Origin of the sequence: Mangrovicoccus ximenensis (assembly GCF_003056725.1) — a bacterium.
Lineage (GTDB): Bacteria > Pseudomonadota > Alphaproteobacteria > Rhodobacterales > Rhodobacteraceae > Mangrovicoccus > Mangrovicoccus ximenensis.
On sequence record NZ_QBKZ01000017.1, the window covers coordinates 109,728 to 166,396 of the forward strand.

Genomic DNA, 56,669 nt, shown 5'->3' on the forward strand with positions numbered 1-56,669 from the left:
CGCGCGGCTCGACGGTGGACGAGGCCGCGCTGCTCGACGCGCTGGAGCAGGGCACGATCGGCGGCGCCGCGCTCGACGTGTTCCTCAACGAGCCGGATATCGACCCGCGCTTCCGCGCGCTCGGCAACGTCGTGCTGCAGCCGCATCAGGGCTCGGGCACGGTCGAGACGACCATGACGCTGCCGGTCTCGGGGGCACGCAGCCAGGCAAAGGCGGGGCGCGCCATCGCGGCATCGAGCAGCCCGGCCGCCCGTCCCGGCGGCGCCTTCGCCAAGAGGCCCATCCAGGCCTGCCGCTCCGCGTTCGCGCTTTGCATCTCGACAACTTCCCGCTATACTATACAACTAGACACATTATGCCCCAAGCCGGGGCCGGGCGCGAGCGGGGATTTGTGAATTTTGGGTGACAGGACACCGATCTGGGCGGAAATCGCCCGTGCGCTGCGCCGCGAGATCGCCGAGGGCGGCTATGCCCCCGGCGACCGCCTGCCGACCGAGGCGCAGCTTGCCGCGCGCTTCGGCGTGAACCGGCACACCGTGCGCCATGCGCTGTCCGCGCTGGTGGACGAGGGCGGTCACCCTGCCGCGACGGTGTCCGGCAGCGCCGCGAAGGCGGTCCGGATGCCGGGCAGGAAGCCCGGATGCCCGGCCAGACCGGCAGGCACCAGCTCCGGCAGGGCCAGCACCGCGGCAACCGGATCGGTGTCCCTCACCGCAGCGTCGAGTTCTTCCTTGCGCGGATCGGCACTCCCGCGGCCCTCGGCCAGGAGGCGGATCCAGGCGGCGATGGACTCGGCGGTGACCGGCCAGTCCCCGCCCGTCTCCAGGTGGACGAGCGCAGGCGCGAACAGCCGCTGCGGCATCTTCTGCGAACTGTCCGAGGCGATCTGGTCCAGCCGGTGGCGCAGCCGCGGATTGGCAAAGCGTGTCAGCAAGGCCTCCGCGTAAGCGTCCAGATCGACGCTCTGCGGCACGGACAGCGTCGGCGCCTGCTCCTCCAGCATCAGGCGCCGCGCCTTGGCGCGCAGCGCGGCATCGCCCATGCAGCCATCGACAGTCACATGCCCCGCAAGCTGTCCGCGGCAGGCCAGCATCGTGTGCGACCCGTTGAGCATGCGCAGCTTCATCTCCTCGAAGGGCCTCACATCCGCGACCAGCTCGGCCCCGCCCTCGGCGAAGGGCGGACGGCCGGCGGCAAAGCTGTCCTCGATCACCCATTGGCGGAAGGGTTCGCAGACGATGCCGTTCGGGTCCGGGCGGCCCAGCAGGCTTTCCAGAAGGGCGTGGCTGTCCCCGGTCATGGCCGGCACGATCCGGTCGACCATCGAACAGGGGAAGGTGCAGGTCTCGGCAATCCACGCCGCCAGCGCGGGATCGCGCGCCTCGGCGAAGTCCAGGATGACGGCCCGCGTCAGATGGCCGTTCTCCGGCTGGTTGTCGCAGCTCAGCACGGTCAGCCCGCCGAGCCCGGCGGCGCGGCGGCGCGCCAGCCCTTCGGCGATCACGCCGATGGCGGTCCCGGGGGTCTGCGGCGCGGCGAGATCGGCAATGATCCCGGCATGGCCGCGGTCGAGCCCGCCCGAACGCGCGCAATAGCCTTTTTCGGTGACGGTCAGCAGGATGACCGACATCGCTTCCGTGGCGATCAGGTCCGGGATCGCCCCGATGCCGTCGCGCGCCGGGTGGAGCGTGCCGGTGACCACGCCGATCTCGCGCAGGGTCGCGCCCTCGCCGTCTGCTTCGGCCACGTGATAGCGGTGACCCGCCGCATCTAGCGCATCGATCTCGGCGCGCCCCGAATTCAGCCGCGCGACGACCACGCCCCAGTCGCCTCCCGCCTTGGCGAGGCCCTCGGAGAGATAGACCATCGGATGGGCGCGGGCGAAGGCGCCGAAACCCAGGTGGAGGATGCGGGGCTTCAGCGCCGCGGTGTCGAAGCCGGGTGTCACGATCTCGGTGCTCACAGCGGCATCTCCTGCGGCAGGCTGCGGGTCTCGCCCGCGGGCAGCACGATCCGCGCCACCGGGATGACCGGCGCGCCCTCGCCCGCACGGGTTGCGGCCAGAGACAGGCTGTCGGCGCTGCCCGAAAGCGTCAGGGTGGTGATGCAGGCCGCGCCGCCCTCGCTGACGCCGTCGTCTTCGTACATCAGGCTCGCCTCCTCGAACGCTCCCGGTGCCGGGAAGACGGCCAGAACGCGCTCGGTCTCGGCGCCCGGATGCGCGCGCGTGGTCGAGTTCCCCATCGGGATCACCGCGCCGCCGCGCACGAAGAGCGGCATGGAGCCGAGATCGACATCGAGGGTCAGGACGGTGCCGCCCTCGTGCCAGGTCCCGGCATGGAAGTCCCACCATCCGGTCGGGCAGGCCGGCAGGCGCAGCGTCCGGGTGGTGGCGCCCTCCTCGACCACGTTGGCGACCAGCAGGTCGCGGCCCAGCAGGAACTCGTCGCATTCAGCATAGGCGCCCTCGTCCTCGGGGAAGTCCATGAAGGCCGGGCGGATCATCGGTTCGTCCCGCTCGGCGGCCTGCCACAGCAGGGTGTAAAGATAGGGAAGCAGCCGGTAGCGCAGCTTGATCGCGTCGCGGATATGGTGCGTCACCTCCGGGAACATCCAGGGCTCGTTGACCGTGGCGTCGTCATTCCAGGAATGGATGGTGAAGCGCGGGTGGAAGATGCCGTTCTGCACCCAGCGGACGAACAGCTCCGGCTCGGGCCGCGGACCGGAGAAGCCGCCGACATCATGGCCGATATTGTAGATCCCCGACATCGACAGGCCGAGACCCATCCGGATGTTGTAGCGGATCGTCTTCCACATGGTGCGGTTGTCGCCGGTCCAGGTCTGGGCGTGGCGCTGGATGCCCGGCATGCCCGAGCGCGAGATCAGGTAGGGCCGCTTCCCGGGCGCATGGGCGCGCTGCGCCTCCTCGCTGGCGCGGGTCATCAGCACCGAGTGGACCGGCCGGATCAGCGAGACGTCGATCGCGTCGCCGAAGCCCGCGCATTGCGCCTCGTCATCCCAGATCTCGTATTCGTTGTTGTCGTTCCAGGTCGAGCCGATGCCGTAGTCGAGAAGCTGCGTGGTCACGCCGTCCTTCCACCAGTCGACGGTGCCGGGATTGGTGAAGTCGAGATGCGATCCGGTGTCGTCCCAGTAGATGGAGCGCTCTGGCCCGCAATCGGAGTCCATCTCGAGGCTCGCGCGGACGAACAGCCCCTTCTCGGCAGCCTCGGCATAGCGCGGATGGTCCTGCAGAAGGCAGGGCTTGATGTTGGCAATCAGGTGCACGTCCGCTCCGGCGAATTTCGCCGACATCGCCTTCGGATCGGGGCACTTGTCGAAGTTCCAGTTGAAGACATAGCGCTTCGGCCCGATCGAGGTGTAGCCCGAGGACATCTGGAAGCTGTCGCAGGGAATGTCGTGCTCCTCGATCCGCGCGAGGAAGCTTTCCAGCTGCGCCTGCGCATCCGGGGCGTCGGTATAGCTCATGGTCGAGCCGGAGTAGCCCAGAGACCAGCGCGGCGGGAAGGCTGTGCCCCCCGTGAGCCGGACCTGGCCCTTGACCAGCTCGGCCAGCGAGGGCGCCCACCGCATGTAATAGTCGAGATCCCCGTCCTCGGCGCGGTAGGCGCGGTAGGCCAGGTGGTAGTTGTCGAGCTCGTTGCCGAGATCGAACCAGGCCCCCGCCATGTTGTCGTAATAGACCGACCAGCAGCCCTGGTCCGGCGTCTTGGTCAGGGTGAAGGGGATGTGCTTGTAGAGCGGGTCGGTGGTTTCGGCGTCATAGCCCATCGCGTCGAGATTGCGCATCTCGTAGCGGCGGCCGGAGCGTTCCAGGTTGCCCGCCTTCTCGCCGAGGCCGTAGACTTTCTCGCCGGGGAAGCGGCGCAGGAAATGGCCGTGGCGGTTGTCGCGCAGGCCGAGCATGGTGCCGCCGGTCGGGCGCTCCTCTGCGAAGGTTGCCCATCCGCCGCCGTCCTTCCGCTGCCAGACCAGCCGCAGCGGATGCTCGATCACGAGCCGCATCGCGCCGGTGGAAATGGCGAGCCCCTCGCCCTCCTCCACCGCGAAATCAGGGCAGGGATGGCCCGAGAGGTCGTCGCGCAGGCGCCCCTCCCATGGCATGTCCCCGTCGGGGGCCACGCACCAGCCGCGGTTCAGCCGCCATGCCCCGTCCTTCAGCAGCGAGACCCGGAACAGCGTCTGGTCGAGCACGGCGACGAGCAGCAGGTGGCGGCCGTCGATCAAGAGCTCGATGCTGGTTTCGGTCCGGTCCTTGAGGGTCCAGTCGGTCAGGGTCTTCATTGATACACACCAAGAATGCGGGGCAGGAACAGGCTGATGGAGGGCACGTAGGTCACCAGCAGCAGAAGGCCGAAGAGCACGGCATAGAAGGGCAGCAGCGGCTTGATCACCGAAGCGATCGAAGTCTTGCCGACCGAGCAGCCGACGAACAGCGCCGAGCCGACCGGCGGCGTGCAGATGCCGATGCAGAGGTTCAGCGTCATCATCACGCCGAAATGCACCGGATCCATGCCGAGGCTCTGCACGACCGGCAGGAAGATCGGGGTGAAGATCAGGAGCGCCGGCGTCATGTCCATGAAGGTGCCGACGATCAGAAGCGCGATGTTGATCAGCAGGAGGATCGCCAGCGGGTTGTCGGAGATCGCCAGGAGCGTGTCGGAGATCAGGTAGGGGATGCCGCCGAAGGCCATCACCCGGCTCATCGCGATCGACGCGCCGATCATCAGGAGCACGATCGAGGTCGTCACTGCGCTTTCCATGATGATCGCGGGCAGGTCGCGGATCGAAATCTCGCGGTACCAGACCAGCGCCAGGAACAGCGTGTAGACCACTGCGGCGGCCGAGGCCTCGGTTGCGGTGAAGGCGCCGGTGATGATCCCGCCCATGATCACGACGATCAGGCCCAGAGGCAGGATCGCGTCGCGCGCGGCATGCCAGACCTGGCAGAGCGTGGGTTTGGGCGCCAGCGGATAGCCGCGCTTCTTGGCGATGATGCCCGCCACGGTCATCAGGCCGAGCCCCATCAGGATGCCGGGAAGGTAGCCCGCCATGAAGAGCGCGGCGATCGAGGTGCCGCCGGTGATCAGCGAATAGACGATGAAGGTGGTCGAGGGCGGGATCAGCAGGCCGGTCGGGCAGGAGGCGATGTTGACCGCCGCCGAAAAGGCCGGGTCATAGCCCTCCTTCTTCTGCAAGGGCGCCATCACGCCGCCGACGGCCGCAGCCGAGGCCACGGCGGAGCCCGAGATCGAGCCGAACATCATGTTGGCCAGAACGTTGCAATGCGCCAGCGCGCCCGGCAGGCGGCCGCCCAGCACCTGGGCGAAATTGATCAGCCGCATGGCGATGCCGCCGCGGTTCATGATGTTGCCCGCCAGGATGAAGAACGGGATCGCCAGCAGCGTGAAGCTGTCGAGGCCGGAGGCCATCTGCTGCGCCACGATGAACAGCGACTGGTCGAAGCTCATGAACAAGAGGAAGGTCAGGAAGGTGGCGGCGCCGATGGCGAAGGCAATCGGCACGCCGATCACCATGAGCACGGCAAAGGAGCCGAAGAGCAGGAAGATCGCGTTGGTCATTGGAGGTCCTCAGTCCAGCGGGCCGGCCACCGGGCCGTCGGAATGGCCGCGGGCGCCGTGGCGCGCCAGCTCGGCCAGGAAATGGCCGCAATAGATCAGCATGACGAGCCCGGCGAAGGGGATCGCGGCATAGACCCAGGCCATCGGGATCTGCAGTGCGGGCGTCACCTGACCCGAGGCCAGCGTCTTGGCTGCCAGCGCCCAGCCGCCCTTGATCATGACGAGCCCGGCGAAAAGCGCGACGATGGCAAGGACCAGCGCCTCGGACAGCGTCCGGGCGCGGCCCTTCAGCGTACCGGTGAGGAAATCGATCGCCAGGTGGCGGCGCTGTCCCAGCGTGTAGGCGCCGCCGATCAGCGCCAGCCACATGAAAAGGAAGCGCGCCAGCTCGTCGGTGACGGTGGAGGGCGTGCCCAGCACGTAGCGGCTGACCACCTGCCAGACGACACAGCCGACCAGCACGGCGAAGATCGCGACGATGACGGGACGCAGGATCAGGTCGAGCACGCGGATCACGGCGCGCCTCCGGCGGTCCGGGCCGGAAAGGCAGGTTGCGGGACTTGCTGCACGATGACGTCTCCTCCGCAGGCGGACCCGCCAGGGTCCAAGATGCGGCAAAACTGGGCCATCCAGACAAACTGGTCAACCAATTTGTCGGACCGCTTGACGAGTTTGGATTCGGAAGCCATGAATATCCGTGTTTGGCCGACCAATTTGCTTAAATTGGCTCGGTCGCATGACTGACCGTCCCGGGAGGATGCCATGAAGACCGTTCTGACCACTGCGTTGGCCTCGACCGCGCTCGTGCTGGCCGCCGCGTCCGCAGATGCACGCATGCTGCGCCTGAATCACAACAACCCGCCGGACCACCCGGTCCATGTCGCGATGCAGCAGATGGCCGACCGGGTCGAGGAGCTGACCGGCGGCGACATCCGCATCCAGATTTTCCCGAACGGCCAGCTGGGCACGCAGCGCGAATCCATGGAGCTGGTGCAGAACTGCGCGCTCGACATGGCCCGCTCGAACGCCTCCGAGCTCGAGGCCTTCGAGGAAAGCTATTCCGCGCTGAACCTGCCCTACATCTTCCAGTCCGAGGACCACTTCAACAAGGTGATCACCGGCGACATCGGCGCCGACATCCTGGCCGCTTCGGCCGACAAGGGCTTCCGCGGGGTGGCCTTCTACACCGAGGGCGCGCGCAGCTTCTACGGCGACAAGCCGATCCTGTCCCCGGCCGATCTCGAAGGCGTCAAGGTCCGCGTCCAGCCGTCGCCGTCGGCGATCCGCATGGTCGAACTGCTCGGCGGCAACCCGACCCCGATCTCCTGGGGCGAACTCTACAGCGCGCTGCAGCAGGGCGTCGTCGATGCGGCCGAGAACAACCCGACCGCGCTGACCACCGCGCGCCACGGCGAGGTCGCCAAGCATTTCTCGCTCGACGAGCACACGATCATCCCCTCGGTCGTGGTGATCTCGACCTGTGCCTGGGACGGCATGACGCCCGAGCAGCAGGAAGCGCTGCAAACCGCAGCCCTGGAATCGATGGCCGACCAGCGCGAAGCCTGGAACATCGCCTCCGATGCTGCGATCGAGGAAGCCAAGGCCGAGATGGGCGTCGAGGTCCACGAGGTCGACAAGACCGCCTTCGCCGAAGCCGTCGCGCCGATGATCGAGGAAACCGCAGCCCGTTCGGACAACCTGCGCAGCCTCATCGAGCGCATTCAGGCCGCGGCGGACGAGTAACCCATGCTGGAACGGTCCGACCTGGCGGAAAACGCGCTGCAATGCCTGCATGACGAGGACTATGACCGTCCTTTCAACACGCAGGCGCTGAATGCCGAAACCATGATCTTCACCGGCGGCCGGCAGGGCCAGCCGCTGGACGGGACGTGGAATTTCTGCGTCGACCTGCTCGACACGGGACTGCGGCAGAAATGGTTCGCCATGACGCCGGAGGCTCCGGAGGAGCGGACCGAACCCTGGGATTACGATCCCTATGCGGGCGAGACCGTGCAGGTGCCCTCCTGCTGGCAGATGCAGAAGGAGAAGTGGTACTTCTTCGAAGGCTCCGCCTGGTATACCCGCGCGCTGGAGGCAGGCCCGCCTGCCCCCGGCACCCGCCGCTTCCTGCGCGTCGGCGCGGCGCAATACGACTGCAAGGTCTTCGTCAACGGCCAGTTCCTCGGCAACCATTTCGGCGGCTCGACCCCGTTCTGCGCCGAAGTGACGGATGCCCTCCGCGAGGGCCGCAACTGGATCATGTTCTGCGTCAACAACACCCGGACGCTCGACCGGGTGCCGATGCGCAACACCGACTGGTTCAACTACGGCGGCATCTACCGCGAGGTGACGCTCTACGAGACCCCCGCCACGGTGATCCGCGATGTCTTCGCGCATCTCGGGGACGGCGGCATCCGCATCGCGGTGACCGCCGACGGTCCCGCCAACGAGGCGCAGGCCGAGATCCCCGGCCTGGGCATTTCCGTCACGATCCCGCTCGCCGATGGGCGCGGCGAGGTGACAGTGCCTGCAAGCCCCCGCCTCTGGTCCCCCGAAACGCCGGTGCTCTACGACCTCGCAGTGACCGCAGGCGGCGACCGGGTGGCCGACCGCGTCGGCTTCCGCACCATCGAGCGGCGCGGCACCGACATCCTGCTGAACGGCCGTCCGGTCTACCTTCGCGGCATCTCGGTTCACGAGGATGACGCCACGCTCGGCAAGGTGACCTCCGAGGCCGATATCCGCCGCCGCTTCGCCCATGCGAAAGAGCTGGGCTGCAACTACCTGCGGCTGGCGCATTACCCGCATCACGAGCTCGCCGCGCAGATCGCCGACGAGCTGGGGCTGATGCTCTGGGAGGAAGTCCCGGTCTACTGGGCGATCGACTTCGCCAACCCGGCCACGCGGCGCGACGCCGAGAACCAGCTGCGCGAACTGATCCGCCGCGACCGCAACCGCGCCAGCGTGATCATCTGGTCGGTCGGCAACGAGAACCCGGACACCGATGCGCGGCTCGACTTCATGCAGGGACTCGCCCAGCTCGCGAAGGCGGAAGACCCGACCCGGCTGACCTCGGCCGCCTGCCTCGTCAACCACGCCAAGCTCAAGATCGAGGACCGGCTCGCACAGCATATCGACGTGATCGGGCTGAACGAATACTATGGCTGGTACGAGGAAAACTTCGAGGAGCTGGAGATCATCGGCCGCAATTCCGCTCCCGACCGCCCGGTCGTGATTTCGGAAACCGGCGCCGACGGCGACAGCGAGCAGGGCCCGTCGCGCGGGCTTTTCAGCCTCTCCTACCAGGCGGAGGTCTACGAGAGGCAGATCGCGGCGCTGGAGCGGCTCAGCTACATCAAGGGCATGTCGCCCTGGATCCTCTATGATTTCCGCGTCGAACGGCGGCAGAACCCGTTCCAGCGCGGCTGGAACCGCAAGGGGCTGATCGCCGGGGACAAGGCAACCAAGAAACCTGCCTTTGCCATCCTCGCGGCGCATTACGCCCGGCTGGCACGGGCGGAGAGCCCGGAGATCGAGGCATGACCCAGACCCGCCGCTACCAGGAGGTGGCCGCGATGATCCGCGCCGAGGTGGCGCGCCGCCACCTGCCGCCGGGCACCCGGCTGGATACCGAACGGCAATGGTCGCAATCGCTCGGCGTCTCGCGCTCGCTGGTGCGCGAGGCGGTGATCATGCTCGAGATCCAGGGCCTGGTCGAAGTCCGCCAAGGTTCGGGCATCTACCTGCTCGCGGAACCCGCCGACCCGGCGCCGGTGCCGCAGGACGATATCGGGCCGTTCGAGCTCCTGCAGGCGCGCCAGCTTCTCGAAAGCTCCATCGCCGCCTTCGCCGCCGAGCAGGTGACCAAGGGCGACATCCTGAAGATGCGCGACGCGCTGGAAACCGAGCGCGCCTATATCGAGGCCGGCGGCGGTCCCGACTATTCCTCGGACGAGCTGTTCCACCGGCTGATCGCCGAGGCCACGCAGAATTCGGTGCTGACCTCGATGGTCGAGGAACTCTGGGCGGCGCGCGACCGCAGCCCGATGTGGGCGCGGCTGCATGCGCGGGTCTTCAACCAGGATTACCGCGCCAACTGGCTGGACGACCACCAGGCGATCCTCGACGCGCTGCGCGCCCGCAACCCCGAAGCCGCCCGCCGCGCGATGTGGGCGCATCTCGGCCATGTCCGGGAAACCTTGCTGGCGGTCTCGGATGTCGATGACCCGGCCTTCGACGGCTACCTTTTCCAACCTGTCCCCGAGATCGGCCGCCGATCCCCGGACCCCTGACAAGACAGAGGCTTATTCATGATCGAGACCTGGCGCTGGTTCGGCCCGAACGATCCGGTGACGCTCTCCGACGTGCGCCAGACCGGCGCCACCGGGATCGTGACCGCACTGCATGACTTGCCCAACGGCACGGTCTGGCCGGTGGAGGCGATCGAAGCGCGGCGCGACATGATCCGTGCCGCCGGGCTCGAGTGGCAAGTGGTGGAAAGCATCCCGGTCCATGAGGACATCAAGACCGGCGCGCCTGGCTGGGAGCGCCATGCCGAGGCCTGGGCACAGAGCGCGGTGAACCTGGCGCGCTGCGGCATCCGGACGATCTGCTACAACTTCATGCCCGTGCTCGACTGGACGCGGACCGATCTGGAGCATGCCCTGCCCGACGGCGCGACCTGCCTGCGCTTCGACAATGACGACATGGCCGCCTTCGACATCCACATCCTGGAACGTCCCGGCGCCGCGGAAGATCACGGGCCCGAGGCAGCGGCCCGCGCCGCGGCCCGCTTCGCCGCGATGGACGAGGCCGCGAAAGAGAAGCTGACCCGCACGATCATCGCGGGCCTCCCGGGCTCCGAGGAAAGCTTCACCGTGGACAGCTTCCGTGCCCAGCTGGCGCGCTACGACGGACTGGGCCATGCCGGGCTGCGCGCCAATCTGGCGAAGTTCCTGCAGCTCGTCGTGCCGATCGTCGAGAAGGAAGGCATCGTCATGGGCATGCATCCCGACGACCCGCCCCGCCCGCTCTTCGGCCTGCCGCGGATCGTCTCGACCGCCGACGACCTGCGGGCGATCCTCGCCATGGCGGACAGCCCGGCGAACGGCCTGACCTTCTGCACCGGATCCCTCGGGGTGCGGGCGGACAACGACTTGCCCGCCATGCTGCGCGAATTCGGCGACCGGGTGCATTTCCTGCATCTGCGCGCGACCAAGCGCGAGGCCGATCCGCTGAGCTTCCACGAAGCGCCGCATCTCGACGGGGATGTCGACATGATCGCGGTGATCCGCGAGACGCTGGCGATCGAGACCCGCACCGGTCGGCCGCTGCCGTTCCGCCCCGATCACGGCCATGCCATGGCCGACGACCAGCGCCGCCGGACCGCGCCCGGCTACCCGTTGATCGGGCGGATGCGCGGCCTCGCGGAACTGCGCGGCATCGTCCGCAAGGCCAGCGCCACGGTGCGGGTCCGCTGCGGCCCGGCGAAGCTGCGCACGGCCACCCGGTCATGCTGCGCCTCGCTTTGCGCTGCCATTTCCGGGATCAGCGTCACGCCCAGCCCATGGGCCACCATTTGCACCAGCGTCGACAGGCTGGACGCGGCGAGCGTGTCGACCTCGTCGGCGACGCTCAGCCCGCAGGCCGCCAGCGCATGGTCGCGGAAGCAGTGGCCCTCCTCCAAGAGCAGCAGCGGATGCCGCGCCAGCACCTCGTCATCGGGCAGCGCGGCGGGGGTGCCGGGCGGGGCGATCAGCATGAAGCGTTCGGAGAAGACCGGCAGGGTCTCGATCTCGGGATGCAGAAGCGGCAGCGCGGCGATCACCAGGTCGAGCGATCCCTGCGCCAGCTCGGCCAGCAGCGTCTGGGTGACGGTCTCGCGCACTTTCAGCTCGGAGCCGGGATGGCGGCGGGCGATTTCCTTCAGCAATCCGGGCAGCAGATAGGGCGCCACGGTCGGGATCACCCCCAGCCGCAGCGGCCCGGCCAGCCCGCCGGAATGCAGGCTTGCCGCCTCGACGAGGTCGCGCACCGCCTGGCCGACATCGCCGGCGCGAGGGTGAAATTGCCGAGATTGATGCGCTCGAATTCCACGCCTCCGGCGGTGCTGCGGATCTCGAAATGGTCGCCCGCGGTTTCGGCCCCGTCGACATCGGCGGTGTCATGGCCGTAGCCGCCGTCCATCAGGTCGGAGCCGTCGCCGTTGTCCCATTCCATCCGGTCGCGGCCGAGCCCGCCGCGCATCGTGTCGTTGCCCTTCTCGCCTTCGAGGATGTCGGCCCCCGCGCCGCCTTCCAGCAGGTCGTCCCCTGCCCCGCCGATCAGCACGTCCTTTCCGGCGCCGCCGATCGCGCGCAGTTCGATGGAACCGGCGTCCAGGCCGCTCGCATCGATCGTGTCGTCGCCGCCGAGGCCGCTGACGATCAGCTTTTCCGTGTCGCGGATATCCAGCGAGAAGGTGCCGAAATTCACCCGCTGGAAGTCGATCCGGCCGTCGAGGCTGCGGATTTCGAAAAGGTCGCCGCCATCCGAGCCGTTGGCCACCGCGCGGTCGAAGCCTGCGCCGCCGATCATCACGTCCGAACCGTCGCCGTTGTTCCAGACCATCGTGTCGGCGCCGCCGCCGCCCAGCATGACGTCGCTGCCGCGGTCGCCGATGATCGTGTCGCCGCCGCTTTCCCCGGCAAGGACGTCGTCGCCGTCGCCGCCATGGATCTCGTCAGCGCCGCCGCCGCCCGCGACCACGTCAGCGCCGTCCAGCGCGTCGATGACGTCCGCTTCGGCGCCGCCCGCCAGGATATCCGCGTCCACGGTTCCGAGAATGTTTTCGCCAGCCATCTTCCGTCTCCTTGAGGATCATTCGACAGCGCCACCGCGGCGCCGTTGAGCCTTCGTCGCGGCACGGCAGGAAACGGTTCACTATTTTTATTTCCCTGCCGGAGACCGCCGTCGGCGCCGCCCGGGCGGCATCCGGCCGGCTCTGCCGGAAACTTTCCGTGATCGCCCGGGGAACGGGGCCGAACCGGGCTGTTCCGGGTCTTGCAAGCCGGCCTATTAGATGACAAGTCATCAAATGAAACATCATTGGAAGTCCTGCTCGCGACTCGCGGACCAGGACGGGACGGACCTACATGACAGATGGTCGGACAGATCCGGAGCGGCATCCGGACGACGATATCGGACGCCTTCTCCCCGCGGTCGGCCAGTCCTGGAAGCGGCTCCTGGGCAAGTGCCTCGCGGATGAGGGCCTGTCCGATGCGACCGGCCTGCCGATCCTGGTGCTCTGGCGGGCCGGCGGGCGGCGGATGCGCCAGCACGAGCTGGCCCAGCAGCTCGGTCTCGAGACCTCCGGGGTGGTGCGGGTGCTCGACGGCCTCGGCAGGCGCGGGCTGCTCCGCCGGGTCGAGGATCCCTCCGACCGGCGTGCCAAGCTCGTCGAACTCACCGCCGAAGGCCAGGCGATGGGCGAACGGGTGGACCGCGTCGCGCGGACCTTGCGCGCCAGGCTCCTGCAGGCGGTCGATCCGGCGGATCTGGCGGCCGCCTCGCGGGTGCTCGCGCAGCTCTGGGACGCCATCGAAGCCACCGAAGCGGACCGGAACGGCAAATGATCCCCGGCGGCATCAAACTCGAACATGCGGTCTTCTCGCTGAAGACCTTCGCGGCCGGCATGCTGGCCTATTGGATCGCGGTCAAATCGGGCCTCGAAAGCCCGTATTGGGCGCTCGGGACGGTCTATATCGTCATGACCCCGCTGGCCGGCGCGCTGACCTCGAAGGCGCTCTACCGGCTGGCCGGCACGGTTCTGGGCGCGCTCATGATCGTCGTCCTCGTTCCGACGCTGGTGCAGATGCCGGCGCTGCTGTGTCTCGCCATGGCGCTCTGGTGCGGGGCCTGCCTGTTCGTCAGCCGCCTCGACCACAGCCCGCGCAGCTATGTCTTCATGCTGGCGGGATATACCGTGACCCTGACCGGGTTCACGCTGGTCAGCGATCCGCTGAACAGCTTCCACCTGGCCGTGTCACGGGTCGAGGAGATCGGCATCGGCATCCTCTGCGCGGCGATCGTCGGGCGGATCATCCAGCCCCGCGAGGCCGGGCCGCTGCTGGCCGGGCGCGTCGAGGACTGGCTGGCCACCGCGGCGGAGCTGACGCGCGACGTGCTCGCGTCCAGCCGCGTTTCAGCGGCATCCTCTCGCCCGCCATTCCGGTCACGACGCCTCCGGATCGCCGCCGAGCGCAACGGTCAGCTGCAGCGCGCGCTGGCGCTGGCCGGAGGAAGCCCCCGCGGCCTCGCGCAGCTCGGCCAGGTCGGCCAGCGCCAGATCGGTTTCGTTCTGTTCGACATAGATCAGCGCGCGCAGTTCCAGCGCGCTCAGCCGGAAGGCATGGCCGGGCTCGAGCAGCGGCGCCAGGACCTCCAGCCGCTGGTCGGTGGTCAGGCGGTTGTCTGGCAGCATCACGATCTTCAGCCGGGCGATGTCGCGGAACACTTGGCTGACCGCGTCATCGGCGATCAGCGCCTGCAGCATCTCGGTCGCGCGCTGGCTGTCGTCGAGCGCCATGTCGCCGGCCGCGGTCAGGTCGCGGATCGCCACCTGGTCGCCCTCGGCGGAGACCTGTTCGACCGCGAGCGCGCGCACCTGCGGATCGTCGGATTCCAGCGCAGCCAGCATGGCGTCGCCGAAGTCCTGGGCAACCGCCTCGGTCTGCGACTTCTGCCAGTCCCAGTAGCCGACGGCGCCGACCCCCCCGACGATCGCCACGACGGCGATCCAGCCATAGCGGCGGGCAAGCCGGTAAAACCGGTCGCGGCGGACTTCCTCTGCGACCTCGTCAATGAAACTGTCTGGACTGCTCACAGGTCTCTCCCGTACGTTCCGTGCCGTCTTACAGCCAAATGCCGAAAAATGCCAAGACCGGCCAACAGCTTTTGGCGCGGTGTCTTGAAGCGCTGCGGGGCGCGCCCTAAACTGAACTGCATGGTTCAGCCGCGTCGGGAGGATGCCGCGCGGACGCCTGGGAGCAAGGATTCGGGGGCCTTGATGAGACTTCTGCCGATCGTGACCGCCCTGATCGTGGCGGCCGTGCTCTACGGGCTGGTCTTCGAGCGCGACGCGCTTCGCGACATCGTGAGCGGCCGCCCGCCCGAAAGGGCCGAAACTCCGGCAGGCGCAGAGGCCGCGCCGGAGGCCGCCGGGCGCGGGGCGATCAATGTCGTGGCGATCGACAGCACTGCCCGCGAAGTGGGCAACACGGTCGTGCTGCGCGGCCGCACCGAGGCCGACCGGCAGGTCGAGGTGATGGCGCAGATTTCCGGACTGGTGATTTCCGAGCCGAAGCCCAAGGGCAGCTTCGTCGCGGCGGGCGAGGTGATCTGCCGGATCGACCCCGGCACCCGCCCCGCCGATCTGGCCGAAGCGCGCGCCCGGCTGGCCGAGGCCGAGATTTCCAACACCGCCGCCGAACGGCTGTCCCGCGGCGGCTACACGTCGGAAACCCAGGCGGTGGCGGCCCGCGCGTCGCTGGAATCGGCGCAGGCGGCCGTCACCCGCGCCGAGACCGAGATCGCCCGGCTGGAGATCACGGCGCCCTTCGCCGGACTCCTGGAGACCGACAGCGCGGAACTCGGCAGCCTGATGCAGCCCGGCTCCGCCTGTGCCACGGTGATCCGGCTCGATCCGGTGCGGCTGGTTGGCTTCCTGCCCGAGACCCAGGTCGATCTGGTGAAGACCGGCGCGACGGCGCGGGCGCAGCTTGCCGACGGCACGCAGCGGGAGGGAACGGTGAGCTTCGTGTCGCGCTCGGCCGATGCCGAGACCCGCACTTTCCGCGTCGATATCGCGGTCGCCAATCCGGATTTCTCGGTGCGCGACGGCCAGACCGCCGAGATCGCGATCGAGGCCGAGGGCACGCTGGCGCATCTGATCCCGCAATCGGCTCTGACGCTCGACGATGACGGCACGATGGGGGTGCGGATCGTCGATGCCGAGAGCCGCGCGCGCTTCCTGCCGGTGCGGATGCTGCGCGACACCGCCGAGGGCATGCTGGTCGCGGGGCTCCCCGAGCGGGTGACGATCATCACGCTCGGCCAAGACTATGTCACCGACGGCGTCGCTGTCACCGCCCATGCGCCGGAGAGCGGCCTGTGACCGGCCTGATCGACTGGGCGGCCGACCGGGCGCGGATGATCCTCGCCTTCATCCTGCTGTCGCTCCTCGCCGGAGCCTATTGCTACGCCACCCTGCCGAAGGAGGGCGAACCCGACATCGAGATCCCGATGCTCTTCGTCTCGGTGCCCTTCCCCGGCATCTCGGCGATCGACAGCGAGAAGCTCCTGGTGCGGCCGATGGAGACCGAGCTTTCCGATCTCGACGGGCTGAAATCGATGAGCGCGACCGCGGCCGAGAATTATGCCGGGATCGCGCTGGAATTCGAGTTCGGCTGGGACAAGACCGCGATCATGGCCGATGTCCGCGACGCGATGAGCAATGCCGCCGCCGACTTCCCCGACGGCGCCGAGCAGTATTCGATCAACGAGATCAACTTCTCGGAATTTCCGATCGTCATCGTGTCGCTGACCGGCGACGTGCCCGAGCGGACGCTGGTGCGGCTGGCGAAATCGCTGCAGGACCGGCTCGAATCGCAGGACGCGGTGCTGGAGGCGGTGCTGGCAGGCTCGCGCGACGAGATGGTCGAGGTGGTGATCGACCCGATCCGGCTCGAGGCCTACAACGTCACCGCCGCCGAACTGGTCAGCGTCGTGCAGAACAACAACCGGCTGATCGCGGCGGGCGAGATCCAGTCGGAGACCGGCGCCTTCTCGCTGAAGATCCCGTCCTCCTTCGACGAGAGCCGCGACCTCTTCGACCTGCCGGTGAAGACCAATGGCGACCGGATCGTGACCCTCTCCGACCTCGCCGATATCCGCCTGACCTTCGAGGACCGCGCGGGGACGGCACGGTTCGACGGCCAGAAGACGGTCGCGCTGCAGGTGGTCAAGCGCAAGGGCTTCAACCTGGTCGACACCGCCGCCATGGTGCGCAACCTCGTCGCCGAGGAACGCGCTTCCTGGCCGCAGGAACTGCAGGACGCCGTCGGCATCCAGACCTCGAACGACCAGAGCCACACCGTCGCCTCGATGATCGCCCAGCTCGAAGGCTCGGTGCTGACCGCGATCGCGCTCGTCATGATCGTGGTGCTGGCAAGCCTGGGCGGGCGTCCGGCGCTTCTGGTCGGCTTCGCGATTCCGACCTCGTTCCTGCTGTGCTTCGTCTTCCTCGCGGTGATGGGCGTGACGATCTCCAACATCGTGATGTTCGGGCTGATTCTCGCGGTCGGCATGCTGGTCGACGGCGCCATCGTGGTGGTCGAATACGCCGAAAGCCGGATCGAGCAGGGCCAGGGCCCGATGCGCGCCTATGTCGAGGGCGCCAAGAGGATGTTCTGGCCGATCGTCAGCTCCACCGCCACGACGCTCTGCGCCTTCCTGCCGATGCTGTTCTGGCCGGGCGTGGCGGGCGAGTTCATGGGGATGCTGCCGGTGACGCTGATCTTCGTGCTCTCGGCCTCGCTGATCGTCGCGCTGGTCTACCTGCCGGTGATGGGCGGCGTGGCAGGGCGGATCGACCGCGCCTTCCACCATGTCTCGGACGCGCTGCGCGGGCTCGCCCTGCCCTGGCGCGGCGGGCTCCTGCTGCTGTCGCTGGTGCTTGCCTGGGCGGGGCTGCGCGGCTTGCTGGCGCCCTCGCGCGTTGCGCGCCGTGCCGCGTGGTCCAGCCTTCGCGCCATCGCCGGGCCCGTCAGGAACACAGGCCGGACCGGCCGGAGGCGACAGTGGCGGCCGCGCCGCGGTGCAGACAGTCCTGCACGTATTTGGCTTGTGCCAGCGTTGCCGCTGGATGATCATCGCAGCCATCCTAGTTTCTGGACAGCACGACCTGTCAAACGTTCACTTCAGCCGGGGGCCCGTCCGCCCATGTTCACAAGACGCCATTTCCTGACGACCAGCGCCGCCCTGTTCTCCGCGCCGCTCGCGCTGCCCGCCGCCGCCCAGACCGGCGGCCAATGGGCGCGCTGGGATGCGCAGGTGACGCCTGCGGGATACGATCCCGCGACCTCAAATCCCTGGGGCTTCCATCCCCGCTTCCTGCCGCAGCGCGTCGAAGCGCGGGACGGGCTGACGCCGGGCGACATCCATGTCGATGCCGTGGCGCGCTATCTCTACCATATCCGCCCGGACGGCACCGCCGACCGCTACGGCGTGGCCATCGCCCGCGGCCGCCTCTACGAGCCGGGCACCTACACGATCCGGCGCAAGGCGAAATGGCCGAGCTGGACGCCGACCGCGGACATGATCGCCCGCGATCCCCAGCTCTATGCCCAGCATGCCGACGGCATGCCCGGCGGCCCGAGCAACCCGCTGGGGTCGCGCGCGCTCTATCTCTACACCGGCAACCGCGACACCTATCTGCGCATCCACGGCACGCCGCATCCGCGCTCGATCGGCGGCCGTGCGAGCTCGGGCTGCGTGCGGATGGTCATGGCCCATATCATCGGCCTCTATGACGATGTCGCCACCGGCAGCCGAGCGGTCCTGCACCCGGCGGAACGCGCCGTGACGGCCCAGAGCTGAGTCCCGCGCCCCCGGAAACGGGGGCGCCGGACCGAGCCCGTCAGGCCTCGACTTCGGCTGAAGACGCCCCTGCGGACGAGCAGATCGGCCGCCCCTCCGGGGTGAGCAGCGGCAGCAGCGTGGTCTCCACCGGCCCCGCATATTCATACCACCAGCAGCCATCCTCGGGCAGCAGCCGCGCCGAATCGACATTCTGGTTCGGGGCCGCGACGGCGCGGACCGCTTCGGGAACCGTGCTCTCGCCCGGGCCGTTCAGCGCGGTCAGCGCGGCGGGATCGCAGGCGGCAAGGCTGCCGAGAAGGGCGGGGAAGAGAAGCGCGGTGTGCAAGCTGAAACGCATGGATCCATTTTCCGTCAGTCGTGTCATTGGCCGAGTGTCGCATCTGCCGCGGCCCGTGCAACCGGCTTGTCGCAGGCGCCGCGGCTGGGGACATTCCTGCATCAGGTAGCGGCACCGGCCGGCAGGTCCATGGCGGGGCCGCCGCAAGCCGCCTGCCTGACCCAGATCATGGCAGGCGGAACTCGCCCCAAGGTAGAATGGAGCAGTTTCCGGAGAGGGAGGCCATCATGAGACATCTGATCCTTTTGCTCGCTGCAGCGGTGGCGCTCGCCGCCTGCAGCGCATTCCAGAACGAGGGCGGCCCCTATGCGGGCGGCAGCGACACTGGCGGCGGCACAGGCACGGCCTCCGCCTCGGCCGGCTCCGCAGCCAATGCCGGTGCAGATGGCGGCGACACTGCCGACGACGGCACCGGCGCGGGCGATCAGGAGCAGGATCAGGACCGCGACCGGGACCAGGTCCACAAATAGCGGCACCGGCCGCATAGGGGGGAGGGGCCGTGCAAGCGGCCCCTCTTCGCGCATCCCGCCCCCGCTTTTTCCGGAATGCCTGCAAATGCGCCAATCCGCCCTTGCGTCCTGCCGCGGGGACGGCATATTCGACGTGACGCATAATTTCCGGGCGGGAGGAATTCTTGCAGGACATCGGAGAGGCCTTCAGGCTGGCGCTGTCCCTGGTGCTCTCCGGGGAGGCCGATCTCTACGAGATCGTCGGGCTGTCGCTCAGGGTGAGCCTGAGCGCCGCGCTCCTGGCCAGTGCCATCGGGCTGCCGATCGGCGCCCTGGTCGCGGTCAGCCGGTTCCGCGGCCGCGGCGCCGTTCTCGTGCTGATGAATGCGCTCATGGGCCTGCCGCCGGTGGTCGTCGGCCTCCTGGTCTACCTGCATCTGTCGCGCTCCGGCCCGCTTGGCTTCCTCGGGCTGCTCTACACCCCCGGCGCGATGATCCTCGCCCAGACCATCCTGATCGTCCCGATCGTCGCCGCGCTGTCGCGCCAGGTGCTCGAGGACCTGCATGCCGAATATGCCGAGCAGTTCCGCTCGCTCTGCCTGAGCCCGGGCCAGCGCATCGCGGCGCTGCTCTGGGACGGGCGCTACGCGCTGCTGACAGTCTGGCTGGCGGGCTTCGGCCGCGCCGTGGCCGAGGTCGGCGCGGTGATCGTCGTCGGCGGCAATATCGACCATCTGACCCGGGTGATGACCACGGCCATCGCGCTGGAAACCTCCAAGGGCGATCTGGCCCTCGCCCTGGCGCTCGGCATCATCCTCCTGGTGCTGGCGCTCGGCGTGAATGCCGCGGTGCAGACGCTGCGCATGACCGCGGCGAGGCAGGCGCATGTCTGAGCTCGGCATGACCCAGACCGTGCCGTTCCGGCGCAGCCGGACGGCCACGGCAAGCCCCGCGCCGCTGCTGCCGCTGTCGGTGTCGGGCCTCCGGCTGGAAACCGGCGGTGCGGTGCTGCTCGACGGGGTGGAGCTTTCGCTGGCGCGGCCGCAGCCCAATCCGGTGCCCGAGGAAAGTCCGATCCGCGACATGCCGGTGGCCACCAGCGACGAGCTGGTGCGCCGCTACGGCCTCCTGGAGGACCGCCTGGTCGCGGCCGGGCGGCTGCGCGAGGATACCGGCGGGCTCGACGGCATCGATGCCGACCGGCTGGCCACCAATTTCATCCGCATCGCGCTGCATGACGAATACACCCCGGTCGAGGGCGGCGCCTTCGTCGCGCGCGAGAGCGCCAGCCGCCTGCGCCGCTGGGCTGCTCCGGTCGAAGTGTCCGTCAATTTCGGCGCATCGGTCGCCCCGGCACAGCAGGGCGCCGACCGCGCCGAGGCCGCCGAGGTGGTGCGCATCATCCGCGAGGCCAGCGGCCACCCGGTCCGGATGGCCGAGAAGGGCGGAAATTTCAGCGTCTTCGTGGTCAGCGAGGACGAACGCCTGCACCTGCGCCCCGAGCTGCGCCGCATCGTGCCGGGGATCACCGATCCGGTGCTCGAATCGATGCTCGACATCCTGCCCTCGACCTTCTGCCTGGTGGTGGCCTTCTCCGCCCCCGAGGCGCCGCAGACCTATCTGCGCGCCGTCGCCATCATCCGCGCCGAGCATCCGCCGCGCCTGCGCCGCGGCTGCTTCCACGAGGAGCTGGCCCAGGGCATGGGGCTCGCCAATGACAGCCGCGAGGCCAGCCCGTCGATCTTCAACGACGACGAGGAATTCACCCGGCTGACCGACCAGGACCGGCTGATGCTGAAAATGCTCTACGACCGGCGGCTGCACCCCGGCATGGACGTGGCCGAGGCCACCGCCCCGGTGCACGAGATCGCAAGGGAGCTGCTGCCGCCGCCGATGGCCGCCGCGCCGCAAGCGCCGGAGACCGCCCCGGTCGAAGTGGCCGCCGCCCCGGCGCCGGTCCCGCAGGAGTGACGGGACGGCGGGTTGGACGATCCGCCGCCGCGTGCCATAACCAGCCAAGCGACGCCCCGCGAAAAGGACCAAGCGCATGTTTTCGTTCCTGTCCGGCGAGTTCATCGACGTCATCGACTGGGTGGACGACACCCGCGACACGATGGTCTGGCGCTTCGAGCGCCACGGCCATGCCATCAAGTACGGCGCCAAGCTGACCGTGCGCGAGGGCCAGACGGCGGTCTTCGTCCATGAAGGCCAGCTGGCCGATGTCTTCACCCCCGGCCTCTACATGCTGGAAACCAACAACATGCCGGTGCTGACCACGCTGCAGCACTGGGATCACGGCTTCCGCTCGCCCTTCAAGTCCGAGGTCTATTTCGTCTCCACCACCCGCTTCAACGGGCTGAAATGGGGCACGAAGAACCCGCTGATGCTGCGCGACCCGGAATTCGGCCCGGTGCGGCTCCGGGCCTTCGGCACCTATTCGATCCGGGTGAAGGACGCCGCGCGCTTCATGCTGGAAATCGTCGGCACCGACGGCGAATTCACCTCCGGCGAGATCGCCTTCCAGATCCGCAACATCATCGTGCAGGAATTTTCCCGCGTGGCGGCCAGCTCGGGCATCCCGGTGCTCGACATGGCGGCGAACACCGCCGAATTCGGCAAGCTGATGGCCGGGCGGATCGCGCCGGTGCTCGAGGGCTACGGGCTCGAGATGCCGGAACTCTACATCGAGAACATCTCGCTGCCGCCCGCGGTCGAGGCCGCGCTCGACAAGCGCAGCTCGATGGGGATCATCGGCGATCTCGCCGCCTACCAGCACTATTCCGCCGCCGAGGCGATGACCCGCGCCGCCGAGACGCCGCATTCCGGCATGGGCGCCGGGATCGGCATGGGGATGGGCATGGGCATGGGCCAGCAGATGGCGCAGGGCCCCTGGGGCGCGCGGCCCCAGCCCGCCTGGCAGCCCGCGGTTCCGGCCGGTGCAGCATCGGCAGCGCCGGATCGGCCAGCATCCCGCCCAGCGGCCCGGCGGCACGGACCCGGCCGGCCTCCATCAGCACCAGCGTTTCGGCCAGGCGGTCCACCTCGGCCATGTCGTGGCTGACATAGAGTACCGGGATCGACAGGCTGGCATGGAGGCGTTCCAGATAGGGCAGGATCTCGTCCTTCGACATGCGGTCGAGCGCCGAGAGCGGCTCGTCCATCAGCAAGAGCTCCGGCTGCGACAGCAGCGCCCGGCCGATCGCGACGCGCTGGCGCTCGCCGCCCGAGAGCCGCGCGGCAGGACGGTCGAAGAGCGGCGCGATGCCCAGGAGGTCGACCACCTCGTCGAAGGCGATGCGCTCGGGCTTCTTCGTGCGCCGGATCACCCTGCGCGCCTTCTTCGGCGCGGTCGGCGGCAGCTTGCTTGCCGCGGCGATCCTTGCCACTTTCCCGGCAACCGGCGCCGCAGGGCTGCCCGCGCTGCGCCCCGACGGGTTCGGATGGGCGCTCCTGGTGCCGGTCCCGCTCTTTGCCGCGCTCGTGGCCTGGATCACCACCCGCCGGAGCGCGCTCCGGATGCTGAAAGGACGCCCCTGACATGGCCCATGCCTGGCGCTGGTTACGCTCGCTTCTGTTCGTGGGACAGATGTACCTGATGATGGCCCTGATGGGGCTGGTCTTCGCGCCCTGGGCGGCAATCGACCGCCGCGGCGCCTCGAAGGGCATCCACACCTATTGCAACTGGGTGCGCTGGACCGCGCGCTGGATGGTCGGGCTGCGCTCGGAGATCCGCGGCACGGTGCCCGCGGGCGAGGTGCTGATCGCCTCGAAGCACCAGAGCTTCTTCGACATCATCCTCCTGTGCTCGGTCCTGCCGAAGCCGCGCTTCATCATGAAGCGCGAATTGCTGCGCGCTCCCGTGCTGGGCTGGTTCGCGCTGCGGATCGGCTGCGTGCCGGTCGACCGCGGCAAGCGCGGCGCGGCGGTCGCCAAGATGCTGAAGGACGTTTCGGGCAACGGTGCCGGGCCGGGCCAGCTGATCATCTATCCGCAGGGCACCCGCGTCGCGCCGGACGCCGATCTGCCCTACAAGATCGGCTCGGGCGCGCTCTACAAGCAGCTCGGCCAGACCTGCGTGCCTGCCGCCACCAATGTCGGCGTGTTCTGGCCGCGCAGCGGCATCTACCGCAAGCCTGGCCTCGCCGTGGTCGAATTCCTCGACCCGATCGCGCCCGGCCTGGAGCTGTCGCCCTTCATGGACAGGCTGAAGACCGAGATCGAGACCGCCAGCGATGCGCTGATGGCCGAGGCCGGATTCCGCAGGAGCGCGTGATGGACTGGATCGGCAGCGAGGCGGAGCTGGAAACCCATTACGGGCAGCCGAAGCCGCCCTCGACCGTGAAGGTCGCCGACCGGATCACCCCGGCCTACCGGCCCTGGCTGGAGGCGGCGCGGTTCTGCGTGCTCTCGACCGTAGGTCCCGAGGGCACCGATGCCTCGCCGCGCGGCGATGACGGCCCGGTCGTGACGATGCTCGACGAGCGCACGCTCGCCCTGCCCGACTGGCGCGGCAACGACCGGATCGACAGCCTGCGCAACATCGTCCGCGACGGACGGGTCTCGCTGATGCTGATGGTACCGGGCGAGACCAACGTCATCCGCATCAACGGCACCGCGCGGCTGACCGCGGATGCAGGGCTCAGCGCCAGATTCGCCGCCAAGGGGACGCAGCCCCGCACCGTCGCGGTGATCGCCGTTGCCGAGGTCTATTTCCAATGTGCGCGGGCGCTGATGCGCTCGCAGCTCTGGGAGCCCGCGGGCGACCGCCCCGCCCTGCCCAGCCCGGGCCAGATCCTTGCCGCCCAAAGCGCCGGAGAGGTCGGCGGCGACGACTACGACCGAAGCTGGCCGGACCGCGAGCGCGGCATCGGGCGACAGCCCTGCCGCGCGCAGCCGGTCGGCGACCGTCAGGCCTTCCGCGCCGGTTTCCGCCATGTGCTCCGCGCGCAGCCGTCCCGAATAGGCGTGGCTGCCGAGGCGGCTCGAGCCGAAGCAGATGCCTTCCTCGTCCTCGAAGGCCAGAACCTGCAGCGTCACGTCCGGCACGGTGCCGCGGTCGTGCAGCGCCTGCACGGTCTCGATGGCAGCCAGGATGCCCAGCGTGCCGTCGAAGCGGCCGGCATCGCGCACCGTGTCGAAATGCGAGCCGAGCGCCAGAACGGGGCGGTTGCCCGGCGCGCCGCCGGGATAGGTTCCGATCAGGTTGCCGGTGGCATCGCGGACGGTGTCCATGCCCGCCTCGCGCATCCAGCCGAGGATCATCTCCGCCGCCTGCCGCTGGGCGGGGCCGAGCGGCAGGCGGGTCAGGCGGTCCGGCTCGTCGGAGATCCGGGCCAGCGCGTCGATGCGCGCCAGGACCCGGGCGACGGCCGGGTGTCCGGCGTCAGGCATCCGCGAAGACGAGGTCCCGGTTGACGTCCTTGTAGAGCATGTAGGCCGAGCGCGTCCAACCGGTGGGATAGAAGAACTGCGGACAGAACGGTCCCATCCAGATGAAGTCGCCCTCCCAGACCTCGTGCCAGTCCTGGTCGAGCAGGTAGAGCCCCTGGCCCTCGAGCATCAGCAGGCCGTGCTCCATGATGTGGGTCTCGATGTCGGGGAAATGCACGCCCGGCTCGAAGGAGAGGATGTTGACCTCGAAATCGAAGCGCATGTCGCCATAGGGCATCAGGTGCTCCCAGGTGCGCCCGATCGTGCCGTTGTGGTTGATCTTCTCCAGCTTGTCGCGGTGCGAGATGATCACCGGCGGCGCGTCGAAGCCCTCGGCGGGGACATAGGGCTTGCGGATGTCCATCAGCCGGGCCGGAGCGCCGCCCGCGGCGGTGACGGTGTGGCCGGTCCCGGCGGGCAGGAAGGCATAGCCGCCCGCGGCGAGCTCGACCGGCTCATGGTCGTCGACGGTCAGCGTGACGCTGCCCTCGAGCACCCAGAACAGGTGCTGCAGCCGGTCGCGGACCCGGCCGCGGGTGCCGCCGCCGGAGGCGATTTCCAGGATCACCTGGCCGAATTTCGCGCCGAGCTGCGGTCCGGCGAGAAAGCGCGCCACGGTGTTCACCCATTGCGGCAGGTAGCTGTCCATCACGCCTTCGGGCGGCATCACCGCGTAGTTCGGGGTGACGCGGCAGCGGCCATGGCCGATGGCGCCGGGGCGGAACTGGCCGGGGGCGGTCTTGAAGTCGGACGGGAACATGTCAGGCTTTCTCCGCGGGCAGGACGGCGGTGACGATCAGCTCGACCAGATCGCCGTCGGGCATCTTCGACTCGACGAAGGAGCGGACCGGGCCGTAGCCCTCGGGCATCCATTCCTGCCAGACCGCGTCGAATTCCGGCTTGCGGTCATGGTCGGTGGTGACGACTTCGCATTTGACGATGGCGCGGCGGTCGATGCCTTCGGCCTCGAGATAGCCGTCGATCACCGCCATGGCGTCGCGGGCCTGGCCGGGCAGGTCGAGGCTGAGATCGCGCGAGGTGGCGACGCCCCAGAGGAACCCGCCGCCGCCGGGCAGGCGGTGGATGGCGACGCAGGACTTGCTGGGCATGTCCGGGACCGGAAGGCGCTCGATGGACTGGAACTTGGTGGTGGTCACGGATCAGGTCTCCTCGGAAGGTTTGGAAAGGGCCGCGCCGCCGCCGGTGCGGCGGCGCGCGATGGACATCAGGACGAGCGCGGTGGCGATCACCGCGAAGGAGACCAGCGTGGTCAGCGAGCCGAGCGCGTAGAGCACGGGCGTCGTGACGTTGTTGGTCATCGCGTAGATTTCCAGCGGCAGCGTGTTGTAGGCGCCGCCCGCCAGCACGGTGCGCGGCATCTCGTCATAGGAAAGCGAGAAGCCGAACAGCATCACGCCCACGACATTGGGCAGGATGATCGGGAAGGTGACATGCCGGAAGGTCTGCCAGCGGGTGGCGCCGGCATCGACCGCGGCCTCTTCGTAGGCCGGGTTCAGCCGGGCGAAGACGCCGATCATGATCAGCACGCCGAAGGGCAGGGTCCAGGTCAGGTGCGCGCCGAAGGCGCTGGTGTACCAGGACGTGCCCAGCCCGGTCTGGCTGAACAGGAGCCCGATGCCGAGGCTGACGAGGATCGACGGCACGATCAGGCTGGCGATGGTCAGCCAGAACAGCGTGCGCGCCCCGCGGAAGCCCTTGCGCAGGGCCATGCCGGCCGGCACCGCGATCAGCACGTTCACGAACATCACCAGGACCGCGAGGATCAGCGAGCGCTTCAGCGAGCCGCCGAAGTCGCCCACGCGCTGGACCTCGAAGAGCGAGGCGAACCAGTGCAGCGAGGCGTCCTTCAGCGGGAAGGTCAGGCCGCCCTGCGGCCCCTGGAAGGACAGGATCAGGATCGTGATCGTCGGCCCGTAGAGGAACAGCAGGAACAGGCCCATCAGGATCTGCAGGGCGCGGGAGAGGGGGCTGTGGCGGATCATAGGGCCCTCCGGATGTCGGTGCCGCGCAGGATGCCGCCGATCGCGGCCATCACCACGATGAGGAGCAGGACCGCATTGGCGCAGGCGGCAGGATATTGCAGCATGAGATCTGGTTGGTGATCAGCAGGCCCGTGGAGGCGCTCTGCCCGCCGCCCATCAGCCGCACGGTGACGAAATCGCCCATCACCAGCGTGATCACGAAGACCGAGCCGATGGCGAAGCCGGTCTTGGTCAGCGGCAGAACCACGCGGAACATGATCTGCAGCGGCGAGGCGCCTGCGTCGACGGCGGCCTCGATGATGCTGCGGTCGATCCGCGACATCGCGTTGAAGAGCGGCGTCACCATGAAGAGGGTGAAGAGATAGACATAGACCAGCACCACCGCGAAGCGCGAATAGAGCAGGAAGTCGAGCGGCTCGGCGGTCAGGCCGATATCCATCAGCATCGAGTTGATCAGCCCGTTGCGCCCGAGGAACGGCACCCAGGAGATCATCCGGATGATGTTCGAGGTCAGGAACGGGATGGTGCAGGCCATGAAGAAGATCGTCTTCATCACCGGCGAGCGGACATAGAAGGCGATGTAATAGGCCACCGCGAAGCCGAGCGCGCCGGTGATCGCCAGCGTGATCAGGGTGAACTGCACCGTGCTCCACATCGTCCGCCAGATGGTCGGCGATCCGAGCATTTCCGTGTAGTTGAAGGTCACGAAGGCCGGGATCACCCGGAAGCTGTCATAGTCCCAGAAGCTGACCACGACGATCAGCGCCAGCGGGATCAGCAGGAAGACGAAGAGCACCAGCGCCAGCGGCGCGATCTGCAGGTAGGGCAGCAGCCGGTCGAACCGGCCGTGAAGCGAGGGGGAAGGGGCGGCGCGCATCTCAGCCTCCTGCCGCGGCAAGCGGATGTTCGTCGGCGGGCATCCAGCTCAGCTGGACCTGGGCGCCGAGCGCATAGGGCGCGGCGAAGAAGGCGCGGTCCTCCAGCTCCGCCACATGGCGCCGGTCGGCGGCGTCCTCGGCAACGGTGACGCGCACCCGGCTGCCCTGGTATTCGACGGCGCCGACCGTGCCGGTGAGCGCGCGGGCCTCGGCCGGGACCGGTGCGGCCCCGGGAGCGAGCCGCAGGTGGTCGGCGCGCACCGAGACCGGGCCGCGGTCCGAGACCAGGATGTTGTGGCCGCCGATGAAGCGGGCGACGAATTCGTTGGCCGGGGTCTCGAACACCTCGCGGGCGGTGCCGCTCTGGCGGATTTCGCCCGACTGCATCACCACGACCTGGTCGCCGAGCGCCAGCGCCTCGTCCTGGCTGTGGGTGACGTGGATGAAGGTGATGCCGAGGTCGCGCTGGAACCGCTTCAGCTCCTCGCGCATCCGGATGCGCAGGAACGGGTCGAGCGCCGAGAGCGGCTCGTCGAGCAGCAGAACGGAGGGTTCGTTGACCAGCGCGCGGGCCAGCGCGACGCGCTGCTGCTGGCCGCCCGACAGCTCGTGCGGGCGCCGCGAGAGATAGTCCTGCATCTCGACCAGCTCGAGCAGCTCCTGCGCCTTGCGGTTGCGCTCGGCCTTGCCGATGCCGCGCATCCGCAGGCTGAAGGCGACGTTGTCGCGCGCGTCGAGATGCGGGAACAGCGCGTAGCTCTGGAACATCATCGCGGTGCCGCGCTGCGACGGCGGCTGGTGCGTCACCTGGCGGCCCTGCACCAGGATGTCGCCGGAGCTGGCGTCCTCATGCCCGGCGATCATCCTGAGCGTCGTCGACTTGCCGCAGCCGGAGGGGCCGAGCAGGCAGCAATAGCTGGCCTCGGCGATCTGCAGGTCGATGGCGTTCACGGCGGTCGACGCGCCGAACCTCTTGGTCAGCGAGACGAGCTCTACGTCCTTGTTGGGCATGGGCTTCCTGTCTGGTCGTGCTTGGGGCCGGAAGGGGGTGGGAGGGCGGCCGGGTGCCGCCCTCCGCGGTGGATCAGGCGGCGACGAACTCGTTCCACTTCATGATCATGTAGCGGTCCTCGTCCATGACCGAGTTCCAGCAGGCGACATTGCCCATGCGCTCTTCGAAGGAGCCGCCGTCGCGGACGGTGCCGACATCTTCCATCTTCACGCCCTCGGGGCTGACGATGTCCTCGGTGGCGGGCTTGCCTTCCATCCAGAAGCCCCACTCGTTCTCGGTCATGTGCTCCTTGGCGGTGCTCAGGACGGCCGAGTAGTAGCCTTCGCGGTTCAGATAGGCGCCGGCCCAGCCCGAGAGGTACCAGTTGATGTATTCATAGGCCGCGTCGAGCTGCAGCCCCTCGAGCCGCCGCGCCAGGCCCATGCCGCCGCCCCAGGCGCGGTAGCCTTCCTTCAGCGGCTGGTAGACGCAGGGCACGCCCTGCGAGCGCACGGCCGCCACGGCCGGGGACCACATCGACTGGATCACCACCTCGCCCGAGGTCATCAGGTTGACGCTTTCGTCGAAGCTCTTCCACAGGGCGCGGAAATGGCCGTCGCGCTTGGCCTTGATCAGGAATTCGACGGTCTGGTCGATCTCGTCGCGGGTCATGTTGCCCTTGTCGCCATAGGTCAGCACGCCCTGGGCTTCGAGGATCATCGCCGCGTCCATGATGCCGATGGACGGAATGTTGACCAGCGCCGCGCGGCCCTTGAACTCGGGGTCCATGATGTCCGCCCAGCTGGTGATCTGGCGGTCGATCATGTCGGTGCGGATGCCCAGCGTGTCGGCATTGTAGGTCGTCGGGATCAGCGACATCCACTCGGTCTCGCCGGCCGCGAAGGTGGTCGAGTCCGCGCCTTCGAGGAAGCCCACCGTATGCGGCGCGGTGCCCTGGGCGACCATGCTGTCGGGGCCCAGCTTGCCGGTCTTGAACAGCGGAACGATGTCGTCGTAGTAGCGGATCCGCTTGGTATCCATCGGCTGCAGAACGCCGGTGGGGAAGATCTTCTTGCAGCTGAAATACTCGATGTCGGCGATTTCGTAGCTGTCGGGCTGGGTGACGATGCGGTTGTTGACCGAGTCGGTGTCGAGCGCGGTGAACTGGATCGTGACGCCGATGTCTTCCTTGGCCTTGTGGGCGATGGCATTGGCGGCGGCGGTGCCGGTCGAGGTCGAGCGCAGCACGACATCCTTGATGTTCTGCGCCCAGACCATCGGCGCGGCCAGGGTCGAGCCGACGGCGGCGGCGCCGGTGGACTTGAGGAAGCTGCGGCGGGTCCACCCGGCGCGGGCGTTGGACATGGTCATCGTGGGGTCTCCTGTTGGCGAGAGGGGGCCGGACGGGCCGGTTCTGGTTGGACGCCGGATCAGCCGATCTCGGCGGCGGTGAATCCGTTGGGAACGTCGGAGGAGGGCTCGGCCAGCTTGTAGCGGCCGCGCGGCAGGAAACGGCCGGCGCCCTCGGGGGCCAGCACTTCGCCGTCCTGCATCGCGCGCGTCCCGCGCAGATAGGTGGCGACCGGCCAGCCGGTGACCTCGAGCCCGGCATAGGGGGTGTAATCGACCGCGTGCTGCATGACGGCGTTGTCCAGCGTCACCTTGCGGCCTGCATCCCACAGCACCAGGTCGGCATCGGCGCCGATCGCGATGTCGCCCTTCTGCGGCGCCAGGCCGTAGAGCTTCGCGGGATTGGCGGCGGTCAGGCGGACGAAATGGTCGAGCGTGATCCGGCCTTTCGAGACGCCTTCGGAGAAGACGATCGGCATCCGCGCGCCGACGCCGGGCACGCCGTTCGGGATCTCGGCGAAGCTGGCCTCCGGTCCGGCTGCGTCCTTGCCGTTCTTCCCGGTCAGGTTGAAGGCGGAATGGTCCGAGGAGACGACATCGATCACGCCGCGGCGGATCATGTCCCACATCCCCTCCTGGTCGGCCCTGCTGCGCGGTGCCGGGCTGCACATGAAGCCCGCGCCCTCCTGGCCGGGGCGGTCCATGTCGTCCTCGCTCAGCACCAGGTATTGCGGGCATGTCTCGCCCCAGACCTTCACGCCGCGTGCCTGGGCGCGGGCGATTTCCTCGGCCACTTCGGCGCAGGAGACGTGGAAGACCTGGATCGGCGTGCCGGTCAGTTCCGCGAGGCAGATCGCGCGGTAGGTGGCCTCGCGCTCGACCACCTTGGGCCGCGACCAGGCATGGTATTTCGGCCCGGTGCGGCCGTCGGCCAGCAGCTTTTTCGTCAGCCAGCCGATGGCGTGGTAATTCTCGCAATGCACCGCGACCATGGCGCCGCCGCGCCGCGCGGCCTCGAGCACCTCGAGGAATTCGGCATCGTTCAGCCGCGCCGCGTCATAGGTCAGGAAGGCCTTGAGGCTGCGGATGCCGCGCTCGATGATCTGCGGCACCTCGGCCATGACCTCGGGCGTCGCGTCATTGATGATCTGGTGGAAGGAATAGTCGATCCGGGACGCCTCGCCGCGGCGCAGGCTTTCCTGCAGCACCTCGGTTAGGCTGTGGTCCGGGATCTGCCCGAGGAAGGACACTGCCGAGGTGGTGCCGCCCGCCAGGGCCGAGCGGCCGCCGGTCGCCAGCGTTTCCGCGCCGTTGCCCATGCCCGGCTCGACCTGGTCGAGATGGCAATGGGTGTCGACGCCGCCCGGCGTCACGATCAGCCCCCTGGCATCGACGTCTTCCGCGGCAGGTCCGACCCGGCCGAGCTGCACGATGCGCCCGCCGGCAATGCCGATATCCATCTGCGTCACGTCCCGGCTGGTGGCAACGGTGGCGTTGCGGATGGCGAGATCGAGGGGCGTGGTCATGGCGGGGTCCTCCGGGCCGGTCATGGGTCTTGGTACCGGACCTTTTGCGCAAAATGTACTGTAATGTCATGTCAAAGTACTTAAATGCCACGACGTGATGATTTATTAAGCAAATTCCGGCGGAGTGGCGGCTTCATGGGCGCTGCGTGTCCGGAAAACGCAGCGGCCCGGCCGCAGGGGACCTGCGGCCGGGCCGGTTTCGCCCGCCGGGGCCGGATCAGTTCCGGCCGCGCAGCAGGCAGGCTGCGGAATGGCTGCCGCCGGGGAGGAGCCGCTTCAGCTCCGGGCGCTCCGCAAGATCCTCGCCCGCCTACGAGCCATTTGGGCGAGGCTCATCGCAACCATCGTCGCGTCCATGGCCACAGGTCGGCACCGTCGCCGGGACTTTGCCGCGGCCTGATCGCGTTCGACCCAAGAGGCAGATGCTGCCGCGGAAGCCGGAGCCTGACCCTTTGCCGTCAGTCCTGCGATCATGATCCCCGCCTCCGGGGGGGGGCACGAGCGCGCACCTGCGCCTGCCTTCGAAGGCGCGGCGGACGAAGTCGGCCTCAGGCCTGCGACAGCTCCTCAAGCAGCCGCGCGCATGCGGTGGACGAGTCCGCTCCGCGTTCCGCGCCCGGTCCGCAGCAGCCTCTCCGGAGCGGCCGCCGCTGTCCCGGGTGTCTTCGCCCTGCCTTCATCCAGCGCCGCGATGATGCGCGCCTCTCTTGAATTCGACCGCCGTTTCCAGGCCGTCGGCAGATGGCCGACCGACGTTCCGTCTCGCCCTTGGTCTGGGCGTCAATGATCTGCACCCCGCCGGAAGTGCTGCTCCGGACAGTTTCTGGATTCTGGCCCAAGGTCTTTCGGCGGCCTCTCCGGCAGGCAGAAAAGCGCAAGCACTCCTTCCATTGGCGGCGGGAGCCAACGCGTGTGATGCGGCGCCCGCTTTCGAACCGGAAAGGGCGCAGCAGGCCGGGGGCTGGAACCGGATATGAAGCGGTTGCATCAAGCCGGACAGGGGGACGGCCTGCGCCCGATCTTGCATGCCGGAGCGGCAGCTTTTGCCTCGCGCTTGCTGGAAGAGACCTTGCGCATCCCCCTCGATCGCCTGCATGCGGGGCGCGCGCCCCCGACCGGTGGCGCCGCCTACCCGTTCCAAGTGTCGATCACCGTCCGATGCATGCCATGTTCTGCCTCCGGCCCGGCGACCGTCGCATCCCCTAGATCGGCTCCGGGACCGCCTGACCATACGGAGGCCAGTCCGGAGGATCGGTCTCTGCATCCTTCCGATGCCCTGACCTTTCCCCGGCTCCCGGACGGGGCCGACATGCACGATGCGGCCACAATGGGGGCCATGTCGATCCTGGCCTGCGCAGGGGTCCGGCCGCCGATGCCGGAGAGGTGGCGCTGCCGGTTGCAGGAGATTCGATGCATTCGAATAGCGCGGCTTTCGCCTCCTGGCGTGACCGGAACTTGGGGCGGCGGACCAACGCGTCCTTCGGCGATCCGGAGGCGCTCTCCATGGGTCGCCCGGCGCCGTCGCACGGCCCCCCGGACCGTGCGATCCGCCGAGGCGGACCAGCTTGAACTCGGGGAAATCGCCCTTCCTGCTCATTGCGGCGGAGGCCTTCCTGGCATCGAGAAGCCGTCGATAGCCGCCGCATGCCGGCCCCCTCGGACGCCCATCCGTTTGCCAAGCGCGCCCCTCGCCAGCCGCCGCCGGTTCGGGTCGAGCCGGCCCACCGGCAGCGCGTAGCAAAGCTCGATCGCGGTGATCCGCACGGGCTCGGTCTCGGGCGCGGTGAACTTGAAGACCGCGTCATGCTCGGCGGTAAAGACGGCGCGCATCGCGGCTTCGGTCAGCTGCGCGGGATCGCCCAAGGGGACCAGCAGGTCCGAACTCTGCCCGGCATAGCGCATCCGCGCCGTCGCTGTCAGGCGCCCGCCGGAGCGCTGCGCCTCGGCCTCGGCCAGAACCGCCATCTCGGCCAGCGCGGCTTGCGCATCCTTCACGGCGGCACCGTCGAGCAACCGGCGGAAGCTGCGCGACTTGTGGATCTCGATCTCGGCACAGAGCAGGCCGAGTGCCGAGAACACGCCCGGCGCGGGCGGCACGATGACCTTGCCGCAGCCCAGCGTTTCGGCAATCCCGGCGGCGAAGAGCGGGCCGTTGCCGCCAAAGGCGAAGACCGCGAAATCGCGCGGATCCTGGCCGCGTTCGGTCGTGACCGCTCGGATCGCCTGGATCATCGTCATGCAGGAAAGCGTGAAGACGCCATGCGCGGCCTCTTCCGGCGCCTTGCCGAGCGGCCCGGCCAGCTGCGTGTCGCAGGTGGCGACGGCGGCGGCTCGGTCGAGCTGCATCTCGCCCCCCGCGATCGAGTTTTCGTTGAGATAGCCCAGCGTCAGGTTGCAGTCGGTGACAGTCAGCTCGGTGCCGCCATTGCCGTAGCAGACCGGCCCCGGATTGGACCCGGCCGAGCGCGGCCCGACCTGCGGCACGCCCGCCGCGTCGCGCGCGACGATGGAGCCGCGGCAGCAGCGTCAAGAGCACCCCGGCCATCGCCAGCCCGGTGCAGACCAGCGCGGCGCGGCGGCGGCCGAAGCGCTCGGCGGCACGGGCGCTTGCCACGGCAGCATAGGTCGAGGGCAGGAAGGCGATCGAGACCAGCCCGACGGCATGCTGGCCGAGGCCCATCTCCGGCGACAGCAGGTGGAAACCGATCACGTTGAAGAAGGCGACGAAGCAGGCCATCAGCAGGAAGCCCTGCAGCACCGCCTCGCGCAGGCCGGGAGTGGCCAGATGCATCAGATAGGCCGCCATCGCCGGACCGAGCCGGGCCCGGCGCGGGCGGAAGTTGCGCGAGGCCGGAAGCCAGAGCCAGAGCATCGCCGCCGAGACGAGCGCCACGCCGGCCAGTGGGCGGTCTTCGCCGTGCTCGCGATCCTCGCGGGGCTGGTCGCCTGGTTCCTCGTGCTGAATGCCGAAGGCCGCCGCGCCGTCGAGGACGAATTCGAGATGCAGGCCCGGGCGCTTTCCGACGAGAACGCCCGCCGCCGTGCGTCCGACGAGGCGGCGCAGGCGGCGCGCGAGGCGGCGGAGGCGGCGAATTTCGCCAAGTCGCGCTTCCTGACCGGGCTCAGCCACGAACTTCGCTCGCCGCTCAACTCGATCTTCGGCTATGCCCAGCTGATGGAGCGCGCGCCGGAGACGCAAGCCACCGCCACGGCCGTGATCCGCCGCAGCGCCGAGCACCTGACCGACCTGATCGACGGGCTTCAGGACATCTCGCGGGTCGAAAGCGGCACGCTGGTGCTGGCGCGCGACCGCATCGCGCTGCCCGAGCTTCTGGACCAGCTCGCCGGCATGTTCCGCCTGCAGGCCGGGGCCAAGGGGATCGGCTTCTCCTACGAGCGCCGCGGACGGCTGCCGCGCCATGTCATGGCCGACCGCAAGCGGCTGCGCCAGGTGCTGATCAACCTGCTGGCCAATGCGGTGAAGTTCACCGCCGAAGGCGAGGCCGGGATGCGCGCCGCCTATCGCGGCTCGACTCTCGAAATCGAGGTCTTCGATACCGGGATCGGCATCCCGCAGGCGGATCTGGAGCGGATCTTCCAGCCTTTCGACCGCGGCAGCTCGGCGGCGGCGGAGGCGGTGCCGGGCACCGGCCTGGGCCTGACCATCACCAAGCTGCTGGTCGAGATCATGGGCGGCACGCTGTCGGTCGAGAGCCGCGAGGGCGAGGGCACGCGGATCACGCTGCGGCTGATGATGTTCGAGGCGGCCGCGCCCGCGCCCGAAGAGGACGCGCCGGTGCTCGGCTATGCCGGGGCGCGACGCTGCTGGGCTCCGCGACCCGCGCCGTCGCCGCCACGCCGGTTTCCGGCGGCTCCCTGCGCGCGGCCGGCTGGTCCTCCTCGACCGCCGACACGCTCGACCCGGCCAAGGCCTCGAACACCACGGACTATGTCCGCGCCTGCTCTTTCTACAACCGCCTGACCTTCCTCGACGAGACCGGCCTGCCGCAGATGGAGCTGGCCGAGGCCGTCGAGACCGCCGACGCCAAGACCTGGCAGATCAAACTGAAATCCGGCGTCACCTTCCACAGCGGAAAGACGCTGTCGGCCGCCGACGTGGTCTGGTCGCTGAAACGCCATCTCGACCCGGCCACGGGCTCGAAGGTCAACGCGATCGCCCAGCAGATGGCCGAGATCGACACCGTCGACGACCTGACCGTCAAGATCGTGCTGGCCGAGCCGAATGCCGACCTGCCGACCATCCTGGCGCTGCACCACTTCATGATCCTCGCCGAGGGCACCTCGGATTTCACCACCGCCAACGGCACCGGCGCCTTCACCTGCGAGACCTTCGAGCCGGGCGTGCGGTCGATCGGCACGAAGAACCCGAACTACTTCAAGCCCGAAGGCCCCTATCTCGACTCGATCGAGTTCTTCGCGATCTCCGACAACAACGCGCGGATGAACGCGCTGCTGTCCGGCGACATCGATCTGGCCGCCAAGATGAACCCGCGCTCGATGCGGATGCTCGACGGCAAGCCCGGCATCACCAACTACGTGACCACCGCGGGCAACTACACCAACCTCAACATCCGGCTCGATCTGGAACCGGGCGCCAAGGCCGGCTTCGTCGAAGGGATGAAGCACCTGATCAACCGCGAGATGATCCAGAAATCGATCCTCCGAGGCTATGCCGATATCGGCAATGACCAGCCGGTGCCGACCAACAACCGCTACTACAACACCGAGCTCGAGGCCCCCGCCTACGATCCGGAACGCGCCAAGCACGCCTTCGAGAAGGCCGGGCTGCTGGGCACCGAGATCCCGATGACCGCCTCGGATGCGGCGGCCTCCTCGGTCGACATGGCGACGATCGTGCAGCAGGCCGGTGCGGAGATCGGCATGAAGCTGACCGTCGACCGGGTGCCGAATGACGGCTACTGGTCGAACTACTGGCTGAAGGCGCCGGTGCATTTCGGCCATATCAACCCGCGCCCGACCCCGGACATCCTGTTCTCGCTGCTCTACGCCTCGGATGCGCCCTGGAACGAGAGCCAGTACAAGTCGGAAACGTTCGACGCGAAGCTGAAAGAGGCCCGCGGCATGACCGACGAGGCCAAGCGCAAGGAGATCTACTGGGATCTGCAGGCGATGGTGTCGAAGGAAGCCGGGACCATCATCCCCGCCTACATGGGCAACATCGACAGCTTCACCGACAAGCTCCAGGGCATGAAGGACAACCCGCTGGGCGGCCTGATGGGCTGCGCCTTCGCGGAATATGTCTGGCTCGCCGCCTGATCCGAGCAACCCCGGCGCCGCGGGCCTGACCCGCGGCCTCCCCCTCAACCGCAGGAGGCGCGCCTTGCCCCGATCCCTGACCTTCTACATCCTGATCGCCCAGCGGCTGGGCATCGCGGCGGTGACGCTGGTCATCGTATCCTTCGCGGTGTTCTTCGCCACCGAACTGCTGCCCGGCGATGTCGCCCAGGTCCTTCTCGGCCAGGCCGCAACCGAAGAGGCCGTGGCCGGGCTGCGCCAGGCGATGGGGCTCGACGAGCCCGCGATCTGGCGCTTCCTGTCCTGGCTCGGCGGGCTCGCCACCGGCGATTTCGGCATGTCCTATGTCAGCAACATCCCCGTCGCCGAGCTGATCTCGGACCGGCTGTCGAACTCGCTGCGGCTTGCCGCGGTGACCACGGCGATCTCGGTGCCGCTGGCGCTGGCGCTGGGGATCGGCGCCGCGATGTGGCAGGGCTCGCTTTTCGACCGCGCCGTCTCGATCCTGACCATCTCGGTCATCTCGGTGCCGGAATTCATGGTCGCCACGCTCGCCGTGCTGATCTTCGCGGTCTGGCTGAACTGGCTTCCCGCGCTGTCCTACGGCGCCGAGGCAGGCTCCTTCGGCGCCATGCTGAAGGCCTATGCCATGCCGGTGATCACGCTGGGCTTCGTGGTCTCGGCGCAGATGATCCGCATGACCCGCGCCGCGGTGATCGAGACGATCAACACCCCCTATGTCGAAATGGCCCTGCTCAAGGGCGCCTCGCGCCGCCGCATGGTGCTGGGCCATGCGCTGCCGAACGCGCTCGGTCCGATCGCCAACGCGGTCGCGCTGTCGCTCAGCTATCTCGTCGGCGGCGTGATCATCGTCGAGACGATCTTCAACTATCCGGGCGTCGCCAAGCTGATGGTCGACGCGGTTTCCACCCGCGACCTGCCGCTGATCCAGTCCTGCGCGATGATCTTCTGCGTCAGCTACCTGCTCTTGATCACAATCGCCGACCTGACCGCCATCCTGTCCAACCCGAGGCTGCGCCGATGATCTCCGTTCTCCGCACATCCCCGCGCCCGGGCGGCACCGGCCCGACCTGGCGCTTCAACTGGGTCGGCCGCATCGGCCTCGCCATGATCCTGTTCTGGGCCTTCGTCGCCATCTTCGCGCCGATGATCGCCCCCTATCCGATCGGCGAGATCGCCGACTGGGACTATTTCGGCCCGATGAGCGGCCAGTTCTGGCTGGGCAGCGACTATCTGGGCCGCGACGTTCTCAGCCGCATCCTGGTGGGCTCGCGCTACACTGTCGGCATCTCTCTGGCTGCGGTCTTCGTCGCCTGCGCGGGCGGCGTGATCCTCGGCATGGTCGCCGCCGTGATGGGCGGGATCTTCGACACGCTGCTGTCGCGGCTCCTCGACGCCTTCAACGGCATCCCCTCGCTGCTTTTCGGGCTCGTGGTCGTGGCCGCGGTCGGCTCGTCGATCCCGGTGCTGGTGCTGACGCTCGCAGCGATCTACCTGCCCGGCGCCTACCGCTTCGCCCGCGCCCTGTCGGTCAATGTCAACGCGATGGATTTCGTCACCGTCGCCCGCGCCCGCGGCGAACGCACCCCCTACCTGATCTTCCGCGAGATCTTCCCGAACATCCTCGGGCCGGTGCTGGCGGATCTCGGCGTGCGCTTCGTCTTCATCGTGCTGCTGCTGTCGGGCCTGTCGTTCCTCGGCCTCGGCGTGCAGCCGCCGAATGCCGACTGGGGCGCGCTGGTGCGCGAGAACATCGAGGGCCTGTCCCTCGGCGCGCCCGCCGTGATCTTCCCCTGCATCGCCATCGCCACGCTGACCATCTCGGTCAACATGTTCATCGACAACCTTCCCAAGAAGATCCGCGACAGGAGCGAATGATGACGCAGCAGCCCCTCGTTTCCGTCCGCGACCTGCGCATCGGCGCCGTCACCGATGCCGGGCGCAAGGTCGAGATCATCAAGGGCCTCGATTTCGACATCCATCCCGGCGAGATCGTCGCGCTGATCGGCGAATCCGGCTCGGGAAAGACCACGACCGCGCTGTCGCTGATGGGCCATTGCCGCCCCGGCTGCGCGATCACCGGCGGTTCGATCCGCGTCGGCCGCCATGACGTCGCCGCGATGAGCGAAAGCGCCCGCGCCCATCTGCGCGGCACCGAGGTCAGCTACGTTCCCCAGTCGGCTGCGGCCGCCTTCAACCCGTCGAAGCGGATCATGGAGCAGGTGATCGAGATCACCGACATCCACGGACTGATGCCGAAGGCCGAGGCCGAGAAGAAGGCGGTGGAGCTCTTCCGCGCGCTCGCCCTGCCCCATCCCGACACGATCGGCACGCGCTATCCCCACCAGGTCTCTGGCGGGCAGCTGCAGCGGCTTGCCGCCGCCATGGCGCTGATCGGCGATCCGGAACTGGTGATCTTCGACGAGCCGACCACCGCGCTCGACGTGACCACCCAGATCGAAGTCCTCAAGGCCTTCAAGTCGGTGATGGCCGCGGGCGGCATCGCCGGGGTCTATGTCAGCCACGACCTTGCCGTGGTGGCGCAGGTCGCCGACCGGATCATCGTGCTCAAGGGCGGCGAGATCCAGGAAGAGGGCGGCACCGAAGACATCCTGCACCGTCCCGCGCATCCCTATACCAAGGCGCTCCTGGCCGCCTTCGAGCCGGTGCCGCATGTCCCGGCCACGCGCGACAAGGCGCCGAACGAGGCGCCGATCCTGCAGGTGGAGCACCTCTTCGCGGGCTATGGCGCGGTCCGCAAGGGCGAGCCGGACGTGAAGATCCTCAAGGACGTGAATTTCCGGATCGAGCGCGGCAAGAACCTCGGCGTGATCGGCGAAAGCGGATCCGGCAAGTCGACCCTAGCCCGCGCCGTGGCCGGCATCCTGCCCGCCTATCGCGGCGCGATGAAATTCGACGGGGCCGAGCTGCGCCCCGACCTGCAGTCACGCAGCAAGGACCAGCTGCGCCGCTGCCAGATGGTGTTCCAGCTCGCCGACACCGCGCTGAACCCGGCGCAATCGATCGAGGCGATCCTGTCGCGGCCGCTGGCCTTCTATCACGGGCTGTCGGGACGGGCGAAGGCGGCGCGGGTCGCGGAGCTTCTCGACATGGTGCACCTGCCCGCCGCCATGCGCCACCGCCTGCCGGGCGAACTGTCGGGCGGACAGAAGCAGCGGATCAACCTCGCGCGCGCGCTCGCCGCCGAGCCCGAGCTGATCCTCTGCGACGAGATCACCTCGGCGCTCGACACGGTGGTCGCCGCCGCGATCCTCGACCTGCTGAAGGAGCTGCAGAGCGAGCTGGGCCTGAGCTACATGTTCATCAGCCACGACCTCTCGACGGTGGAGGCAATCTGCGACGAGGTGCTGGTGATGCTGAAGGGCGAGGTGGTCGAACAGCTGCCCGCCGCACGGATGGCCGCGGATGCGCAGCACCCCTATTCGCGGCTGCTGATCTCCTCGGTGCCGCAGCTCGATACCGGCTGGCTCGCGGGGCTCGACCGCGCGGGCTGATCAGGCGAAGGGATTGGAAATGCGCAGGCGGCCCTCGACCAGGAGGCCGTCCTGCATGTCCTCGCTCAAGAGCGTGTCGCAACCGTCGGCAAGGGCGGCCGCGACGATTATCGACTCGCAGACCGCAAAGCCGTAGCGCGCTCCCAGCGCCCGGCCGATGTCATGGACCTCCGCGGTCAGCGGCAGCACGCGGCAGACCCGGCAGATGCCGTGCAGGAACTCGTCCGCCTCGTCCCGGGTCATCCGCGCCTTGCGCAGGCAGTTGACCAGCGCTTTGTTCAGCACCTGCACGCTGATCGTGCCGCCCCCGGCCAGAACCGCCTCGGCGCGCTCCGCTTTGGGCCCATCGTCCAGCAGGCAGAGGATCACGTTGGTGTCGAGGAACCGTCCCGGCATCGCCGCCTAGCGCCCGGCCGCCTCGTTGCGTCCCAGCCGCTCGGCGGCGGGAAGCCGTCCGCGGAACTTGCGCAGCCCGGCGAGGATCTCCTCGGGCCGCTGGTGGCGCCGCACCTCCAGCCCGGCATCGCCCGCGACCAGCTCGATGTCGTCGCCCTCGCGCAGCCCCAACTCGCGCACCAGCTCGGCGGGCAGGCGCACGGCCAGCGAATTTCCCCATTTCGCGATCTGCATGCTCCGGCCCTCCGCGCATGGATATACATGCGGGATGTATATCCCCCTGCCCTTTCCGCGAGGGCGCGGGGGAGGGGCCGGGGAGGGGGCGGTCCCCCTCCCCGCCTCAGAGCCGGTCGCCGAACAGCCGGTTCAAGGGCGCCTGGGTCTTCACGAAGGGGGTCTTTATCACCACGAAGCTGAAATATTTGTCGATGCCCACGTCGCGCTCGACCAGCCCCTCCATGATCGTCTGGTAATCGACGATGCCGGCCGTGATGAATTTCACCAGGTAGTCGTAGCCGCCCGAGACCAGGTGGCATTCGACGCAGCTGTCGATCTTCTCCACCGCCTCCTGGAAGCGCGCAAAATCGATCTGGCGGTGGTTCTTCAGGGTGAATTCGGTGAAGACGGTCAGCGTCTCGCCCAGCTTCGCCATGTCGATCTGCGCCGAATAGCCGGTGATGTAGCCGGCCTTCTGCAGCTTCTTCACCCGCATCAGGCAGGGCGAGGGCGACAGCGCCACCAGCTCGGCCAGCTCGACATTGGTGATCCGGCCGTTCTTCTGCAGCTCGGCGAGGATCCTGATGTCGATCCGGTCCAGCTTCTCACCCGCGCCCATCTGTCCAGCCTCTGCCTCCGATTTGGGCAGGAATGGCGCCCGCGCGCCCCCGGTGTCAAGCCGTTTCCGTTAGCGCTTGCGGCGGCGCAATCTTCTGCGCCAGAGAGCCCTGCGCAGCGTTTCGTGCCGTTTGCCGCCCCGCCTTCGGCAGCATCCGCGCCCGCACGCGCATAATATCGGGGCCGGAACCGAATGCCTGTCCGGCCGACTGCAAGGAGACGAGAATGACGACCTACAAGCTTGCCCTGATCCCCGGCGACGGGATCGGCGTGGATGTGACCGACGCGACGATGAAGGTGCTCCATGCGGCGGCGGCGAAATTCTCCTTCGCGCTGGAAACCGAGACCTTCCCCTGGTCCTGCGAATACTACCTGGAGACCGGCACGATGATGCCCGCCGACGGGATCGCAACGCTCCGGGGCTTCGACTCGATCTATCTCGGCGCCGTCGGCTGGCCCGCCACCGTGCCGGATTCCGTGTCCCTGCACGGGCTCCTGCTGCCGATCCGCAAGGAATTCCGCCAGTACGCCAATATCCGTCCGCACCGCCTGCTGCCGGGCGTCGAGGGCCCGCTGAAATCGGAAGGCTTCGACATTCTCTGCATCCGCGAGAACACCGAGGGCGAGTATTCCGGCGCCGGCGGCCGCGTCCACCAGGGCCAGGACAACGAAGTCGCGGTCGAGACCTCGGTCTTCACCCGCACCGGCGTCGAGCGCATCCTGCGCTTCGGCTTCGAGCAGGCCCGCGCGCGCCGCAAGCACCTGACCTCGGTCACCAAGTCGAACGCGCAGAAATACTCGATGGTGTTCTGGGACGAGGTCACCAAGGAACTGGCCGCAGACTACCCGGACGTCACCGTCAGCCACATGCATATCGACGCGATGGCGGCGAAGATGGTGATGGCGCCCGAAGAGCTCGACGTGATCGTCGCCTCCAACCTCTTCGGCGACATCCTCACCGATCTGGGCGCAGCGATCCAGGGCGGCCTCGGCTTCGCGGCTTCGGCCAATATCTGCCCCGACCGCTCGGGCCCGTCGATGTTCGAGCCGGTCCATGGCTCCGCCCCCGACATCGCAGGCCGGAACATCGCCAACCCGATCGCCGCGATCTGGTCCGGCGCGATGATGCTCGAGCATCTGGGCGAGACCGATGCGGCCAAGGCCGTCCTGGCCGCCATCGAGGACGCGACCGGCAAGGGCATCGGCACCCGCCCGGGCAGCCATTCCACCGACGAGATCACCACCGCAATCCTGACCGCCCTGGAGGCCTGAGACATGACCCTCGACACCCTTCCCGGGCTGCGCGCCCAGCTTGCCGATCCGGATCTGTTCCGCGAGGCGGCGCTGATCGGCGGGACCTGGATCGCCCGTCCCGACATGGAAGTGACCGATCCGGCCACCGGCGACGCGCTCGGCACCATGCCGGACTGCACCGCCGCCGAGACGGAAACCGCCATTGCCGCGGCCGAGGCCGCCATGGTCGAATGGCGCGCCCGCACCCATGCGGAACGGGCCGACATCCTGATGGCCTGGCACGACCTGATGCTGGCCCATGAGCAGGACCTGGCGCGCATCCTGACCGCCGAGCAGGGCAAGCCGCTCGGCGAGGCGCTCGGCGAGATCCGCTACGGCGCGTCCTTCGTGCGCTGGTTCGCCGAGGAAGCCCGCCGGATCAACGGCACGATCATCCCCTCCCCGGTGAAGGGCAAGAAGATCCTCGCCATGAAGGAGCCGGTCGGCGTCTGCGCGATCATCACGCCGTGGAACTTCCCGAACGCGATGATCACCCGCAAGGTCGCCCCGGGCCTCGCGGCGGGCTGCACCATGGTGATCAAGCCCTCGGACTTCACTCCCTATTCGGCGCTGGCGCTCTGCGTTCTGGCCGAGCGCGCGGGCATCCCCGCGGGCGTGCTGAACTGCCTGACCGGGCGCCCCGAAGCGATTGGCGGCGCGCTGACCGCTTCGCCGGTGGTGCGCAAGCTGTCCTTCACCGGCTCGACCCGGGTCGGCGCGCTGCTCGCGGAGCAATGCGCGCCGACGCTGAAGAAGATGTCGCTGGAGCTCGGCGGCAACGCGCCCTTCGTGGTCTTCGACGACGCCGATCTCGACCTCGCGGTCGAGGGCGCGATGGTGTCGAAGTTCCGCAACGGCGGCCAGACCTGCGTCTGCGCCAACCGCCTGCTGGTGCAGTCCGGCATCTATGACGCCTTCGTCGAAAAGCTCGCCGCCAAGGTCGACGCGCTGAAGGTCGGCGCGGGCACCGAAGAGGGGACCGATATCGGTCCGATGATCAACGCGGCAGCGATCGACAAGATCAACGCCCATGTCGAGGACGCGCTGGCGAAAGGCGCCGAGCGCGCCACCGCGAAACGCGATCTCGACGCGCGCTTCGCCGATCCGGTGGTGCTGCGGAACGCCACGACCGAGATGCGGCTGGCGGGCGAGGAGACCTTCGGCCCGGTGGCGCCGGTCTTCCGCTTCGAGACCGAGGAAGAGGCGCTGGCCATCGCCAACGGCACGCCCTTCGGCCTGGCCGCCTATTTCTACACCTCGGACATGGCGCGGGCCTTCCGCTTCGGCGAGGCGCTGGAATTCGGCCTGATCGGCGCGAATACCGGGGCCGTCAGCCATGCCGAGGCACCGTTCGGCGGCGTCAAGGCCTCCGGCCTCGGCCGCGAGGGCGCGCAGGAGGGCATCGAGGAATATCTCGAGACCAAGGCCTTCCATCTCGGCGGCCTCTGATCCCGCAGCCTGCCGGACGGGGCGGCCCTCCAATGCAGCGCCCCGGAGCCTCGCGGTTCCGGGGCGTTTTCCCGATCAGATGCCGGTCACGGCCAGGAGCACGATCCAGCCCGACAGCAGGACACCGCTGGCCAGCAGGTAGGGACCGTTCCAGATCAGCCCGACGCGCCGCGCCGAAACCTTGCCGAAATCCGCGATCAGCAGCGTCGAAGCGGTGAAGGGAGAGGTCGCCCCCGACAGCGCCCAGCCCGCGGTGATCGCCACCACCATGGCCGCGGGAGTCACGCCCAGCAATTCGGGCGCGGGCAGCACCGGCCCGATCAGCGACACGGCAAGGATCGGGTTCATCCCCAGCTGGCCGGTCAGCGGCACGAACCAGAAAAGCAGCACCAGGAGGAGCGGTGCCGGGATCACCGTCAGGTCGAGCCCGCTTGCCGCCATCACCGGCGCAGCCAGATGCCCGCCCACCGTGCCGATGAAGGCTGCCATCACCAGGAGCACCGTCTGGTTGCGCAGCCCCGGCATGTCGGAAAAGGCAAAACGGCGTGCGGTGCGGGCGGCATGGCGAAGATCGGGACGGCCGCCTGGCGTCTGGAACGCCGTCCACACGAGCCCGATCAGCGGCACCAGCGCCATCACCACGCCGATGATCCGCACATCCGTCGCCATGTGGATCGCCGCCGTCGCGCCGCCGAGCAGCGCCAGCAGCAGCAGCAGGGGCCGCATCTGGGTCAGCCAGCCGCCCTCGGCCTTGACGCGCGGCGGCGGCGGGGCCGACAGCCGCGGCTTGAACAGCGTGTCGAGCGCCCAGCCTGTCCCGGCGAGCATCAGCACCCCGGCAAGGCTGTAGGGCAGCACCTGCGCCCATTCCGCGCCCGGCACGACACTCAGCGTGATCGCCGAAGCGAAAGACAGCGGCGACCAGGGCAGGGTCGAGACGAAGCCGCGCTGGATCGCGACGAGCATCCGGCGGATGCGGTGGCGGCGGATCTCCGCATCAGGCTCCTTGTTCGCGGCCTCGGTGGCCAGCGTGCCGAGGAGCGCGATGCCGCCATAGATCAGGATCAGCCCGAAGAGATGGCCGCCGACCGTCAGCGCCAGATAGCGCCGCCCGGGCGGCTGCGCGGCGAGGAATCGGCCGCAGGCGATGATCGGCTCCGAGCCCTGCGCGGCGGCGCGCATCGCGTTGATTGCGGTGAAGAAGGCGGCGATGAACCCGGCCTTCTGCACGGCGGTCACGACGGTCGGCTCCCAGTCGGCCTGGAAGGCCGCCGAAACCAGGACCAGCGCGAAGCCGATCGCCATGAAGCCGCGGCTGGTCCAGCTGATCCCCGGCCAGAAGCCGAAGCAGGACGCCAGCGCGAAGATGCCGGCCAGGGTCGAAAGCCCGGCCCGGCCCGAGAATTCGCCGCCGATGCCCGCGGCAAGCGCGCAGATCAGCATCGCCCCGCCGAAGCGCGTCAGTCCGGGAGAAAGCGGTTTCACCATGCCGGGTCCGTCCCGGCGGAGGGGCTGGGCCCGCGCGTCATGACACTTCCGATCGCAATTTGTCGCCGATGCGCCCTGCATGGCGCAAATGCTCTCTCTGGGGAACCCTTCCCGCCGCCCCGGCAGCGGGAAGCCGCCATGCGTCTCAGTCGAAGCTGAGGAAGCCCTCCGCCTGCGAGATCGGCGGCGCAGCGCGCAGCGCCTCCAGATCCGGGCGCCGCGGCGCAAGGTCCGGCAGCCCCGCGATCACCGCTTCGAGCTCGGCGGCGACGGCCAGCACCTGCCGGTCGGCATGGCGCCGCCCGACGATCTGCAGCCCGAAGGGCAGGCCGTTGGCGTCATGGCCGCAGGGAATCGAGATCGAGGGCAGCCCGGCGATGGTCGTGGCATAGGCCAGCGCCAGCCAGTGGTAGTAGGTCTTGGTCGGCACCCCGTCGATCTGCGTCGGATAGAGCTCGCGCCAGGGCCGCGGGCTGACGGTGATCGCCGGGCTGACAAGCACGTCCCAGCTGCCGAAGAACGCCTCCCAGCGGCGGTGATAGTCGCCCTGCGCGATCAGCGCCTTGGCGACATCCTCGCCGGAATAGCTGCGGCCCTCCTCGACATTGTCGCGGACATTCGGGCCGACGTGCTCCGGCGCGCGGTCCAGCAGTTCGGCATGGACGCCGAGGAACGAGATCCCGCGCAGCACGCCGAAGATGCGGTCGGCCGCGCGGCAGTCGGGGGCGGTTTCCTCCAGCGCGCCGAAGGCCGGGGCAAGCTGCCCGACAGCCTTGCGGAACTGGCCGCGCACGGTCGACTCGGTCGGCGCGAAGCCGAAATCCTCGGTCGCCGCGACCTTCAGCGCGGAGAGGTCGACCCGGGGCAGCGCCGCGAAGCCCGCCGGGTCCCAGGCCATCCGGCCTTCGGCCTCGACGGCAAACGGGTCGTCCCGGCCGGGGCGCGCATAGAGCCGCGCCTCCGACAGCCGCTCCAGCTCGGCCATCAGCCGCGAGGCGGCGGGCTGGGTGATGGCCAGCTGCGCGGCGGCGGCCGAGACCTGGCCGGTCTCCTTCAGCGCCACCAGCAGCCGCAGCTGCGAGAACCGCAGCCCGCGGCGGATGAAATCGTCCCGCGTGCCGGTGCGTTCGCCCTGATCCATTGGGATATACCTCTGATGATATGGCTCAGTGCCGATTCCTGATTTGAATGTGATGGCAACGCAACCCTAAACAGAGCGGGCCGGAGGCAGCCGAGACGCGCCCCGGCGGGACAGGAAAGCCCGTCCGCACCCCGGGGAGGACACGAAGGGGCCGGTCAGGGCACAGGGAGAGACAAGATGGCTTCATTCACCCGTGCGCTGGCTTCCAGCGCGCTCGCCCTTCTCGTGGCGGGCACCGCGATGGCGCAGGACAAGGGCTATGTCGGGATCGCGATGCCGACGAAATCCTCGGCGCGCTGGATCTCGGACGGCCAGAGCATGGTCGAGCAGTTCGAGGCAGCGGGCTACAAGACCGACCTGCAATATGCCGAGGACGACATCCCCAACCAGCTGGCGCAGATCGAGAACATGATCACCAAGGGCGTCGACGTGCTGGTGATCGCGGCGATCGACGGCACCACGCTGTCGAACGCGCTCGCGAATGCCGGGGCGATGGATATCGAGGTGGTCGCCTATGACCGGCTGATCCGCGATTCCGGCGATGTCGACTATTACGCGACCTTCGACAATTTCCAGGTGGGCGTGCAGCAGGCCAGCACGCTGGTCGACGGCATGAAGGAGCGCTTCCCCGATACCAAGCCCTGGAATGTGGAGCTGTTCGGCGGCTCGCCGGACGACAACAACGCCTATTTCTTCTACGACGGCGCCATGTCGGTGCTGCAGCCGCTGATCGATGCGGGCGACATCGCGATCCCCTCCGGGCAGATGGGCATGGACACGGTCGGCACGCTGCGCTGGGACGGCTCGGTCGCCCAGGCGCGGATGGACAACCTTCTGAGCGCCAACTACACCGACCAGCGCGTCAACGGCGTGCTGTCGCCCTATGACGGGCTGTCGATCGGCATCATCTCCTCGCTGTCGGGCGTGGGCTATGGATCGGGCGACGACATGCCGATGCCGATCGTCTCGGGCCAGGACGCGGAGATCCCCTCGATCAAGGCGATCCTGCGCGGCGACCAGTATTCGACGATCTTCAAGGACACCCGCGAACTCGCGCGCGTCACCGTCGGCATGGTCGATGCGCTCCTCGGCGGGGCCGAGCCCGAAATCAACGACACCGAAACCTATGACAACGGCGTCAAGGTCGTGCCCTCCTACCTGCTCTCGCCGGTCGCGGTGACCGCGGAGAACTGGGAAGAGGTGGTGATCGGTTCGGGCTACTACACCCGCGACCAGGTCGAGTGATCCGCATCTTCCGGCGCCGGAACCTCCACCGGGCGGCGCCGGACCTTCCCTGCAGGGCGCGTCCCTGCAGGGGCTTTTCCCGCAGAACTGGGGACAATCATGGCCAACATTCTGGAGATGCGCGGGATCACCAAGGAATTCCCGGGCGTGAAGGCGCTTGACGAGGTGAGCTTCGAGGTCGCCGAGGGCGAGATCCACGCGCTCTGCGGCGAGAACGGCGCCGGGAAATCCACGCTGATGAAGGTGCTTTCGGGCGTCTATCCGCATGGCTCCTACACCGGCGACATCGTCTATGACGGCAAGGTGCAGAACTTCGCCTCGATCCGCGACAGCGAGGAGATCGGCATCATCATCATCCACCAGGAGCTGGCGCTGATCCCGCTCCTGTCGATCGCCGAGAACATCTTCCTCGGCAACGAGCGCGCCACGAAAGGCGTGATCGACTGGCACGAGACCAATGCAAGGGCGAAGGAGCTGCTGGAGCGGGTGGGCCTCGGCCGCGAGCATCCAGAGACGCTGGTTGACGATCTCGGCCTCGGCAAGCAGCAGCTCGTCGAGATCGCCAAGGCGCTGTCGAAGAACGTGCGGCTCCTGATCCTCGACGAGCCGACCTCGTCGCTGAACGAGCAGGACAGCGAGAAGCTCCTGGAGCTGATGCTGGAATTCAAGGCCAAGGGGATCACCTCGATCCTGATCAGCCACAAGCTGAACGAGGTCTCGAAGGTCGCCGACAGCATCACCGTGCTGCGCGACGGGGCTGCGGTCGCCCGGATCGACTGCAGGGGCGGGGTCAGCGAGGACCGCATCATCCGCGACATGGTCGGCCGCTCGCTCGACGACCGCTATCCGCCGAAAGTGGCCCATGCCACGGCCGAAGTGGCGATGAAGGTCGCGGACTGGACCGTGCACCATCCGCTCCATGCCGAGCGCAAGGTCGTCGACAATGTCAGCTTCGAGGTCCGCAAGGGCGAGGTGCTGGGCATCGCCGGGCTGATGGGGGCAGGGCGCACCGAGCTTGCCATGAGCCTGTTCGGCCGCAGCTGGGGGCAGAACATCTCGGGCAGCGTCGAGATCGGCGGGCGGCCCGCCGAGATGAAGACGGTACGCCAGGCGATCAATGCCGGGCTTGCCTATGCCACCGAGGACCGCAAGGGCTATGGCCTGGTGCTCGACGACACGATCCGCCGCAACGTGCCGCTGGCCAAGCTCGAGAGCATCGCGAACGGCATCGTGGTCGACAGCCACCGCGAGGCCGAGGTCGCCGAGCTCTACCGCAAGCGGCTGAACATCAAGTCGTCCTCGATCGAGCAGGAGACCGTCAACCTCTCGGGCGGCAACCAGCAGAAGGTGGTGCTGTCGAAATGGCTCTTTGCCGATCCGGACGTGCTGATCCTCGACGAGCCGACCCGCGGCATCGACGTGGGCGCGAAGTATGAAATCTACTGCGTGATCCGCGAACTGGCCGCGGCGGGCAAGGCCGTCATCGTCATCTCGTCGGAAATGCCCGAACTGCTGGGCGTCACCGACCGCCTCTATGTCATGAACGAAGGCCGCTTCGTGGGCGAAATGCCCACCAGTGAGGCCAGCCAGGAACGCATCATGGCGACCATCATCAAATCCGCAGGGGACCGGACATGACCGATACAACCACGGGCCCGGGCATGGACGGCGGCAGCCGGAAGGCCGACATCATGGGCTACCTGAAGAAACACATGCGCGAATACGGCATCCTGATCGCATTGGTCGCGATCATGGCCTTCTTCCAGGTCGCCACCGGCGGCATCCTGCTGAAACCGGTGAACCTGACCAACCTGATCCTGCAGAACAGCTACATCGTCATCATGGCGATCGGCATGCTCCTTGTCATCGTCGCGGGCCATATCGACCTCTCGGTCGGCTCCGTCATGGGCTTCGTCGGCGCGGTTGCCGCCGTGATGATCGTCAACTGGGGCATCCCCTGGCCGATTGCCGGGATCCTCTGCCTCGGCGTCGGCGCGGTGATCGGCATGGCGCAGGGCTTCTGGGTCGCCTATTACCGCATCCCGTCCTTCATCGTGACGCTGGCGGGGATGCTGGTCTTCAAGGGGCTGACGCTGGCGCTCCTCGAGGGCCAGTCGGTCGGTCCGTTCCCGCCCGCCTTCCGCCTGATCGCGTCGGGCTTCATCGCCGATCCCTTCGGTGTCGACGGCTTCAACCTGCTGTCGCTGCTGATCGGCATTGCGGTGGCGACCGGCCTGCTGGTCATGGCGGTGCGCACCCGTCGCCGCCACGAGGCCGCGGGCGTCGAGGACGAGCCCTTCGCCTTTTTCGCGGCGAAGAACGGCATGATCTTCCTGGCGCTGGTCTGGATGAGCTTCCTGATGGCGGATTTCCGCGGGCTGCCGAATGTCTTCATCGTCATGGCGCTCTTGATCGGCATCTATTCCTTCCTCACCTCCAAGACCACGATCGGCCGCCGCATTTACGCCATCGGCGGCAACGAGAAGGCCGCCTCGCTCTCGGGCATCAACTCCCAGCGGCTGACCTTCCTGACCTTCGCCAACATGGGCCTGCTGGCGGGGCTCGCGGGCATCGTCTTCGCGGCAAGGCTGAACACCGCGACGCCGAAGGCCGGGCTCGGCTTCGAGCTCGACGTGATCGCCGCCGTGTTCATCGGCGGGGCCTCGATGTCGGGCGGCGTGGGCACCGTGGTCGGCGCGGTGATCGGCGCCTTCATCATGGGCGTCATGAACAACGGCATGTCGATCCTCGGCATCGGGATCGACTGGCAGCAATGCATCAAGGGCCTCGTCCTGCTGGCCGCCGTGATTTTCGATGTCATGAACAAGAAGAAAGGCTGAGCCATGCTCCTGTCGCAATATCTGAAGGACGGGCGGCCGCAGATCGTCGTCCGCGAGGGAACCGAGGCCTACGAGCTGCGCTCCGAAGACACCCTCTATGCGCTGGCGATGGACTGCATCGCCCAGGGCGACAGCCTGAAGGACCGGATCGCGGCACTGGGGGTCGGCGCGGCCGTCGACCTGGCTCAGCTCTATGACCGCGGGCTTTTGCTGCCGCCGCTGACCCATCCCGATCCGGCGCATCTGCATCTCACGGGGACCGGGCTGACCCATCTGGGCAGCGCCTCGACCCGCGCGGCGATGCATGCCAAGGCCGATGACGAGACCGACTCGATGCGGATGTTCCGCATGGGGATCGAGGGCGGCAAGCCGGAGAACGGCCATCCCGGCGCCCAGCCCGAATGGTTCTACAAGGGCAATGGCGTCGCGCTGGTCGCGCCCGGCAAGCCGCTGGTCTCGCCCGGCTTCGCCGAAGATGGCGGCGAGGAGCCCGAGATCGCCGGCGTCTATGTGATCGGCCCGGACGGCACGCCCTTCCGGATCGGCTTCGCGCTGGCCAACGAGTTCTCGGACCACGTCACAGAGCGGGGAAACTACCTGTGGCTGGCGCATTCCAAGCTCCGCCCGGCTGCCATCGGACCGGAGCTGCTGATCGGCGATCTGCCCGACAGCATCGAGGGCATCTCGCGCATCCGCCGCGCGGGCGAGATCGTCTTCGAGAAGCCGTTCCTGTCGGGCGAGGCCAACATGAGCCATTCGCTCGCCAACCTGGAGCACCACCATTTCAAATACGGGCTCTTCCGCCAGCCGGGCGACGTGCATGTCCACATGTTCGGCACCGCGACGCTCAGCTTCGGCGACGGCGTGAAGACCGAGGAGGGCGACCTGTTCGAGATCGAGGCCGCGCCCTTCGGACTGCCGCTGCGCAACCCGCTGCAACAGACCGCCCCGGAACCGGGCCGGGCGGAAATCAGGACCCTGTGAGGAAGACATGACGTTCACGAAGGCCGAATGGCCCCGCCGCCTGCGCAGCCAGGAATGGTACGGCGGCACCTCGCGCGACAACATCTACCACCGCGGCTGGCTGAAGAACCAGGGCTATCCCCATGATCTCTTTGACGGCCGCCCCGTCATCGGCATACTCAACACCTGGTCCGACCTGACCCCCTGCAACGGCCATCTGCGCGAGCTGGCCGAGAAGGTGAAGGCCGGCGTCTGGGAGGCCGGGGGCTTCCCGCTGGAAGTGCCGGTGTTCAGCGCCTCGGAAAACACCTTCCGCCCGACGGCGATGATGTACCGCAACCTCGCCGCCATGGCGGTCGAGGAGGTGATGCGCGCCCAGCCGATCGACGGCGCGGTGCTGCTGGTCGGCTGCGACAAGACCACGCCGAGCCTCCTGATGGGCGCGGCCTCGACCGACATCCCGTCCATCGTGGTCACCGGCGGGCCGATGCTGAACGGCTGGTTCCGCGGCGAGCGCGTCGGCTCGGGCACCGCGCTCTGGCAGATGTCCGAGGACATCAAGGCCGGCAAGATGAGCCAGGAAGATTTCCTCGAGGCGGAACAGGCGATGAGCCGCTCTTCGGGGACCTGCAACACCATGGGCACGGCCTCGACGATGGCCTCGATGGCCGAGGCTCTGGGCATGGCGCTCTCGGGCAACGCGGCGATCCCGGCGGTGGATGCGCGCCGCCGCGTCATGGCGCAGGTGACCGGGCGGCGCATCGTGCAGATGGTCAAGGACGACCTCAAGCCCTCGGACGTGATGACCAAGCAGGCCTTCGAGAACGCCATCCGCGTCAACGGCGCCATCGGCGGCTCGACCAATGCGGTGATCCACCTGCTGGCCATGGCCGGGCGCTGCGGCGTCGATCTCAGCCTGGATGACTGGGACCGGCTTGGCCGCGACGTGCCGACCATCGTCAACCTGATGCCCTCGGGCAAGTACCTGATGGAGGAGTTCTTCTACGCGGGCGGCCTGCCGGTGATCCTGAAGCGGCTGGGCGAGGCGGGGATGCTCCACAAGGATGCGCTGACCGTCTCGGGCGACACCGTCTGGGACGAGGTCAAGGACGCGGTCAACTGGAACGAGGACGTGATCCTGCCGGTGGAAAAGGCGCTGACCGCCTCGGGCGGCATCGCGGTGCTCAAGGGCAACCTCGCGCCCAAGGGCGCCGTGCTGAAGCCCTCGGCGGCCAGCCCGCATCTGATGAGGCACCGCGGCCGCGCCGTGGTCTTCGAGGATATCGACGACTACAAGGCGAAGATCGGCGACGAGGCACTGGACATCGACGAGACCTGCGTCATGGTGCTGAAGAACTGCGGTCCCAAGGGCTATCCCGGCATGTCCGAGGTCGGAAACATGGGGCTGCCGCCGAAGGTCCTGAGGAAAGGCATCACCGACATGGTCCGGATCTCCGACGCGCGCATGAGCGGGACCGCCTATGGCACCGTCATCCTGCACACGTCTCCCGAGGCCGCGGTCGGCGGGCCGCTCGCCGTGGTGCGGACCGGCGACATGATCGAAATCGACGTCGAGGCGCGCCGCCTCCATCTCGACATTCCCGAGGCGGAGCTATCCGCGCGGCTTGCCGCCTGGACACCTGCGGCGGATGCGCCCAAGGGGGGCTATGACTGGCTCTTCCGCACCCATGTGGAGGGGGCGGATACCGGCGCCGATCTCGATTTCCTCAAAGGGTGCCGCGGCAGGGAGGTTCCCCGTGACAGCCACTGATCTCGACAGGCTGGACATCGCGCTGGTGGGCGTCGGCAAGATCGCCCGCGACCAGCATATCCCGGCGATCGGCGGCAACGGCGCGCTGCATCTCGCCGCCACGGTCAGCCGCGCGGGCGGCGTCGAGGGCGTCGAGAACCACGCCTCGCTCGGCATGCTGCTGCAGGCGCGGCCGGACATCGCGGCGGTCTCGCTCTGCATGCCGCCGCAGGCCCGCTATGACTACGCGGCCGAGGCGATCCGCGCCGGGCGCCATGTCATGCTGGAGAAACCCCCGGGGGCGACGGTCTCCGAGGTGCTGGACCTGCGGGATCTTGCCGCCGCGCAGGGCGTCACGCTCTTCGCCACCTGGCATTCGCGCCATGCCGCGGGTGTCGCCGCCGCCAAATCCTGGCTTGCGGAGAAGGATATCCGCCGGGTCCGCATCGACTGGAAGGAAGACGTGCGCCACTGGCATCCCGGCCAGGACTGGATCTGGGAGCCGGGAGGACTCGGCGTCTTCGATCCGGGCATCAACGCGCTCTCGATCCTGACCGAAATCCTGCCCGCGCCGGTGCATCTGACCTCGGCCGAGCTGACCTTTCCGGAAAACCGCGCCCAGCCGATCGCCGCCGATCTGCGCTTTGCCGGGGCCGGGGGCCTGTCGGTCGAGGCCGGATTCGACTGGCGCCAGACCGGGCCGCAGACCTGGGACATCCTCGCCGAGACCACGCAGGGCGTGCTGCGGCTCTCCGAGGGCGGCGCGAAACTTGCAATTGACGATGTGCCGCAAGCGGTTGCAGGTTTGGGCGAGTATCCCGACCTCTACCGCCGCTTCGCGCATCTGATCGCCGGAGGCGCCAGCGACGTGGATGTCGCGCCGCTTCTCCATGTGGCGGATGCCTTCCTGACGGGGCGCCGCCTGACCACGGAACCGTTTCACGATTGACCAGCAAGGAGTCCGATCCATGCTCGACGCCACCCATCTCACCGGCCAGCACCTGATTGCCGGAACCTGGGTAACCTCCGAAAATTTCTTCGAATCCGACCCGGTGACCGGCGAGGCCGGGGCCTTCTATGCCGGGGGTGCCGACGAGATCAACGAGGCCGTCACCGCGGCAGTCGCGGCCTTTGCCGAATACGGCTGGACCACGCGCGAGGCGCGCGCCGCCTTTCTCGAGAAGATCGCCGGGGAAATCGAGGCCCGCGGCCCGGCCCTGACCGAGGTCGCCATGGCCGAGACCGGGCTTCCGGCTGCGCGGCTCGAGGGCGAGCGCGGCCGCACCTGCGGACAGCTCCGGCTCTTCGCAGCGCATATCCGCGACGGCGGCTATCTCGACATCCGCCATGACAAGGCGCTGCCCGACCGCGCGCCGCTGCCGCGTCCCGACCTGCGGCTGATGCCGGGCGGGTGCTCTTGGAAATCGGTGCCGCCCAGGGACCCGATGTCGCGGCGCTGTGCCGTTCCTGCGGATTCGCCGACGCGTGCGTGCTGCCGGATCTCGACGGGCGCGACCGCGTCGTGGCAGCCCGCAAGGGCTGAAACCGCGCTGCAACCCCTGATTATCTGCAATTTTCCGAAGATTTGTGCGATACACCGTGTTTTTGAGCTTGTTTCGCCCGCTGGACCGTGTTTAGAACGTTCTGCAGAGTAGTGGTGCCCGACGGCACCCCTCAGCCCCAAGCCAAACAGCGTCAGAGACAGCGGCCGCCGAAGGCCGCGGAATTACAGTTTGGCCAAGGAAAATTCGAACAAGGCTGGAACCCGCAGTACAATGAGATCTTCGAAGTCACGATCACGGTCGTCGGCAACGGCGCGGTCGACCACCGCGGTCCGGGCCGAGGCCCCGTCGGGCAGGTCGCGCATCACCACCGCCCGTTCCATGTCCTTGGCCACCGCCAGGACGGCGCCGCTTTCCGCCAGCCGGCGCAGGACGCGGAGATATTCTGCCTCGCGGCAGGCATCCTCGGTGAATTCTTGCTTGATGCTGGTCATCGCAGACATGATGGCGGGTTCCTCTCTTGCCTTGGTCCGGGCGATCCGGGCGAAATGTTGCTGGCCGAGCCGGTCCAGCGCTTCGTCGATCAGCGGATCGTCGCGGCGGCTCTCGAAGCGGCGGACCTGTCTGGAAATGGTCGAAGCATGACAGCCGGCATGGCGCGCGATCTGACGGATGGACTGTCCGAGCTCGGTATGGGTCAGATAGTGAACAACGGCGTCGGGCAGCCCCCTGGCCGAGGGCTCTCCGGCGATGTTCGGCAGCGCGGTCATCCGCACGGTCTCCTCCTTTCTGCGGTGCCGCTCGTTAATTTCTTGGCACCGGGCTTAATACAATTTCAACCTTCAGTTGAGGCAGTTAGAAGACAGTTAAAATTGTAAATGCTCTTAGGTATTGTTTCTAAAGCCTAAACCTTTTCGACATCACCGCGCGCCCGTTCCGCGCTCGCGCAACACCCGGACAACCTGCGCAAGTTTCCTGTGGACAAACTTGTGGAAGGACCCCGGCTATGAACGACGTCATGTCCCTGCTCGAAACCCTGCACCGGCCGCGCCTCTTGATGGAGGCCGCCCGCCACGGCGCGGCGCTCTACCGGCGCGACACCCAGCTGCGCCGCATCCTCGGCGACCCCGCCCTCTGGGCGGCATGGACATGTGGACCAACACCTGGGGGTTCTCGCTGCTGGGCACGATCGGCCATGGCAAGTCGGACGCGGCCGCGACCGGCAAGGCAGCGGATCACAAGGTCATCGAGTATCCCAAGCCCGATGGCGTGCTCAGCTTCGACCGGCTGACAAACGTGAGCTTCTCCTTCACCAACCACGAGGAGAGCCAGCCGGCGCACCTGAAGCTGGCCGATCCGTCGATCCCGGTGAAGGTGAACCTTCCGGTCTATGGCGGTCCCTCGGCGCGCTACTGCCCGGCGGGCGTCTACGAGTTCATCGGCGAGGGGGCGGACACGAAGTTCCAGGTGAACTTCCAGAACTGCGTCCACTGCAAGACCTGCGATATCAAGGACCCGAGCCAGAACATCACCTGGACCACCCCCCAGGGCGGCGACGGCCCGAACTATCCAAACATGTGAGCGAAACTATTTCGTTTTCATAATATCGATTACAGCATGAGCGTCGGTGTAGGGGGGGAGTTCTATCCCGCCTTGCGACACCGTTGGCATCGATACCACAAGGTGGCCAGCTTTGCCACCAGCAAGGATGCATCCCCCTTTCCTGCCGGTCGCCGGGCCCCTCCTGTC

At 68.2% G+C, this 56,669-nt stretch carries 46 protein-coding genes and 11 pseudogenes (1 of these 57 only partly in view); 33 read left to right on the forward strand and 24 right to left on the reverse strand.

The genetic code is table 11. The features are described 5' to 3' along the window. Positions 1-395 carry the 3' portion of a 2-hydroxyacid dehydrogenase gene (locus C7T91_RS24275; protein WP_456237857.1) on the forward strand. It extends 691 nt beyond the left edge of the window, so only the last 395 of its 1,086 coding nucleotides appear in the window; its start codon lies off the left edge, out of view; it ends in the stop codon at positions 393-395. Positions 396-398: 3 nt separating this feature from the next. Continuing rightward, positions 399-572, forward strand: a pseudogene (locus C7T91_RS24285) (GntR family transcriptional regulator); the annotation flags it as partial. Between the two features lie 2 nt (positions 573-574). Here the strand turns inward: C7T91_RS24285 and C7T91_RS24290 are convergent. Genes C7T91_RS24290 through C7T91_RS24305 form a run of 4 tightly spaced genes read right to left on the reverse strand, consistent with a single transcriptional unit; the run spans position 575 to position 6,119 of the window. After that, on the reverse strand, positions 575-1,963 hold the full coding sequence (locus C7T91_RS24290; protein ID WP_236638476.1) for a mannitol dehydrogenase family protein: 1,389 nt from the start codon (positions 1,961-1,963) through the stop codon (positions 575-577). Beyond that, positions 1,960-4,305, reverse strand: a complete 2,346-nt coding sequence (locus C7T91_RS24295) for a glycoside hydrolase family 31 protein (RefSeq protein ID WP_108261981.1) — start codon at positions 4,303-4,305, stop codon at positions 1,960-1,962. The genes C7T91_RS24290 and C7T91_RS24295 overlap by 4 nt, the downstream gene beginning before the upstream one ends. After that, positions 4,302-5,603, reverse strand: coding sequence for a TRAP transporter large permease (locus tag C7T91_RS24300; protein WP_108261983.1), 1,302 nt, complete (start codon positions 5,601-5,603; stop codon positions 4,302-4,304). The genes C7T91_RS24295 and C7T91_RS24300 overlap by 4 nt, the downstream gene beginning before the upstream one ends. Positions 5,604-5,612: 9 nt before the next feature. Beyond that, positions 5,613-6,119 (reverse strand): TRAP transporter small permease, encoded by a 507-nt coding sequence (locus C7T91_RS24305; protein WP_108261985.1) that lies wholly within the window; start codon positions 6,117-6,119, stop codon positions 5,613-5,615. 246 nt (positions 6,120-6,365) lie between these two features. Between C7T91_RS24305 and C7T91_RS24310 the strand changes: the two genes are divergently transcribed. From C7T91_RS24310 to uxuA, 4 genes and pseudogenes are all read left to right on the forward strand, one after another. Then, a complete protein-coding gene (locus C7T91_RS24310) occupies positions 6,366-7,346 on the forward strand; it encodes a TRAP transporter substrate-binding protein (RefSeq protein WP_108261988.1) in 981 nt (326 codons plus the stop codon). 3 nt (positions 7,347-7,349) lie between these two features. After that, positions 7,350-9,146 (forward strand): glycoside hydrolase family 2 protein, encoded by a 1,797-nt coding sequence (locus tag C7T91_RS24315; protein ID WP_108261990.1) that lies wholly within the window; start codon positions 7,350-7,352, stop codon positions 9,144-9,146. After that, positions 9,143-9,895 carry an FCD domain-containing protein gene (locus C7T91_RS24320; protein WP_108261992.1) on the forward strand — a complete coding sequence of 251 codons (753 nt, stop codon included), beginning with the start codon at positions 9,143-9,145 and terminating at the stop codon, positions 9,893-9,895. The genes C7T91_RS24315 and C7T91_RS24320 overlap by 4 nt, the downstream gene beginning before the upstream one ends. Positions 9,896-9,913: 18 nt before the next feature. After that, positions 9,914-11,053 (forward strand): annotated as a pseudogene (uxuA, locus tag C7T91_RS24325) (mannonate dehydratase); the annotation flags it as partial. On the opposite strand, the gene C7T91_RS39960 reads toward uxuA, so the two are convergent. Together C7T91_RS39960 and C7T91_RS24330 are read right to left on the reverse strand one after the other, a co-directional pair. Beyond that, positions 10,999-11,637, reverse strand: a complete 639-nt coding sequence (locus C7T91_RS39960; protein ID WP_407943339.1) for a LysR substrate-binding domain-containing protein — start codon at positions 11,635-11,637, stop codon at positions 10,999-11,001. The pseudogene uxuA and the gene C7T91_RS39960 sit on opposite strands and share 55 nt — an antisense overlap. After that, entirely contained in the window at positions 11,568-12,443 is an 876-nt protein-coding gene (locus tag C7T91_RS24330) for a calcium-binding protein (protein WP_108261996.1), read from the reverse strand. The genes C7T91_RS39960 and C7T91_RS24330 overlap by 70 nt, the downstream gene beginning before the upstream one ends. 293 nt (positions 12,444-12,736) lie before the next feature. Between C7T91_RS24330 and C7T91_RS24335 the strand changes: the two genes are divergently transcribed. Next, positions 12,737-13,216 carry a MarR family winged helix-turn-helix transcriptional regulator gene (locus C7T91_RS24335; protein ID WP_108261998.1) on the forward strand — a complete coding sequence of 160 codons (480 nt, stop codon included), beginning with the start codon at positions 12,737-12,739 and terminating at the stop codon, positions 13,214-13,216. A gap of 59 nt (positions 13,217-13,275) precedes the next feature. Continuing rightward, positions 13,276-14,001 (forward strand): annotated as a pseudogene (locus tag C7T91_RS39965) (FUSC family protein); the annotation flags it as partial. Here C7T91_RS39965 and C7T91_RS36900 read toward each other — a convergent pair. Next, positions 13,924-14,466, reverse strand: a pseudogene (locus C7T91_RS36900) (tetratricopeptide repeat protein); the annotation flags it as partial. The pseudogenes C7T91_RS39965 and C7T91_RS36900 sit on opposite strands and share 78 nt — an antisense overlap. Positions 14,467-14,649: 183 nt before the next feature. On the opposite strand from C7T91_RS36900, the gene C7T91_RS36905 reads away from it, so the two are divergent. The 3 genes and pseudogenes from C7T91_RS36905 to C7T91_RS36915 all read left to right on the forward strand — a co-directional run bounded on the left by C7T91_RS36905 (position 14,650) and on the right by C7T91_RS36915 (position 18,239). Then, complete coding sequence (locus C7T91_RS36905; protein WP_236638479.1) at positions 14,650-15,756, forward strand: efflux RND transporter periplasmic adaptor subunit; 1,107 nt, start codon at positions 14,650-14,652, stop codon at positions 15,754-15,756. Continuing rightward, a pseudogene (locus C7T91_RS36910) lies at positions 15,753-17,351 on the forward strand (efflux RND transporter permease subunit); the annotation flags it as partial. The gene C7T91_RS36905 and the pseudogene C7T91_RS36910, both read left to right, overlap by 4 nt. Positions 17,352-17,582: 231 nt before the next feature. Next, positions 17,583-18,239 carry a L,D-transpeptidase gene (locus C7T91_RS36915; protein ID WP_236638499.1) on the forward strand — a complete coding sequence of 219 codons (657 nt, stop codon included), beginning with the start codon at positions 17,583-17,585 and terminating at the stop codon, positions 18,237-18,239. 40 nt (positions 18,240-18,279) lie between these two features. Here the strand turns inward: C7T91_RS36915 and C7T91_RS24350 are convergent, their stop codons facing one another. Next, a complete protein-coding gene (locus C7T91_RS24350; protein WP_108262004.1) occupies positions 18,280-18,579 on the reverse strand; it encodes a hypothetical protein in 300 nt (99 codons plus the stop codon). Positions 18,580-18,806: 227 nt separating this feature from the next. Between C7T91_RS24350 and C7T91_RS24355 the strand changes: the two genes are divergently transcribed. The 4 genes from C7T91_RS24355 (at position 18,807) to C7T91_RS24370 (ending at position 22,089) form a co-directional block, all read left to right on the forward strand. Next, entirely contained in the window at positions 18,807-19,049 is a 243-nt protein-coding gene (locus C7T91_RS24355; protein ID WP_145963008.1) for a hypothetical protein, read from the forward strand. A gap of 164 nt (positions 19,050-19,213) precedes the next feature. Beyond that, positions 19,214-19,921 (forward strand): ABC transporter permease, encoded by a 708-nt coding sequence (locus tag C7T91_RS24360; protein ID WP_108262008.1) that lies wholly within the window; start codon positions 19,214-19,216, stop codon positions 19,919-19,921. Further along, positions 19,914-20,999 carry a DUF2927 domain-containing protein gene (locus C7T91_RS24365; protein ID WP_108262010.1) on the forward strand — a complete coding sequence of 362 codons (1,086 nt, stop codon included), beginning with the start codon at positions 19,914-19,916 and terminating at the stop codon, positions 20,997-20,999. The genes C7T91_RS24360 and C7T91_RS24365 overlap by 8 nt, the downstream gene beginning before the upstream one ends. Before the next feature lie 76 nt (positions 21,000-21,075). Continuing rightward, on the forward strand, positions 21,076-22,089 hold the full coding sequence (locus C7T91_RS24370; RefSeq protein ID WP_108262012.1) for an SPFH domain-containing protein: 1,014 nt from the start codon (positions 21,076-21,078) through the stop codon (positions 22,087-22,089). Between the two features lie 145 nt (positions 22,090-22,234). Here the strand turns inward: C7T91_RS24370 and C7T91_RS39970 are convergent. Beyond that, positions 22,235-22,525 (reverse strand): annotated as a pseudogene (locus tag C7T91_RS39970) (hypothetical protein); the annotation flags it as partial. 41 nt (positions 22,526-22,566) lie between these two features. On the opposite strand from C7T91_RS39970, the gene C7T91_RS24380 reads away from it, so the two are divergent. Together C7T91_RS24380 and C7T91_RS39975 are read left to right on the forward strand one after the other, a co-directional pair. Continuing rightward, positions 22,567-23,301, forward strand: coding sequence for a lysophospholipid acyltransferase family protein (locus tag C7T91_RS24380; protein ID WP_108262014.1), 735 nt, complete (start codon positions 22,567-22,569; stop codon positions 23,299-23,301). Then, positions 23,301-23,876, forward strand: a pseudogene (locus C7T91_RS39975) (pyridoxamine 5'-phosphate oxidase family protein); the annotation flags it as partial. The gene C7T91_RS24380 and the pseudogene C7T91_RS39975, both read left to right, overlap by 1 nt. Positions 23,877-24,014: 138 nt before the next feature. Here the strand turns inward: C7T91_RS39975 and C7T91_RS39980 are convergent. The 9 genes and pseudogenes from C7T91_RS39980 to C7T91_RS24430 form a co-directional block, all read right to left on the reverse strand. After that, positions 24,015-24,419, reverse strand: a pseudogene (locus tag C7T91_RS39980) (M28 family peptidase); the annotation flags it as partial. Continuing rightward, entirely contained in the window at positions 24,412-25,218 is an 807-nt protein-coding gene (gene allE, locus C7T91_RS24395) for a (S)-ureidoglycine aminohydrolase (RefSeq protein ID WP_108262016.1), read from the reverse strand. The pseudogene C7T91_RS39980 and the gene allE, both read right to left, overlap by 8 nt. 1 nt (position 25,219) lies before the next feature. Then, positions 25,220-25,615, reverse strand: coding sequence for a Rid family hydrolase (locus C7T91_RS24400; protein ID WP_236638480.1), 396 nt, complete (start codon positions 25,613-25,615; stop codon positions 25,220-25,222). 3 nt (positions 25,616-25,618) lie between these two features. Further along, the gene (locus C7T91_RS24405; RefSeq protein WP_236638481.1) at positions 25,619-26,461 is read right to left on the reverse strand and encodes an ABC transporter permease; all 843 of its coding nucleotides are present in this window, start codon (positions 26,459-26,461) and stop codon (positions 25,619-25,621) included. Positions 26,462-26,510: 49 nt separating this feature from the next. Further along, entirely contained in the window at positions 26,511-27,338 is an 828-nt protein-coding gene (locus C7T91_RS24410; protein ID WP_330848885.1) for an ABC transporter permease, read from the reverse strand. A gap of 1 nt (position 27,339) precedes the next feature. Beyond that, positions 27,340-28,350: an ABC transporter ATP-binding protein gene (locus C7T91_RS24415; RefSeq protein WP_108262018.1), complete on the reverse strand. Its 1,011-nt coding sequence runs from the start codon at positions 28,348-28,350 to the stop codon at positions 27,340-27,342. Positions 28,351-28,423: 73 nt separating this feature from the next. Continuing rightward, complete coding sequence (locus C7T91_RS24420; protein ID WP_108262020.1) at positions 28,424-29,701, reverse strand: ABC transporter substrate-binding protein; 1,278 nt, start codon at positions 29,699-29,701, stop codon at positions 28,424-28,426. A 59-nt stretch (positions 29,702-29,760) separates the two neighbouring features. Continuing rightward, on the reverse strand, positions 29,761-31,206 hold the full coding sequence (gene hydA / locus C7T91_RS24425; RefSeq protein WP_108262022.1) for a dihydropyrimidinase: 1,446 nt from the start codon (positions 31,204-31,206) through the stop codon (positions 29,761-29,763). A 1,593-nt stretch (positions 31,207-32,799) separates the two neighbouring features. After that, complete coding sequence (locus tag C7T91_RS24430; RefSeq protein ID WP_161556090.1) at positions 32,800-33,690, reverse strand: hydantoinase/oxoprolinase family protein; 891 nt, start codon at positions 33,688-33,690, stop codon at positions 32,800-32,802. Between C7T91_RS24430 and C7T91_RS24435 the strand changes: the two genes are divergently transcribed. The 5 genes from C7T91_RS24435 to C7T91_RS24455 all read left to right on the forward strand — a co-directional run bounded on the left by C7T91_RS24435 (position 33,656) and on the right by C7T91_RS24455 (position 40,019). Further along, positions 33,656-35,188 carry a sensor histidine kinase gene (locus C7T91_RS24435; protein WP_145963009.1) on the forward strand — a complete coding sequence of 511 codons (1,533 nt, stop codon included), beginning with the start codon at positions 33,656-33,658 and terminating at the stop codon, positions 35,186-35,188. The genes C7T91_RS24430 and C7T91_RS24435 overlap by 35 nt on opposite strands. Positions 35,189-35,217: 29 nt before the next feature. After that, entirely contained in the window at positions 35,218-36,504 is a 1,287-nt protein-coding gene (locus C7T91_RS24440; RefSeq protein WP_201742254.1) for an ABC transporter substrate-binding protein, read from the forward strand. 64 nt (positions 36,505-36,568) lie between these two features. Continuing rightward, positions 36,569-37,528, forward strand: coding sequence for an ABC transporter permease (locus C7T91_RS24445; RefSeq protein WP_236638482.1), 960 nt, complete (start codon positions 36,569-36,571; stop codon positions 37,526-37,528). Next, complete coding sequence (locus C7T91_RS24450; protein WP_108262030.1) at positions 37,525-38,382, forward strand: ABC transporter permease; 858 nt, start codon at positions 37,525-37,527, stop codon at positions 38,380-38,382. Before C7T91_RS24445 ends, C7T91_RS24450 begins: the two co-directional genes overlap by 4 nt. After that, entirely contained in the window at positions 38,382-40,019 is a 1,638-nt protein-coding gene (locus C7T91_RS24455) for an ABC transporter ATP-binding protein (protein WP_108262032.1), read from the forward strand. Before C7T91_RS24450 ends, C7T91_RS24455 begins: the two co-directional genes overlap by 1 nt. On the opposite strand, the gene C7T91_RS24460 is transcribed toward C7T91_RS24455, so the two are convergent. From C7T91_RS24460 to C7T91_RS24470, 3 genes are all read right to left on the reverse strand, one after another. Then, positions 40,020-40,415 carry a PIN domain-containing protein gene (locus C7T91_RS24460; protein WP_108262034.1) on the reverse strand — a complete coding sequence of 132 codons (396 nt, stop codon included), beginning with the start codon at positions 40,413-40,415 and terminating at the stop codon, positions 40,020-40,022. It abuts the gene before it with no gap. A 6-nt stretch (positions 40,416-40,421) separates the two neighbouring features. Further along, entirely contained in the window at positions 40,422-40,649 is a 228-nt protein-coding gene (locus tag C7T91_RS24465; protein WP_108262036.1) for an AbrB/MazE/SpoVT family DNA-binding domain-containing protein, read from the reverse strand. 106 nt (positions 40,650-40,755) lie between these two features. Further along, positions 40,756-41,250, reverse strand: a complete 495-nt coding sequence (locus C7T91_RS24470; RefSeq protein WP_108262038.1) for an Lrp/AsnC family transcriptional regulator — start codon at positions 41,248-41,250, stop codon at positions 40,756-40,758. Positions 41,251-41,474: 224 nt separating this feature from the next. Between C7T91_RS24470 and C7T91_RS24475 the strand changes: the two genes are divergently transcribed. Both C7T91_RS24475 and C7T91_RS24480 read left to right on the forward strand, forming a co-directional pair. Continuing rightward, complete coding sequence (locus C7T91_RS24475) at positions 41,475-42,521, forward strand: tartrate dehydrogenase (protein ID WP_108262040.1); 1,047 nt, start codon at positions 41,475-41,477, stop codon at positions 42,519-42,521. A gap of 3 nt (positions 42,522-42,524) precedes the next feature. Continuing rightward, positions 42,525-43,991, forward strand: a complete 1,467-nt coding sequence (locus C7T91_RS24480; protein ID WP_108262042.1) for an NAD-dependent succinate-semialdehyde dehydrogenase — start codon at positions 42,525-42,527, stop codon at positions 43,989-43,991. Positions 43,992-44,066: 75 nt separating this feature from the next. Here the strand turns inward: C7T91_RS24480 and C7T91_RS24485 are convergent, their stop codons facing one another. Both C7T91_RS24485 and C7T91_RS24490 read right to left on the reverse strand, forming a co-directional pair. Further along, complete coding sequence (locus C7T91_RS24485; protein ID WP_236638483.1) at positions 44,067-45,479, reverse strand: hypothetical protein; 1,413 nt, start codon at positions 45,477-45,479, stop codon at positions 44,067-44,069. 145 nt (positions 45,480-45,624) lie between these two features. Then, complete coding sequence (locus C7T91_RS24490; protein ID WP_108262044.1) at positions 45,625-46,620, reverse strand: amidase family protein; 996 nt, start codon at positions 46,618-46,620, stop codon at positions 45,625-45,627. Between the two features lie 177 nt (positions 46,621-46,797). Here C7T91_RS24490 and chvE point away from each other — a divergent pair, with 177 nt between their 5' ends. The 7 genes and pseudogenes from chvE to C7T91_RS36925 all read left to right on the forward strand — a co-directional run. Then, entirely contained in the window at positions 46,798-47,865 is a 1,068-nt protein-coding gene (gene chvE, locus C7T91_RS24495) for a multiple monosaccharide ABC transporter substrate-binding protein (protein ID WP_108262046.1), read from the forward strand. A 99-nt stretch (positions 47,866-47,964) separates the two neighbouring features. Further along, on the forward strand, positions 47,965-49,503 hold the full coding sequence (mmsA, locus tag C7T91_RS24500) for a multiple monosaccharide ABC transporter ATP-binding protein (protein WP_108262048.1): 1,539 nt from the start codon (positions 47,965-47,967) through the stop codon (positions 49,501-49,503). Continuing rightward, positions 49,500-50,705 carry a multiple monosaccharide ABC transporter permease gene (gene mmsB / locus C7T91_RS24505; protein WP_108262050.1) on the forward strand — a complete coding sequence of 402 codons (1,206 nt, stop codon included), beginning with the start codon at positions 49,500-49,502 and terminating at the stop codon, positions 50,703-50,705. Before mmsA ends, mmsB begins: the two co-directional genes overlap by 4 nt. Positions 50,706-50,708: 3 nt before the next feature. Beyond that, a complete protein-coding gene (araD1, locus tag C7T91_RS24510) occupies positions 50,709-51,689 on the forward strand; it encodes an AraD1 family protein (RefSeq protein WP_108262052.1) in 981 nt (326 codons plus the stop codon). A gap of 7 nt (positions 51,690-51,696) precedes the next feature. Then, complete coding sequence (gene araD / locus C7T91_RS24515; protein WP_108262054.1) at positions 51,697-53,439, forward strand: L-arabinonate dehydratase; 1,743 nt, start codon at positions 51,697-51,699, stop codon at positions 53,437-53,439. After that, entirely contained in the window at positions 53,426-54,367 is a 942-nt protein-coding gene (locus C7T91_RS24520) for a Gfo/Idh/MocA family protein (protein ID WP_236638484.1), read from the forward strand. Before araD ends, C7T91_RS24520 begins: the two co-directional genes overlap by 14 nt. 19 nt (positions 54,368-54,386) lie before the next feature. Beyond that, positions 54,387-54,821, forward strand: a pseudogene (locus C7T91_RS36925) (aldehyde dehydrogenase family protein); the annotation flags it as partial. A 323-nt stretch (positions 54,822-55,144) separates the two neighbouring features. Here C7T91_RS36925 and C7T91_RS24530 read toward each other — a convergent pair. Beyond that, on the reverse strand, positions 55,145-55,690 hold the full coding sequence (locus tag C7T91_RS24530) for a helix-turn-helix domain-containing protein (protein WP_108262061.1): 546 nt from the start codon (positions 55,688-55,690) through the stop codon (positions 55,145-55,147). Positions 55,691-55,938: 248 nt separating this feature from the next. Here C7T91_RS24530 and C7T91_RS38710 point away from each other — a divergent pair. Both C7T91_RS38710 and C7T91_RS24535 read left to right on the forward strand, forming a co-directional pair. Continuing rightward, positions 55,939-56,040 (forward strand): annotated as a pseudogene (locus C7T91_RS38710) (DUF6477 family protein); the annotation flags it as partial. Positions 56,041-56,054: 14 nt separating this feature from the next. Further along, positions 56,055-56,501 (forward strand): annotated as a pseudogene (locus C7T91_RS24535) (4Fe-4S dicluster domain-containing protein); the annotation flags it as partial. Positions 56,502-56,669: the final 168 nt, after the last annotated feature.

Bases quoted from the DNA above. Each gene is read 5' to 3' on its own strand.
- C7T91_RS24295 (WP_108261981.1), bottom strand. From the start codon at position 4,305: ATGAAGACCCTGACCGACTGGACCCTCAAGGACCGGACCGAAACCAGC.
- C7T91_RS24300 (WP_108261983.1), bottom strand. From the start codon at position 5,603: ATGACCAACGCGATCTTCCTGCTCTTCGGCTCCTTTGCCGTGCTCATG.
- C7T91_RS24310 (WP_108261988.1), top strand. From the start codon at position 6,366: ATGAAGACCGTTCTGACCACTGCGTTGGCCTCGACCGCGCTCGTGCTG.
- C7T91_RS24315 (WP_108261990.1), top strand. From the start codon at position 7,350: ATGCTGGAACGGTCCGACCTGGCGGAAAACGCGCTGCAATGCCTGCAT.
- C7T91_RS24320 (WP_108261992.1), top strand. From the start codon at position 9,143: ATGACCCAGACCCGCCGCTACCAGGAGGTGGCCGCGATGATCCGCGCC.
- C7T91_RS24330 (WP_108261996.1), bottom strand. From the start codon at position 12,443: ATGGCTGGCGAAAACATTCTCGGAACCGTGGACGCGGATATCCTGGCG.
- C7T91_RS24335 (WP_108261998.1), top strand. From the start codon at position 12,737: ATGACAGATGGTCGGACAGATCCGGAGCGGCATCCGGACGACGATATC.
- C7T91_RS36905 (WP_236638479.1), top strand. From the start codon at position 14,650: ATGAGACTTCTGCCGATCGTGACCGCCCTGATCGTGGCGGCCGTGCTC.
- C7T91_RS36915 (WP_236638499.1), top strand. From the start codon at position 17,583: ATGTTCACAAGACGCCATTTCCTGACGACCAGCGCCGCCCTGTTCTCC.
- C7T91_RS24350 (WP_108262004.1), bottom strand. From the start codon at position 18,579: ATGCGTTTCAGCTTGCACACCGCGCTTCTCTTCCCCGCCCTTCTCGGC.
- C7T91_RS24355 (WP_145963008.1), top strand. From the start codon at position 18,807: ATGAGACATCTGATCCTTTTGCTCGCTGCAGCGGTGGCGCTCGCCGCC.
- C7T91_RS24365 (WP_108262010.1), top strand. From the start codon at position 19,914: ATGTCTGAGCTCGGCATGACCCAGACCGTGCCGTTCCGGCGCAGCCGG.
- C7T91_RS24370 (WP_108262012.1), top strand. From the start codon at position 21,076: ATGTTTTCGTTCCTGTCCGGCGAGTTCATCGACGTCATCGACTGGGTG.
- C7T91_RS24380 (WP_108262014.1), top strand. From the start codon at position 22,567: ATGGCCCATGCCTGGCGCTGGTTACGCTCGCTTCTGTTCGTGGGACAG.
- allE (WP_108262016.1), bottom strand. From the start codon at position 25,218: ATGTTCCCGTCCGACTTCAAGACCGCCCCCGGCCAGTTCCGCCCCGGC.
- C7T91_RS24405 (WP_236638481.1), bottom strand. From the start codon at position 26,461: ATGATCCGCCACAGCCCCCTCTCCCGCGCCCTGCAGATCCTGATGGGC.
- C7T91_RS24410 (WP_330848885.1), bottom strand. From the start codon at position 27,338: ATGCGCGCCGCCCCTTCCCCCTCGCTTCACGGCCGGTTCGACCGGCTG.
- C7T91_RS24415 (WP_108262018.1), bottom strand. From the start codon at position 28,350: ATGCCCAACAAGGACGTAGAGCTCGTCTCGCTGACCAAGAGGTTCGGC.
- C7T91_RS24420 (WP_108262020.1), bottom strand. From the start codon at position 29,701: ATGACCATGTCCAACGCCCGCGCCGGGTGGACCCGCCGCAGCTTCCTC.
- hydA (WP_108262022.1), bottom strand. From the start codon at position 31,206: ATGACCACGCCCCTCGATCTCGCCATCCGCAACGCCACCGTTGCCACC.
- C7T91_RS24440 (WP_201742254.1), top strand. From the start codon at position 35,218: ATGGAGCTGGCCGAGGCCGTCGAGACCGCCGACGCCAAGACCTGGCAG.
- C7T91_RS24450 (WP_108262030.1), top strand. From the start codon at position 37,525: ATGATCTCCGTTCTCCGCACATCCCCGCGCCCGGGCGGCACCGGCCCG.
- C7T91_RS24455 (WP_108262032.1), top strand. From the start codon at position 38,382: ATGACGCAGCAGCCCCTCGTTTCCGTCCGCGACCTGCGCATCGGCGCC.
- C7T91_RS24460 (WP_108262034.1), bottom strand. From the start codon at position 40,415: ATGCCGGGACGGTTCCTCGACACCAACGTGATCCTCTGCCTGCTGGAC.
- C7T91_RS24465 (WP_108262036.1), bottom strand. From the start codon at position 40,649: ATGCAGATCGCGAAATGGGGAAATTCGCTGGCCGTGCGCCTGCCCGCC.
- C7T91_RS24470 (WP_108262038.1), bottom strand. From the start codon at position 41,250: ATGGGCGCGGGTGAGAAGCTGGACCGGATCGACATCAGGATCCTCGCC.
- C7T91_RS24475 (WP_108262040.1), top strand. From the start codon at position 41,475: ATGACGACCTACAAGCTTGCCCTGATCCCCGGCGACGGGATCGGCGTG.
- C7T91_RS24480 (WP_108262042.1), top strand. From the start codon at position 42,525: ATGACCCTCGACACCCTTCCCGGGCTGCGCGCCCAGCTTGCCGATCCG.
- C7T91_RS24485 (WP_236638483.1), bottom strand. From the start codon at position 45,479: ATGGTGAAACCGCTTTCTCCCGGACTGACGCGCTTCGGCGGGGCGATG.
- C7T91_RS24490 (WP_108262044.1), bottom strand. From the start codon at position 46,620: ATGGATCAGGGCGAACGCACCGGCACGCGGGACGATTTCATCCGCCGC.
- chvE (WP_108262046.1), top strand. From the start codon at position 46,798: ATGGCTTCATTCACCCGTGCGCTGGCTTCCAGCGCGCTCGCCCTTCTC.
- mmsA (WP_108262048.1), top strand. From the start codon at position 47,965: ATGGCCAACATTCTGGAGATGCGCGGGATCACCAAGGAATTCCCGGGC.
- mmsB (WP_108262050.1), top strand. From the start codon at position 49,500: ATGACCGATACAACCACGGGCCCGGGCATGGACGGCGGCAGCCGGAAG.
- araD1 (WP_108262052.1), top strand. From the start codon at position 50,709: ATGCTCCTGTCGCAATATCTGAAGGACGGGCGGCCGCAGATCGTCGTC.
- araD (WP_108262054.1), top strand. From the start codon at position 51,697: ATGACGTTCACGAAGGCCGAATGGCCCCGCCGCCTGCGCAGCCAGGAA.
- C7T91_RS24530 (WP_108262061.1), bottom strand. From the start codon at position 55,690: ATGACCGCGCTGCCGAACATCGCCGGAGAGCCCTCGGCCAGGGGGCTG.